The sequence below is a fragment of the Streptococcus sanguinis genome (genome assembly GCF_008329445.1).
Taxonomy (GTDB): domain Bacteria; phylum Bacillota; class Bacilli; order Lactobacillales; family Streptococcaceae; genus Streptococcus; species Streptococcus sanguinis_O.
In genome coordinates this window covers 1-57,671 of the sequence record NZ_VIBR01000006.1, presented here as the reverse complement: position 1 = coordinate 57,671, position 57,671 = coordinate 1, and the positions used below count along the sequence as shown (strand labels likewise).

Here is a 57,671-nt window from a genome sequence, read left to right as displayed (position 1 = left end):
TCTGCGCCTCTAAAAAACTAGGCTCCTGCTGGTCCAGAGCTTCCTCCATAAAACGAGCAAATTTGAGCTGTTCAGACCGCTCTTCTAAGCCCAGCAGGTATAGATTGGTGAGGAAATCCTGCGACAGCTTCTTTTCCGAAGTCAGCTTTTGGGAACGTCGCAGGAAAATACCATGCCAGGATTGCAGTTCCTTATCTTGCTGATCCGGCATCGTCTGATAAACTTCCTCGATAGCCAAGCGCGACTCATAGATAATGCTGTCAGCCAAAGTTAGCATTTTCTCAACCAAGGCCTTGGGTAGGCTCTTGATTTTGTCTTGTATTTTTAAAAATAGCTGAGCCGTTGCTTGAGCATCTGCCAGCGCAGTATGGGCGTTTTCTAAAGAAATATCCAGCAAATTACAGAGATTACCCAAGGAATATTTATCAAAGGTAGGGTAAAAGACCTGAGCCAACTCTACCGTGTCCACACGCGGTGTCAGCAAGTCAAACCCTTCCCAGAAAAGGGCCTCTGCTAGTAGATTAGCGTCAAACTTGACATTATGAGCGACAAAAATCGCATCCTGAATCAACTCATATACCTCAGCTGCTACCTGAGAAAACTCCGGTGCTCGGCCAAGCCGCTCATCATCCAAACCTGTCAGCTCTTTGATATGCTCATCCAGTTCCTCATGAGGATTGACATCTGTTTCATAAGTCTTGGTAATGATTCCATTCTCAATCAGAACAATGCCAATCTGGATAATCTTTGCACTGCTGCCTGTTCCTGTAGCCTCCAAGTCCACAACGGCATACTTATAATCATTTTGTGTCATACTGCTATGATTATATCATAAAAGCCATTCTGAGACATCTGAAAATTTTCAGCCCTAGCCTAGAAAGCAATTCTGTGCAAAAAATTTTCTTTTCTGTTACACTCAATAGCAGAATACATTTTCCGAGGAAATCAAATGAAGATTCATAAAATTACCAACCTTGTAGCTTTTGAAAACACCTATATCTTAGAAAATAACCAGGGCCTCCTAGTCGTCGATCCTGGCAGTGACTGGAAAAAGATTGAGCGCAGTCTAGAGGAACTCGCCAAACCTGTGATTGCTATTCTCCTAACCCACACCCATTATGACCATATCATGAGCTTAGAAAAGGTCCGAGAGCACTATGCTGCCCCACCTGTCTATGTGGCTGAGAGCGAAAGCAGCTGGCTTTACACACCGACAGATAACCTATCTGGTCTGGCGCGCCATGCTGATCTGGATGATATTATCTGTCGACCAGCAGAAGAGTTTTTCTCCTACGAAACAGACTATGATCTTGGAGGCTTTCACTTCTATGTGCTTGCAACACCTGGCCACTCCATCGGAGGTGTCTCTCTAGTCTTTCCTAATGACTGCCTTGTTTTGACGGGCGATGCCCTCTTTCGAGAAAGCATCGGACGAACAGATCTGCCGACAGGAAACATGGAGCAATTATTGACGTCTATTCGTGAGAAACTTCTGGTATTGCCTAAAGACTATGCTGTTTATCCTGGTCATGGTTATGATACCACTATTTCACATGAAAAAATCTTTAACCCATTTTTAGCTCAGTAGCCATTAAAGCAATTACCCATAACAAAAACAGAGTTTGAAGAATTTCAAACTCTGTTTTTTATGATTTGTTAAATCTTCAAGAAGCGTCTCATAGAGATGATAGACCCCAATGATCCGATAAGAATTCCCAACACAAAGAGTGCTGCTATCATAATCGGACTAAAGAGTTTTGGATCAATCATAGAAAGTCCTTGACCTACTAAGCTCTTATTCATAGTCTGGTAGGCTATACCATATGTCAAATACACTACAAGTGACGGAACTGTTGCTCCTAACAAGCCAATCCATGCTCCTTCAAACAGAAATGGTCCGCGGATATAGCTATTTTTGGCACCAACCAAGCGCATGATTTGAATCTCGCGACTTCGGGAAATAATGGTAATCCGAATAGTATTGGAAATGAGAAGGATAGCAATGAAAATCAGAAGCGCTGTTCCAATCAATCCCCATGTTTGGATGAAATTAGAAAACGCAAAGAGATTTTTGGTATTGGTACCACCATTTTGAACCTCTGATACACCATCAATCTTACGAGCATCTTTTGTAACAGATTCTACATACTTAGGTGCCTTGGTCTCAACAATATAAGCATCGTAAAGAGGATTATTTTCTTCATCAAAAACATCCCACTCACTACCCATGGTCTCTGTTAGCTTATTATACTGCTCTTGCTTGCTAGAAAAAGTAACCTTCTCTACATTTTTCATAGAAGTCAGAGCATCATAGACCTTGTGATAGTCTTCATTCTGAACTGTTTGACCTTCTTTTACAATCGTTTCGCTATTATCGAAAACATCCTTACGCATGTATACCATGACGCGGACATTATTGGAAATATCATTTGCCAACTTGGCTGTATTTAAAATTACTGAAGCAAAAACAGCTACTAAGCTCAAGGTAATCATAACCGAGCTGACAGCCGCTACAGTCATCCAACCATTCCGCGTAAGACTCTTAAGCGACTCAATCAAATGACGAAAAAATCTTCTAATCATCGTATCCGTATTCTCCTTCCGCTTCATCACGTACCACACGGCCATTTTCAATAGCAATAACGCGGTGACGCAGAGTATTTACAATCTGGCTGTTGTGGGTGGCCATCAGGACAGTTGTTCCCTGAAGGTTAATCCGCTCCAGCAGGTTCATAATCTCCCATGAATTATCTGGGTCCAAGTTTCCTGTCGGCTCATCCGCAATCAGGACTTTAGGGTTGTTAGCAATAGCACGCGCAATGGCAATCCGCTGCTGCTCACCACCAGAAAGCTCATTAGGGAATGAGCGAACTTTATGCTTAAGACCAACCAAATCCAGCACTTCCATAACCCGCTTTTTAATATTGCGACGGCGCTCACCGATAACTTCCATAGCGTAGGCAATATTCTCATACACCGTCTTTTTAGGAAGAAGTTTATAGTCCTGGAAGACTACTCCGACCTGACGACGCAGCATTGGAACATCACGCTTCTTAATCTTAGCTAAGTCAAAATCAGCTACTTTTAGACTTCCCTTATCCAACTTTATCTCCCGGTAAAGCAAACGAATAAAGGTTGACTTTCCCGCTCCTGAAGGGCCTACAATATAGGCAAACTCCCCAGGTTCTACGTTAATAGACACACTACGCAGGGCAGTGGTCCCGTTGCCATACTTCTTGACAACATCTTTCATTTCAATTATTGACATCTATTGAAATTTCCTTTCAATCTAATTCTAATCTCTTGCATTTCCTAGTTCAAACGCCATTTCAAATAAGCGTCGATGAAACCATCCAAATCTCCATCCATCACCTTGTCCACCTGTGCTACTTCGTAACTGGTCCGATGGTCTTTGACCATAGTATAAGGCGTAAAGACATAGGAGCGGATTTGGCTGCCCCAGGAAATCTCCTTCTTATCTCCCTTGAGTGAATCGACTTCAGCTGCTTGTTTCTCTTGCTCTAGCTGATAAAGCTTGGCCTGTAGCATCTTCATCGCCCGATCGCGGTTTCCATACTGGGTCCGGTCAACGGTAGACTGCACCACGATTCCTGTAGGAATATGCGTCAGCCGCACACCAGTCGAAACTTTATTGACGTTCTGCCCGCCGGCTCCTCCCGAGCGGAAAGTGTCCATCTTAATATCGTCATCGCGAATTTCCACCTCAATGGTGTCATCCAGCTCTGGCATGACCTCTACTGAGGTAAAAGAAGTATGACGACGTTTGGCTGAGTCAAATGGCGAAATCCGGACCAAACGGTGGACTCCCATTTCTGACTTGAGCAGACCATAAGCGTGCGGCCCTTCAAATGAAAGAGTCACTGACTTGATGCCTGCTTCATCACCAGCTTGATAGTCCAAGACCTCTACTTTGAAGCCCTTGGCATTGCCAAAGCGTGTATACATACGCAGCAGCATATCTCCCCAATCCTGGGCCTCTGTACCACCAGATCCCGGGTGAATTTCAAGGATAGCATTATTATTGTCATAAGGCTCAGATAGGAGCAGGGTCATTTCGTAGCTGGTCATCATTTTCTCGAGTTCGGCCAGCTTTTCTTCCAACTCACCCTGAACCGACTCATCTTCAGCCAGAAAATCAAGCAAGATTTCCGATTCATCAAAAAGCTCAGTCATTTGATGAAAATTTTCATAGGTTTGCTTGAGTTCATTTAGCTCTTGAGAAGTCTTCTGGGCTGCAATGTTGTCATCCCAAAAGTCGGGTTCTGTCATCTTATTTTCTAAGATGGCAATTTCTTCTTCCAGACCTTCTAAGTCAAAGAGACCCCCTGAAAGAAGCTAATTTTTCACGATTTGCGTCAATCTTTTGACGAATTTCTGAAATGTCCATAAATACCTCTTTTCACATATCGTTTAATTATAACATAAATTAAACAGTTTGCCTAATCTCACATTCAGCAGCTTACATTTTATCGGATTTTCCCTAGCTAGGCAAGACAAGCGACTCCTTGTCACCTAATTGTTAGAAAAGTAATATAATGACATGGGGTTGGAAGAATTATTTCAAGACTTCCTAGACTTCATCCATGAATAAACGAAACAGATAATTGCCATAATTTATTAGGTATTCAGATAAAAGGGAGACTCTCCATAGGTGCTTAAGCATTTCCAAGTTTTGAAAAATATGCTAGACTAAAACCATGACAAGAATCGGATTTATGAGCGACCTCCATCTGGACTCCAATCAGTTTGGGGATTTTGAGCACCAAGCTCTTCTCCAGCTTTTAAAAGAGGAAGGGATTGACCACCTACACATTGCTGGAGACCTGTCCAACGACCTGGCCAAGATCAGTTTGCCCTTTATTGAAACTTTGAAGCAAGAAATTCCCCTTTCTTTTAATCTGGGAAACCACGATATGCTGGGACTTTCTGAGCAAGAAATTTCAAACTATGATTTTCAGGTCCAGCAGTTCGGCCGGACCAAGCTCGTCAGCTTTTCTGGCTGGTATGACTACAGCTTTGTTCCAGAAAAAAGCAAGGAAGAGCATCTGAGAACCAAGACCAATTTCTGGTTTGACCGCAGATTGGAGCGTCAACTCGACGATCCTAGCATTACAGCTCAGACGCTGCAAGAGTTAGAAGAACTGCTGATGACTTTAGATGGCCCAATTATTGTTGCTCTGCATTTTGTCCCCCATCAAGACTTTCTATACGACCATCCCTATTTCCAGCGCTTCAACGCCTTCCTAGGAAGCCAAGCTTTTCATCGACTCTTTGTCAAATACAGGGTGAAAGAGGTGGTTTTCGGCCATCTCCATCACCGCCACCAAAGCCGTATCATCGAAGGTGTCCGCTACCATATGCGTCCTCTGGGCTACATTCGTGAATGGGAACTGACTCGGAACTTTTTTAATGATTTTCCTCAGTATAAGATTCCCCAGATGTACCGCCTGCACAAGCGTTATAATGCTTTTAAAGATTTAGCCGAATTTCGAGACTATAAGAAAAAACACCTGGCAGCTGAACTGCGAGATGCTTTAACAGTGATTGAAGTTCAGTAATGGAAATGTTGAATTGCAGCTCTCAGCTCATCTGAGAGCTGTTTTTTGCTGTCCAACTGCACATAGACTTCTAATAAACAGGAGCGAAAATTGGAAAAAGCAATGAAGTCTTGGTTGCTATAAAAAAAGCCATCCGCAGATGACTTTTTGCTGTTAAATAGCATTCTTATCCATACCTAATTTACGTTGGATGAACTTAACAATCTCAACAATGACAATCATGGCAAAGCTACCAATCAAAACAACCGTCCATTGTGACAAGTCCAGCTTGGTTACATGGAAAATCTTTTCCAGCGGATCAATTACAATAGTCGAAATCAATAGGATGAAAGAAACCAGGATAGACCAGTTAAAGGTCTTAGACTTGAATGGACCAACTGTAAAGATAGATTGATAAACAGATTTCACATTATAAGCATGGAAGAGCTGGATGAGTCCAAGAGTTGCAAAGGCCATTGTCAGAGCATCCGCATGGATAGCAGTTTGATTACCAAGATGAACTGGATTCGAAATAGCATAGCCATAGACTGACAGGACTAGCATAGCTTGTAGAATACCTTGATAAATAATTGAATTCATGACTCCGCCTGAGAAGAAACTTGACTTACGACCACGAGGTTTATGATTCATAGCACCAGGCTCAGCTGGTTCAACTCCCAGAGCAATAGCTGGGAAGGTATCTGTTACTAGGTTAATCCAAAGTAGGTGAACTGGCTGCAACACATCCCAACCAAATAAAGTTGCAAAAAATATCGTTAATACTTCTGCTATATTAGCTGAAAGTAGGTATTGAATAGTCTTTTGAATATTAGAAAATATTTTCCTTCCCTCTTCAACAGCTACGATTATTGTCGCAAAATTATCATCCGCTAAAATGATATCTGAAGCACCCTTAGATACTTCTGTACCTGTAATTCCCATACCGATACCGATATCCGCTGTCTTCAGAGCTGGCGCGTCATTGACACCATCACCTGTCATGGCTACAACCTTACCTTGGTTTTGCCACGCTTTGACAATCCGTACCTTATGCTCAGGAGAAACCCGTGCATAGACAGAGTATTGGCCAACAACCTTTTCGAATTCTTCATCTGAAAGTTCGTTGAGCTCAGCACCAGTCAAGACATGATCTTCAGAGTCATTTTTGTCGATGATTCCCAAGCGTTTGGCAATCGCTTCAGCTGTATCTTGGTGGTCACCAGTGATCATAATTGGACGAATGCCAGCTTCCTTGGCGACACGAACAGCTTCTGCTGCTTCGGCACGTTCAGGGTCGATCATTCCAATCAAACCAGTGAAGATCAAGTTGTTTTCAAGTTCTTCAGAAATGAGGTTTTCTGGAATGCTATCAATAATCTTATAAGCACCTGCAAGGACACGCAGAGCTTGGTGAGCCATTTCTGAGTTATTAGACTTGATCAACTGTGAAGTAGCGTCATCAATCGCTGCAACATCTCCAGCCTTATCACGGGCAACACAGCGTTTCAAGAGTTGATCTGGTGCACCCTTTACTGCCACAAGGAATTTCCCATCTGGTAATGGATGGACAGTAGACATGAGCTTACGATCTGAATCAAATGGCAACTCAGCTACACGAGGATATTTCTCTAAAAAGACCTTCACATCATAGCCCTTGTCCAAAGCATACTGGATAAAGGCTGTTTCTGTTGGGTCACCAATCAGTTTTCCTTCCTGGTCGATCTTAGTATCATTGGCTAAAACAACTGAACGTACGAGAGGTAGCTCCAAGCCAAGTTCAATATCTTGTCCAGCTTCATTCAGGACTCCGTCATAAAAGACTTTTTCGACCGTCATCTTATTCATGGTCAGGGTACCAGTCTTATCCGAAGCGATAATCTCCGTTGATCCCAAAGTCTCAACAGCTGGAAGCTTACGGACAATCGAATTCCGCTTAGCCAGAACCTGAGTTCCCAAAGCCAGCACGATGGTAACGATAGCAGGCAGACCTTCTGGAATAGCCGCAACAGCCAAAGCTACAGATGTCATCAGCTCATCCAGTGGATTTTTACCTTGAATGAAGACACCGACTACAAAGGTCACTGCAGCAATCACCAAGATAGCATAGGTCAAAACCTTAGACAGACTATTAAGATTTTGCTTAAGCGGTGTGTCCGTTTCATCCGCATCTTGCAACATACCCGCGATGTGACCGACTTCCGTATACATCCCTGTATTGACAACCAACCCAACCCCACGACCATATGTCACATTTGAGTTTTGGAAGGCCATATTCAAACGGTCGCCAATACCAGCATCTGCAGCTACCTCAACAGTCAAATCTTTCTCAACCGGAACAGACTCACCTGTCAGAGCCGCTTCTTCGATTTTCAGTGAATTAGCTTCTAAAAGACGCATATCCGCTGGGACAACGTCGCCGGCTTCAAGTCTAACGATATCGCCAGGTACCAAGTCCTTAGAATCCACTTCTGTGACATGGCCATCACGCAGGACACGCGCAGCCGGGCTGGACATAGACTTGAGAGCCGCAATCGCTTCTTCAGCCTTGCCTTCCTGATAGACACCGAAAATGGCATTGATGATTACGACCGCTAAGATGATTAAAGCATCTGCAATATCTTCACCACCTGATGTGACAACAGACAAGACAGCTGCTACCAACAAGATGATAATCATCAAATCCTTAAACTGCTCCAAAAACTTCATTAAGAGAGATTTTTTCTCCCCTTCATCCAGTTCATTGCGGCCATAATCAGCTAAACGCTTGGCTGCTTCTTGACTGGACAAACCTTGCTCTGAAGCGTCCAAAGTTTTGAAAATTTCCTCAGGACTCTGGGTGTAAAAAGCTTGGCGCTTTTGTTCTTTTGACAATGTATTCCTCCTCTTGGCCTCTTTTATTTCTGAAGTTTTCTGACCACTAGGACTCATCATCTCAAGCCGAATCAGTCATATCCAAAAAGTCAGAAACAAAAAAGAGACCTGTTTATTAACAAGTCTCGCTATTTCATACAAGGCCGGAAATTTCTTTCGTATTGACGACCTTGTAACGGTTATTCCGTTAGCTACTCCCTTGAGTTAGAAACTATTATACCAAATTTTCAGGCTTTTGCAAGGGAAACATCATGATTTTCAAGAGATTTCTCAGAGAATTACAGCTAACCCCAGCTAATCTCCATTTCATAGCAGGCAAAAATCTGCTCTCCATCAACTGTTTTTAACTGATAATGAAGTTGCAGAACCTGCTTGGTCAAATCAACTTTATAGAAAGAAGTATCGGTCACAAACTGCTGGAAGCCCACAGGTGTATGGATGCCAACTAGCGCCTGACCTTGACTGATGAAGCGCATGATGGACTTAGGCTCAGAAAAGCGCGTCATAACAAGCTCTTTATCGTGAAACTTCAGAACTACTTTCTCTCCTTCTTCATTCTTGTATAGCAGATAATGAAAGTCTCCTTTTTGCGTCCAGTCCGTATCGTAGACCTGATCGATTAGCTCGGTATGCCCGTCCAGCTGGATGTGATTTTTTATTCTGATTTGCATCTTCATCTCGTTTCTCTTTTTCTTTCCCTATTTTATCAAAAAAAGGATAAAATTGCTCTTCTTTCAGTTGCAGCTTTGATTTTTTTCCTACTATGATTTGTGGTATAATGGTAACATGATTGAAAAAGTATTTCGGGACCCAGTTCATAATTATGTTCATGTGGACCATCAGGTTATCTATGATTTAATCAATACTAAAGAATTTCAACGGCTGCGCCGCATCAAACAGCTGGGTACTTCCGGCTATACTTTCCACGGCGGGGAGCACAGCCGTTTTTCGCATTGTCTGGGAGCTTATGAGATTGCTCGGCGCATCACCAAGATTTTCAACGAAAAATACCAAGCCAACTGGGACAGCCATGAAAGCCTACTGACCATGACAGCCGCTCTCCTGCATGACTTGGGACACGGAGCTTATTCACACACTTTCGAGCGCCTTTTTGATACTAATCACGAGGACATTACGCGGCAAATCATCACCAGTCCTGAAACAGAGATTCATCAGGTACTGGTGCAGGTTTCACCAGATTTTCCAGAAAAGGTAGCTAGCGTTATTAACCATACCTATCCCAATAAGCAGGTGGTCCAGCTGATTTCCAGCCAGATTGATGTGGACCGGATGGATTATCTCTTGCGCGATTCCTTCTTTACTGGCGCTTCCTATGGGCAATTTGACTTAACCAGAATTTTACGAGTGATTTGTCCAGTAGAAAACGGCATCGCCTTCAAGCGCAATGGCATGCATGCGGTGGAAGACTACGTAGTCAGCCGCTACCAGATGTACATGCAGGTCTATTTCCACCCGGCCAGCCGAGCGATGGAAGTTCTGCTGCAAAATCTGCTCAAGCGAGCTAAGTTCCTCTATCCGGCCCAGAAAGATTATTTTGCGCTGTCATCGCCCAATCTCATTCCATTCTTTGAAAACAGAGTGACCCTGCAGGATTATCTGGCCTTGGATGATGGTGTTATGAATACCTATTTCCAAGTCTGGATGACTAGTCCAGACAAGATTTTATCTGACTTGGCTCAGCGTTTTATCAACCGCAAGGTCTTTAAGTCTATCGTCTTCTCTCAGGAAAACGAAGGGCATTTGGATATCATGCGAGACCTAGTTGGACAGGTTGGTTTTGACCCTGATTACTATACTGCTATCCATCGTAATTTTGATTTACCTTACGATTTCTACCGGCCTGACGTTGAAAAACCCCGGACTCAGATTGAAATCCTACAAAAAGATGGCAGCTTAGCAGAACTGTCCAGCCTGTCTCCTATCGTCCATTCGCTAGCCGGGACCAGACAGGGTGATAATCGCTTCTACTTCCCCAAGGAAATGCTAGCAGAGACCGGACTTTTCAGCGAAAAAAACCAGACCTTTATGCACTATATCAAAAACGACCAATTTACCTACGGAGAATAATATGTCTATCAAATTAGTTGCCGTTGACATTGACGGTACCCTTTTAAATAACCAAAAAGAAATCACTCCTGAAGTCTTCAGTGCTGTTCAGGATGCCAAAGCTGCTGGTGTCAAAATCGTCATTGCAACCGGCCGTCCTATTGCAGGCGTTCAAAAGCTTCTCGAGGATCTAGAGCTTAATCAGCCAGACAACTATGTCGTTACTTTCAACGGCGGACTGGTGCAGGATACTGTCACAAGTCAAGAATTAATCAAAGAAACACTGACCTATGACGACTATCTGGATATCGAACTGCTCGGGCGAAAATTAGGTGTTCACATGCATGCCATCACCAAGGACGGCATTTATACAGCCAATCGCAACATCGGCAAGTACACTGTTTACGAGTCCAATCTCGTCAGCATGCCAATCTTCTACCGCACACCTGAAGAAATGGCCAATAAAGAAATCGTCAAGTGCATGTTTATTGATGAGCCGGAAATTTTGGACGCGGCCATTGCTAAGCTGCCACCGGAATTAGCTGAAAAATATACACTGGTTAAATCAGCTCCTTTCTATCTGGAAATTGTCAAAAAGACTGTCAATAAAGGGGCTGCTATCCTTCATCTGGCTGAAAAACTTGGCTTAAGCAAGGAGCAGACTATGGCTATCGGTGATGAAGAAAACGACCGCGCCATGCTGGAAGCCGTTGGCTCTCCTGTTGTCATGGAAAACGGCAAGGAAGAACTCAAGAAAATCGCCAAATATATCACCAAATCGAACGACGAATCTGGCGTAGCGCACGCTATTAGAGAGTGGGTTTTAAAATAATGTTTAGTTACAAAATTGGAATTTCAGCTCAGGAACACGACGATTTTGTCACGGCTCATCCGCAGGCCAATCTTCTGCAGAGTTCAGCCTGGGCTCAAATCAAGGACAACTGGGAAAACGAACGCTTGGGCTTCTATAAAGATGACCACTTGGTTGCTGCAGCCAGTGTCCTAATTAAACCACTTCCCTTGGGGATGACCATGCTTTATATCCCTCGCGGTCCCATCATGGACTATAGTGACAAGGAGCTGCTGACCTTTGTTTTGGCGTCGCTCAAGAAATTTGCTAAGGAGAAAAAAGCGCTCTTTGTCAAGTTTGACCCTAGTCTCTTCCTGGCAGAAAGCAAGATGGGTGGTGAATTGCAAGACAAGGCAGAGACGATTGAGTTGATTCAAGATTTGCAGCGAGCAGGAGCTGTCTGGGTCGGACGGACTGAGTCTCTGGACGAAACCATCCAACCTCGCTTGCAGGCTAATATTCATAAAGAAGACTTCAGCGAGGAGCTGCTTTCTAAGAGTACCCGACAGGCTATTCGCACTGCCCGTAACAAAGGCATTCAAATCCAATTTGGCGGAGCAGAATTGCTGGATGACTTTTCAGGCCTGATGAAGAAAACGGAAAATAGAAAAAATATCCACCTGCGTGGCAAAGACTATTACCAAAAACTCTTGGATACTTATCCTGAGCACTCCTACATCACCTTGTCCAGCATTGATCTAAAGGCACGATTGGAAGACTTGCAGACTCAACTGACCAAGACACTCAAGGAAGCAGAGAAATTTACCGAGAAAACCAAGCCTGGCAAGATTGAGAATAACCAACAAGAACAGAAACGCCTTCAAGAAGAGATTGACTTTCTGCAGGACAAAATCAGCCAAGGTGCTGCTGTCGTTCCACTATCTGGCACACTGGTCTTAGAATACGGCAAGACCTCTGAAAATATCTATGCCGGAATGGACGAGGAATACCGTCGTTACCAGCCAGCCATTATCACTTGGTATGAAACGGCCAAACATGCTTTTGAGCGCGGAGCAGATTGGCAAAATATGGGCGGAATCGAAAACGACCTCAAGGGCGGTCTCTACAGCTTTAAATCCAAGTTCAATCCGACCATTGAGGAATTCGCTGGTGAGTTCAACCTGCCAACTAATCCTCTTTACCACCTCTCCAATCTTGCCTACACTCTCAGAAAGAAACTGCGCAGCAAGCATTAAAAGAAAGGAAGCCTATGACCTTTAAACTTCTCAGCCAAGAAGAATTTATCCAGCATACCTCAGCTAGCTCCCAACGCTCTTTTATGCAGACAGTGGAAATGGCAGAGCTGCTGAGCAAGCGGGGCTTCAGCACCCAGTATGTCGGCTACACTGACCCGCAGGGACAGGTCGTGGTGTCAGCTGTCCTCTATAGTATGCCTATGACTGGCGGCCTTCATATGGAAATCAACTGCGGCCCTGTCTCTACCGATGCTCAATACTTGACTCCCTTCTATCAAGCTTTGCAGGCTTACGCTAAAAAAGAAGGCGCTCTAGAGCTCATCATCAAGCCCTACGAGACTTATCAGACCTTTGACAGCAATGGCCAGCCCACATCTGATGAAAAAGTCGAGCTTATCCAGCAACTGACTGACTTGGGCTTTGACTTTGACGGCTTACAGACGGGCTATCCAGGCGGGGAGCCTGATTGGCATTATGTCAAAGACTTAGCTGGTCTGACAGAGAAAGACTTGCTCAAGTCCTTCAGTAAAAATGGTAAGGCGACCGTCAAAAAGGCGAATACCTTTGGTATCAAGCTAAAAAGGCTAGAACGTGACCAACTCAGCGTTTTTAAAGACATCACAGCTGCCACTTCTGACCGGCGGGAATATGATGACAAGCCACTAGACTACTATCAAGATTTTTATGATAGCTTTGGTCAGCAAGCAGACTTTATGACAGCCAGTCTCAACTTCAAGGACTATCTTCAGAACTTACAAAAGGATCAAGAGAGACTGGTCCAGAAAATTCAAAAGTTACAAGCTGACTTGGAAAACAATCCTCAATCTGAAAAGAAGCAAAATCAGCTGCGAGAGCTTTCCAGCCAGTTTGATAGCTTTGAAACTCGCAAAGCAGAGGCCCAAGAGCTGATTGACAAGTATGGCGACCAAGACCAAATTCTGGCTGCCAGCCTCTTTATCTACACCCCCCAGGAAGCAACCTATCTCTTCAGCGGCTCCTATCCTGAGTTTAATAAATTCTACGCTCCAGCCCTGCTGCAGGAATACGTTATGACCGAAAGTATCAAGAGAGGCATTCCATTTTACAATTTCCTCGGTATTATGGGAATTTTCGACGGTTCTGACGGTGTTCTGCGCTTCAAACAAAACTTCAACGGCTTCATCGTCCGAAAAATGGGGACTTTCCGTTATTATCCTAACCCTCTCAAGTTTAAGCTGCTTCAGCTCATAAAGAAAATTCTAAGACGTTAAAAAAACCAAGGTTTCCCTTGGTTTTTTTGTGTTTATCTATAACGAGGTGTCGCAAAACCACGGATATTTCCATGACCAATGCGGTAAGTATTGCGTTTAACTACGTTATTGCTGTTGCCTTCAATCGTGTGAATGATGCCATTTTCGACTTTTTCGACAATACCGATATGATCAGCCCAGCCATCGTTTTGCTGGGTATCTTTATCCCAGTTAAAGGTGATGATATCGCCTGCACTAGGAGTCGAATTACCATCTTCATTCCAGATACCTAGTCTTTGGAAAATATGAATATGGCGCTCTACACCGCACTCACGGCCGATAAGATCGCTCAAGCCCTCTCTTTGGAAAATAACCGTCGTGAAAATGTCGCACCAGTCATCTGTGTTTTTCACAGCATAGCCAACTGGCAGCGGTCTGACACTGTTATAATCGTTGACCAAGCGCTGATGCTCGGCACTGCCTCCCCTGACACCTACCATAGCAGCTGCCGCCGCAAGAACACGATCTCGCTGACTAGCTGCCTGAGGACGGTTTACAGAGATAGAGGTCTTTTCTCCACCAGCTCCCTGCAGCTGATTTTGATTATTTAAGTAATACAAGTGAACATTGTACTCGCCTGCATTATTCTTATGGTCACGCGCATATACATGCTTACGATAAGTACCGTCAGCCTGACGATCCGCTGTGTACCATTGGACATCATCTTGGCCATTCGCTTCTGACCAAGTCGGCAGGTAAACTGTCTTGAGACCTTCTGGTGCCACAATGCCTGATACTACAATGTCAAACTCTCCAGTATCGTTGTTCTTATTTTGAATACTGATTTTACCTTGCGGCTTACTGATGGAAACGTTGGTCTTGATGCCACCTGCTCCTACTAGCCTGCCATCATTTTGCACATAGTAGAGATGCACATTATATTCGCCCTGAACGTTGTTATGGTCGCTCGCACGAACTCGCTTACGATAGGTACCATCCGGCTGACGTTCCGCGTTGTACCACTTGATATCATCCTGACCGTTGGCCTCTGACCAGGTTGGTAGGGAAACAGTCTTGAGACCGCCTGGCGATACAATATCTGAAACCACAATATCAAAATCGCCATTTTCGCTGTTACGATTTTGGATACTGATTTTGCCCTGTGGTTTAACTGCTGACACATTGGTTGTAGTACCACCAACACCGACTAACTGCCCGTCGTTACGGACATAGTAAAGATGGATATGATACTTACCAACTGAGTCTTTATGTTTACTAGATTCAACAGTAACTTTATAGGTACCATTAGCCTGCTGAGTAGCTGTATACCAGATAATATCGTCTTGACCGTTAGCTTCAGACCAAACCGGAACACTGACAGCAGACACTTCATAAGGGGCAGAAACGTTTGAAATCACAACATCAAAACTGCCGTTGACATTATTCTTATTTTGAATACTGATGTTGCCCTTTGGCTTACCTAGAGAAACATTAGTCTTTATGCCGCCTGCTCCTACCAGCTTGCCATCATTTTGCACATAGTAGAGATGCACATTATATTCGCCCTGAACGTTGTTATGGTCGCTCGCACGAACTCGCTTACGATAGGTACCATCCGGCTGACGTTCTGCGTTGTACCACTTGATATCATCTTGACCGTTGGCCTCTGACCAGGTTGGCAGGGAAACTTCCTTCAGACCGCCTGGAGATACGATACCTGAAACTACAATATCAAAATCGCCGGTTTCGCTGTTGCGATTCTGGATGCTGATTTTGCCCTGCGGCTTGCTGATAGAAACGTTGGTCTTGATGCCACCTGCTCCTACTAGCTTGCCATCATTTTGCACATAGTAGAGATGCACATTATATTCGCCTTGGACATTGTTATGATCGCTCAGTCGAACTCGTTTCCGATAAGTACCGTCAGCCTGACGCTCAGCATTGTACCACTTGATATCATCTTGGCCATTGGCCTCTGACCAAGTTGGTAGGGAAACAGTCTTGAGACCGCCTGGCGATACGATATCTGAAACCACAATATCAAAATCGCCAGTTTCGCTGTTGCGATTCTGAATACTGATTTTGCCTTGAACTTTTGGTTTTTCTATAGAAATAGTCGTTTTAGTGCCATTTACACCTACCAAGCTGCCATCATTTTGCACATAGTAGAGATGCACATTGTACTCACCCTCAACATTTTTGTGATCGCTCAGACGGACACGCTTACGATAGGTGCCATCAGCTTGACGCTCAGCGTTGTACCACTTGATATCATCTTGGCCGTTAGCCTCAGACCAAGTTGGCAGGGAAACTTCCTTCAGACCGCCCGGAGATGAAATACCTGAAACCACAATATCAAAATCGCCGGTTTCTTTGTTTCGATTTTGAATACTGATAGTGCCCTTAGGCTTGCCAAGAGAAACGGTCGTTTTAGTTCCGCTTACACCAACCAAGCGGCCGTCATTTTGGACATAGTAGAGATGGACGTTGTACTCGCCCTGCACATTATTGTGGTCGCTTATACGTACTCGCTTACGATAGGTGCCGTCCGGCTGACGTTCCGCGTTGTACCACTTGATATCATCCTGACCGTTGGCCTCTGACCAAGTTGGCAGAGAGACAGTCTTAAGACCACCTGGGGATGAGATACCTGAAACTACAATATCGAAATCTCCAGTTTCGCTGTTGAGATTCTGAATGCTGATTTTGCCCTGTGGCTTGATGACAGATACATTGGTTGTAGTACCACCAACACCGACTAATTGACCGTCGTTGCGGACATAGTAGAGATGGACATTGTACTTGCCAACTGAATCCTTATGTCTGCTAGAATCAACAGAAACTTTATAAGTACCATTGGCCTGCTGAGTGGCTGTGTACCAGATAATATCGTCTTGACCATTAGCTTCAGACCACACTGGAACACTAACGACAGACACTCCATAAGGAGCAGAAACGTTCGAAATCACAACATCAAAGCTGCCGTTGACATTATTCTTATTCTGAATACTGATGTTACCCTTCAAAGGCTGCTTAGCAAGAGCGGACTGCTGGGTAAATCTCCCAGTGTAATCAACGCTATGATCAAATACATGCTTACCAGCTAACAGCTGAGCCTGGGCTGTAAACTGCCATGCTCCAGCGCCACTATTGTATTTGAGAGATTTAGCTCCATCAAGATTTAAATTAGAGGACGGATACTGGGCCACCCAGAAGTTGCTATATCCAAATTGCGACGTATTAACCGGTCCCTTGCTGCGAAGATTATTTTGATCCAGCCAGCTGGCACTGGTATAGTACATCAGGTTTGAATAACCCAGTCTGCGCATCTCATCCGCCCAAGCCTGGGTATGCTGGTTAATCCCATTTTGCATTTTAGGATCTTCCATGTCATTGACCATGACTGTGTTTTTAGGCAGGCCTAGTCTATTAGCAAAGGCAACGTAATAACGAGCTTCTGCTCTCGCTTCTTCATCACTGGTATAGTGCGAGAAGGCATAGGTCGATACTTGTAAACCAGCTCCCTGCGCATTTCTCACCTGAGACTCAGCAAATGGATTAGTGTAATGGGTTCCTTCTGTCAGTTTGACAACGACACCGCCAACCCCTTGCTGGGCTAATTTACGATAGTCGTCTACGCTGATATGGCCATTGTGGCTGCTGACATCTACAAAGGATGTGCCTTTAATCTCCGCTTGGGAATTCCCGCGGGCTGCCTGAGCCTTTGACCCCGCATTATAAAATACAGTTTTTCCAGCATTATTAGCTTTTGGTGCTGATGCTACTGCAGGACTAGCCTTGGGCTCTGAGGCAATAGCAGAATCTACAACAGAAGAACTTGCTTTTGCTGACTGATTAGCTGCAGTTTCATTCTGATTAGAAGCATTTGCATCTGGCTGACTTTGCCCTTCTGGCTTAGCAGAAGCTACCTGAGTTTCTACAGGAACTGATTGAGCTGCTCCTCCAGACTCAATAGCTGTTCCTGTAGCGTTCGTTGCTTCCTCCTCTTGCTTAACAGCTTGAACTGACTGTTCTGCAGATGATACTGCTACAGTCAGCTGATTAGACGTTTGTGATGCGGCCGCATTCACTGTCTGATTCTCGGAACTAACAGACCTTTCTGTTTTTAAAACTCCTGACTCAGCGACAGTATGTTCCTCGGCTTTTGCAACATTGGCAGTCGCTGCCAACAAAATAGCCGTACTCGCTAAATAAACTAATTCTTTCGATTTCAACTTTTCTCTCCAACTTTTAAAAAACTTGTCACCTTTGGGAGGACAAGTCTTTTTTCAACATTTTTTATTTTACAAAATCAAGCAATGCCAAGAAGCTTTCAGCTTCAAGTGATGCACCACCAACAAGAGCACCGTCAACATCTGGACAAGCCATGTAAGACGCAACATTTTCAGGTTTTACAGAACCGCCGTACTGAACGCGAACCTTGTCCGCTACTTCTTGACCAAAGTCAGCTGCTACAACGTCACGAACTGCTTTACACATCTTTTGAGCGTCGTCTTGAGTTGCTGACTTACCAGTACCGATAGCCCAGATTGGCTCATAAGCGATAACCAATGATGCAACTTGCTCAGCAGTCAAGTCTTTCAAAGCAGCTGATACTTGAGCACCAACGAAATCTACTGCTTTACCAGCTTCGTAAGTTTCCAGTGATTCACCACAGCAGATGATTGGCACCAGACCATTGCGGAAGATAGCATGCGCTTTTTTGTTGATGTCTTGGTCTGTTTCATGGAAATAATCGCGGCGTTCTGAGTGACCGATAACGATGTAGTCAACTCCAACTTCTGCAAGAACTTTAGGGCTGTTTTCACCAGTGAAGGCACCTGCATCTTCAAAGTAAGCGTTTTGGGCTGCTACCTTAAGATTACTTCCTTTAGCTGCTGCCAAAACAGTTGTCAAATCAAGTGCTGGAACAGCGATACCAGCTTCTACCAAATCTGAAGAAGGTAGCTTAGCAGCAACCGCTTCTACAAAAACCTTGGCTTCTTCAGGATTTTTGTTCATTTTCCAGTTACCAGCAATAAATGGTTTACGTGACATATTCACACACCTCTTCTATTTTATTTATAGTAACATTGTAACATAGTTGAATGAAATAATAAAGGTTATCCACAGAATTTCATCAAATTGAAACATCTTTATTTTAAGGGGATAACATCTGTGGAAAATTCTTCTCATTATCATTTCCCACCCGCATCTTCAAGCCAAATCTTTCTCCAGCAGAGCACGCGCCTGAAAATCGTTTCTTTAGTCTGCTAGAAAAAAACAGAACCTAGTTTGAGACTAAGTTCTGTCGCTATTATTAACTTCAAAGAAAATCACTGTTTCTTCTCTTGCTTGTAAAACTCTTTTAAGGCATCCTGCCAAGTCGGAATGATAAAGCCTGTAGCCTTAGCCTTGGCCAGGCTCATAGTTGAGTTGAAAGGCCGCTTAGCCTTGGCCGGGAACTTGCTGGAATCCACCGGCTGGACTTCCACATCCGTATCTTTGAGAATTTCCACTGCAAAGTCATACCATGTCGTGTCCTCAGCCGCATCATTAGACAGATGGTAGTAACCAAATTCCTTTTGATTCTCAGCCAGATGAGTCATAAATTCAGCCAGCGTGCGAGTCCAAGTCGGACGGCCATGCTGGTCATTGACTACAGTCAGAGTTTTGTGCGTCTTAGCAAGATTTTGCATGGTAAAGACAAAGTTTTTACCGTAGTTACCAAAGACCCAGGCAGTACGGATAATATAGAAACGGCTGGAATATTTCTCAACTAGCTCCTCACCCATACGCTTGGTACGACCATACTCAGTCTGCGGATCTGGCCGATCATCTACTTCCCACTCCTCACCGACAGGCTTTTGTCCGTCAAAGACATAGTCTGTTGAGATGTAGACCAAGGTCGCTCCGTGTGCTTCAGCAGCTTTTGCCACATTTTCGGTACCGGTCACATTGATGGCATAGTCCAGCTCTTTTCCTTCGTCCTCAGCCGCATCAACTGCAGTATAAGCTGCGCAGTGATAGACCAAGCTTGGCTTGACTTCCGCAAAGACCTTGTCCACCATTTGGGCATTGGTAATGTCCATTTCTGCCACATCAACAGCCACATACTCCTCATTGCGCTCATCCAAAAGATAGCGAAGCTCTGTACCTAGCTGTCCATTCGCACCTGTAATTAAAATCATTTGTCTTTCCTTTCACATCATAAACATTCAATGAGTTTATTATAACAAAAAAAGCAGAAAAAATCTGCTTGGTTGAATCAGACCTCTAGTCATTTTTAGAAAATAAAATCTCATACTTTTTACACTCCATATATAAATGATGCAATATTATGCAAGTGATAATCAGAAAACTTAGCATCATTTCAAATTGACAGTATAAACTTTAACAATGCATAATCACATTAAAATGAATCTTTTCTTTATTTCTCTCTTAGAAAGATTCTACTTCATGATAACAAATAATTCATTATTTTCAAGATAAATATTATATAACTTTGTTTCTTCAAGTAATGTATAGTTTTCACTACTAAAATCTATATTAGCAATATCGATTAATTTGAAATCGACGTTTAAGTTCGTTATGCTATTAAATCTCAATGTCATATCCCAAGAAACATTCGTATTTGGCATAATCAAACTTTTTAACATTGGATAAACAGAAGCTGTATTGCTAAATACTGGCGAATCAGAAAGAAAGCGATTCACATTAATAACTGTTTTTTCGGGTGTAATGTACTTGTTTAGAGAGGAAGCTAGCAATATGCTCTGTGCTTTGAACATTTCATTTTGTTGTTTTAAACTGCTCACATAAGTAAAAGAGAAAGATAAGAAATAAAAAACTAATAATCCCGAGACGAAGGACTTCCCTCTACGTAGAATTTTACTCTTTTCAACGCACTCTAAGCTAACAATTAAGATTATCGCTAAAAAAATTCCGAAACCATATTCATATCTTGGTCTCATAAGATAATAAGGATTAGACAAAATCAAATAGGTTCCATAGCTAAACACACTTCCTAAACTTAGCCAAATCAGCATATAAATAAAGTTTAAAAGGAATTTAGTACTGGATAAGCGAATCACACTGATAGTTAAGAGAAATATAGCAATTATCGTTAATAAAACCCAGATAGTTGAACTTTGAAAAAATATATTGTTCAAATATCCTGCAGCATTCACCCCGATTATTTTAATCATCTCTAATCCCTTTGGAATATCAGCTTGATCAGCAAAAATAGGAGGCTTTATAAAAATTTGTATACGATATAAAACCAAACCAATTACATATGACAACATTGAGATGAAAATTTTAGGGATTCTTTCTTTAAAATAACTTCCTTGCAATAATTCTAAAAATATTAGCGTCATGGTTATCATAATGTACACTCCAGAAGAAGCTTGGTATGAATTGCACATTAAGAATATACCAACAACTGACATAACTCCAAATATTCTTTTATTATCCCAGAAAATAAATGGAATGATGGAAACTAATATACTTAAAGTCATAAAAGGATTGTCAAATCTAAAACTTAATGGCTCTAAAAACCACGGATTAATCCCTATAATAGTTGAAACAGATGCTGTTATAAAAGAAATCTTCTTATTGGGATATAAGACAAACAATAAAATTAAGCTCGCTAAAGTTAAAAAACAAGCTGACAGAATATTTGAAGTCAAGCCTAGTTCTGTCAGATGATCCCCACCTTGTATTAAACGAGCAGAATACTCACTTAAATATCTTGAATAATGTTCAGAGAATTTTGAATAGCCTTGTAATTGTCTTCCAATATCATCAATATAGGGATACTCAGCTAAACCGATATTAATATTGACTACTGAATAAATAATAAAAATAACTAGGGCAGACGATTTATTTAAAAGAAGATAGTTTTTAAAATCAGAAAAACGTTTCTGGAAAATCATTTACTTTTCTCCTTAATCACATAAATCGGCCGATGCTTGGTTTCCATAAAGATTTTGCCAATGTATTTACCCAGTATGCCGATGGTCAGCAGCTGGAAGCCGCCGATAAGGAGAATGACAGTCATAAGAGACGGCCAACCAGATGTCGGATCACCAAAAACCAAGGTGCGAATAATAATCACTGCCATCAGGATGAAGGCTAAAATCCAAGACAGGATACCTCCTAAAAAGGCGATGTTGAGCGGCGCATCAGAGAAATTGACGATGCCTTCCAAAGAATAGTTGAAAAGAGACCAGAAATTCCAAGAGGTCTTGCCAGCTACTCGTTCGACATTTTTGTATTCCAAGTACTCGGTATTAAAGCCAACCCAGGCAAAAATTCCCTTGGAGAAGCGATTGTACTCTGAAACATCCAGAATAGCTTCTACCATCTGACGGCGCATCAGTCGGAAGTCACGCGCACCATCTACCATCTCTACCTGACTAATCTTGTTAATCAGCTTATAGAACAAATTGGCAAAAAAGCTTCGGATAGGCGGCTCTCCCTCGCGAGTAGTGCGACGGGTACCCACACAGTCCAACTCAGGATTCGAGTCCAGCAAAGCCTTCATCTCAATCAGGAGCTCGGGCGGATCCTGCAAGTCCACATCCATTACCGTCACAAAATCCCCACTCGCCTCTTGCAAACCAGCATATAGAGCTGCTTCTTTTCCGAAATTGCGAGAAAAGGACAGATAGTGTACATCTGGACAGCGACTGCTGAGCTCACGTAAAACAGGCAAAGTCTGATCCGTCGATCCGTCATTGACAAAAATATATTCAAACTGGTCACGGATTTGATATTTGACCGCTTCCATGGCTTCATGAAACAGAGGAATAGACTCTTCTTCATTGAAACACGGAACAATCACCGAAATTGTCATTTTAATCTCCTACTATTTTATATATTTCATCCTATTATAACAAAAAACTAGGCGAAAACCTAGTTTTAATCTTATTTGCTCTGTCTAGAGGCCCTGAAAATTAGATAGATTCCAAGGCGATTCTCAAATCCTCTATCAAGTCTTCCACATTTTCCAGACCAATAGAGAGACGGATTTGATTTGGTGTAATGCCTGCTGCCAGCTGAGCCTCTGACGACATCTGACCGTGAGTTGTTGTAGCTGGATGGACGACCAGCGACTTAGCATCTGCTACATTGGCCAAGTCAGAGAAAATCTCTAGGTTGTCAATAACCTTACGAGCTTCTTTCTCTCCGCCTTTGACATTAAATGTGAAGATAGAGCCCACGCCTTTAGGGAAATATTTTTCTGCCAAAGCATGATATGGACTCTCAGCAAGCTTGGGATAATTGACCTGCTCGACCTTAGGATGCACTGCTAAGAATTCCACAATCTTCTCAGCATTGGACACATGGCGCTCTACACGCAAAGAGAGAGTTTCCAACCCCTGCAGGAATAGAAAAGCATTAAAGGGAGACATGGCTGCGCCCGTATCGCGCAAGAGCTGAGTCCGGACGGCGGTGACAAAAGCTGCTGCTCCGACATCGCGCGTATAACTGATATCATGATAGCTTGGGTCCGGGTCAACAAACTGCGGAAACTTGCCAGAAGCTTCCCAGTCGAAACGACCGCTGTCCACAATCACACCACCAATGCTGGTTCCGTGACCTCCGATAAACTTGGTCGCAGAATGCACCGCGATGTCCACTCCATGAGAAAAGACATTGATCAGATAAGGAGTGGCAAAGGTATTGTCGGAAATCAGCGGAATTTTATGAGCATGAACCAGCTCTGCCAAAGCATCAAAGTCAGGAATATTAATCAGTGGATTACCCAAGCTTTCAATCAGAACCAGCTTGGTATTGTCCTGAATAGCCGCTTCTACTTCAGCCAGATTTTCAATATTCACAAAAGTCGTGCTAATGCCATAGCGAGGCAGGGTTTCCTTGAGCAGATTAAAGGTGCCACCGTAGATGGTAGAGGCTGCTACTACATGGTCGCCAGCATGCGCCAAGGCTAGAACAGTATAGGTAAGGGCTGCCATACCAGAAGCTGTCGCTAGAGCTCCAACTCCACCCTCCAAAGCCGCAATCCGCTCTTCAAAAGCAGACAGAGTCGGATTGGTAATCCGAGTGTAGATATTGCCCGGCTTGCGTAGGGCAAAAAGATCTTCTCCCTCCTGAGTATCGTCAAACACATAGGAAGTTGTCTGGTAAATAGGCAGAGCCCGCGACTTGGTTGTCGGGTCTACTGTCTGTCCGGCATGAAGCTGCAGGGTTTCAAATTTAAATTCACGTGTCATAAGGTCACCTCACTATAGTTATGTGATAAGTCTACCACTAAACTCCCCGCTTGACTAATAGAATTTCCTTATCAAAAGAAATAAAGAGAAGCTATATCTTATAGCTTCTCGGTTATAATCTCAAAAGTCGCCTGATTGCTGGGCCAGTACAGCTGCGACGAAACTTTGTCTAAAGCTACCCACTGAGCTCCCACATGCTCATCAGAAATCTGGATGTCCTTCTGTTCAGTCAGAACTAGAAAGAGATCTTTGTGGATGGACAGATTTTCATCAATCTTTACTGTGAAATCTCCAAGAGCCGTCAGATTTGAACAATCTAAGACCAAGCCGGTCTCCTCTTTTATTTCACGAAGGCAAGCCTCTTCTGGGCTCTCACCTCTCTCAATCCCACCAGTAATGGGCTGCCAAAAGGAAACTTTCTCATCCTCCACTTTCAAGAGCAGGATTTCTCGCTCCTCTGGATGATAAATCCAGGCTTCAATCGACTGCCTCATCATGATTTTTTCTCAATCGGTGCTATGCTGGCTAGCACTTTCTTCAGACCCACTTCTGGGAAATTAATCTTAAGCTCTTGATTATTTCCACTGCCAGAGACTGCCAGAACTGTCCCATCGCCCCATTTCTTATGATGGGCAATATCTCCGATAGCCCAAGCAACTTCTGGCTTAGATGGCTGGCTCTGACTGCTCTTTCCAAAAGGCAGACTGCCTGTAGAAATCGAACTTGGTGCCGCCTGACGCTTCCGCTCCTGCAGGGCTTGAGCCAGACTCATACCCCGACCGAATTTACTAGTATCGCTCTTGGTATAGCTGGCCTTAAAGGAGCTGTTTGCCGGTCGAGCCAGGCCTTGATAGTCTAGCAAGTCTGAGCTGATTTCTCTCAGGAAGCGAGTAGGGTGATTATAGTTGGTTTTACCATAGAGCATACGGGAATTGGCATTGGTTAGATAGAGAATCTTCTCTGCTCGGGTGATGCCGACGTAGGCCAGGCGCCGCTCCTCTTCCAGCTCCTCCTCATCTTCAGATGCCCGGCTCAGAGGAAAGACATTTTCCTCCATACCAATCAGAAAGACGACTGGAAATTCCAATCCCTTGGCTGCATGAAGGGTCATCAGAGTCACTTCGGAACTCTCTGTATCTCCGTCATCTGTGTCTGCAATCAAGGCTAAGTCATTAAGAAAACGGCTGAGCTTATCAAGACCAGACTCATCAGTTGGATTGTCTGGACTTTCGTCAAAATTCTTGGTTACAGACAGGAATTCTTCGATATTTTCAATCCGTGCTTGGCTTTCCAAGGTTGCCTGGGCTGCCAAGGATGCAGCATAGCCTGTCTTTTCCAATACAGCCTCTACCAGATCCGTTACTGTATAATCATCCAAGCGCTCCCGCAAATCCAGAAGCATATTGGCAAAATCATAGACCGCCTGAGCCGCCTTACCCTTGACTGGCGACAGCAGGATATTGGCTGACGCATCCAGTAAAGACATTTCCTGACTGGACGCAAAATCCCGAATTTTCTCCACCGTTCCTGGTCCGACACCACGCTTAGGCTCATTGACCACGCGCTCATAGCTAATATTATCGCTAGGATTGGCGATGAGATTGAGATAAGAAATGACATCGCGTATTTCCTTACGGCTGTAGAACTTGGTGCCACCAACCATGGTATAGGGAATATTGGACTTGAGCAAGGCTTCCTCCACCGTACGTGACTGGGCATTGGTCCGGTAAAGGACTGCAAAATCCTTATGACTGTAGCCTTCTCGGCTCAGCTGATCAATAGTTCGGGCGACAAAGAGAGCCTCGTCCTGCTCGTCATTAGCCCGATAGTAGACAATCTCTTCACCGTCTTCGTTTTGAGTCCAGAGATTTTTAGCACGGCGGTTGCGGTTGTTTCGGATGACCTCATTAGCCGCCTGAAGAATGGTCTTGGTGGAACGATAGTTTTCCTCTAGCAGGACTACCTTAGCTTCTGGATAATCTTTTTCAAAATCCAAGATATTTTGCATGTCGGCTCCCCGCCAGCCATAGATAGACTGGTCGGCATCTCCAACCACACAGATATTCTTAAAGCGGGAAGCCAAGAGCTTGACCAGCTGGTACTGGGCATGGTTAGTATCCTGATACTCGTCCACATGGATATACTGGTAACGTTGCTGGTAGTAGGTCAAAACGTCAGGATTTTGATCAAAGAGTCGCAGGGTCAGCATGATTAAGTCGTCAAAGTCCATAGCCTCAGACTGGCGCAATTCCTTTTGATAGGCCGTGTAGCACTTAGCTACAATCTCTGTATACATATCACCAGCTAGATTTGCATAGGCTACCTCATCAATCAGGTCGTTCTTAGCATTGGAAATAGTTCCCAGAATGGCACGCTCATTCCACTTTTTAGGGTCCAGATTGAGATTTTTGAGAATTCGCTTCATCAGAGTCCGCTGTTCGCCAGGATCAACGATCGTAAAGTTGCGGTTGTAGCCAATATGATCTGCTTCTCGTCTCAGAATACGCACACACATGGAGTGGAAGGTAGCGATTAAGCAATCTTGAGCTTCCGTTTTAAGTTTTTCAGCCCTTTCTCTCATCTCCCGCGCCGCCTTATTGGTAAAGGTAATGGCAAGGATATTCCAAGGATTGACCATTTTTTCATCAATCAAATAGGCAATACGGTGGGTCAGGACACGGGTCTTACCCGAACCAGCTCCCGCCATAATCAGCAAAGGCCCTTCTGTTGTTTGAACCGCCTCAGCCTGACGGTCATTCATACCGTTTAATAAAGGATGCATTTTTCTTCCTCTTTCAAAGTCAATGCTACTATTATAACAAAAATCCTGATGAAGCTAAACCAGAAAGAAGAGGAATTTCTGATTTTAGATTAGATTTTTGGCAAAGTCATTTAAGGCACCTTAAGCCCAATGCAAATTGAAAATCAGGCCTATTTTTGCTATAATATGCCCATATGAGACTTAGAGTAACTGTCCAGAGATGACATTTTTTCGCAAGTCTCTTTTCCATTCTGCTGCCCCACTAGAAAGAAAAGCTGTCATGAAAAATCCTAGTAACAATCTGAAGCTAGCGGAGAGAGGAGCCATCCTGTCCATCGCTACCTATCTGATTCTCTCAGCGGTCAAGATTATCGCAGGCTCGACCCTCCAGTCCTCCAGTCTGACGGCCGATGGCTTCAACAATGTATCTGATATCGTGGCTAATATCGCCGTTTTAATTGGCCTGCGTATGGCCAGAAAACCAGCCGACCGTGACCATCGCTTCGGCCATTGGAAGATAGAAGATTTGGCCAGTCTCATTACATCTTTTATCATGTTTTTCGTTGGATTTGATGTCCTGATTGAGACCATTCAGAAAATCATCTCCAATCAAGAAACCAAGCTTGACCCAGTTGGTGCCGTGGTCGGAATTATCTCAGCAATTGTCATGTTGGGTGTTTATTTTTACAATAAAACACTAGCTAAAAAAGCTCACTCCAAGGCTCTGGATGCCGCAGCCAAGGACAACTTGTCAGACGCTGTCACTTCGATCGGCACTTCAGTTGCGATCATTGCCAGCGCCTTTAATTTCCCAATCGTTGATAAGCTAGCAGCTATTATCATTACCTTCTTCATTCTCAAGACGGCCTATGATATCTTTATGGAATCTTCTTTCAGCCTGTCCGACGGATTTGATGAAAGCCTACTCCAAGACTATAAGCAAGCCATCCTAGAAATTCCTAAAATCACTCAGGTCAAATCCCAGCGGGGCCGGACCTATGGCAGTAATATCTATCTGGATATTATCTTGGAAATGAATCCCGATTTGTCTGTTTTTGAGAGCCATGAGATTGCTGATCAAGTTGAAGAGATGTTAATGGAACGCTTCGGGGTCTTTGACATTGACATTCATATCGAGCCCGCTCCCATTCCTGAAGATGAGAGATTGGAAAATCTTTACCCAAACCTACTCATGCGTGAGCAGCTCGTTGAGCAAGGCAGCCAACTGGATACACTTCTGTCAGCAGAATTTCTCTATATTTCCCAAGATGGCCGACAGCTGAACAAGGCTGAGTTTCAGACAGAAAGAGCCTCAAAAACACCTATCAAAAACTTTGAACTGCTCTCTGTCAGCCAGAAAACCAAGCTCATCCGCTATGAAATGGACGGTGTTATCCATACCAGCCTCTGGCGCCGCCACGAAGTATGGCAAAATATCTTTCACCAAGAGACACGAAAAAACCAGTCTGATGATTAAGTCAGTCTGGCTTTTTCATTGCAACACATCCTTCATTTCCCTGTATAATAAATAACAGTAATACTATCTAGACTTTGCAAATTTGTTGGTTTCTCTTTAGCTTTCAGGCCGTCTTTTTCAGGATTGTCAGACAAATAATAGTTGTCATAGCTATCATCTAGGTCGGTATAAATCTTTATCTTATCATTAACAAGTAAAGCAGCATATCTTGCCTGTCCAAAAGGCTTTCTTGAAATCTTTGTAAATTCAATTTTTTCAACATTTTCATAGTGATTCAGTAAAAATAAAGCCAGACCCTCTTCCTGATTGCGTACCTTTACTTTTTCCTCTGTCGTCAGCCAAGCATTTTCTCCAGAGTAAATAACATCCGTCTCACCCGTATCTTTAAAATTTGTGACCTTCTCTTTCTTTTTCAGACGAAAAGTCAATTCTGTCGAATCAGTGTGAGAGTTATTATTTATATTATAGTTTTCATCTTTTGAGTCCAAAGAAACATGTGGGATATAACTGGTGTCATTTACTATGAGACTAACGGAATCCCCTTTCCATAAATTTCCCTTGGAAAATTCATCAAATTCAATTTTTTGAACATCTTCATAATGATTAATGATATAAAGTGCAATCTTTTCCTCTTTCTTACGAAGCTCCGAAATTTCAGTATCTGACATCCATATTTTTTCACCATCTCTATTTACTATACTGCTGCATGCTGTCAAAAAACTTAGAGCCAGTATAGCAAAAAATAATAATTTCTTCTTTCTTGACTTCAAGAGCATTCTCCTTTTTTGCGGTCTTTTGATATTAGTATACCACATCAGGACAAGTATCTTTATGTTTACTTGTAACTTTAAAGTTGATTCTCAAAGAAAAAAACCAAGGCTTGCCTTGGTTGAAAATAGACTTCAATTTACTTATTCTTAATAAAACCAAATTCACTCAGCGGTGAGAGCCGGAACTCCACCACTCCCTTGATTTGACTGGCTTTGATGAGCCCAAATTCTCGGCTGTCCTTGGTATTTTCACGTCGGTCATTAAGAATCAGATAAGAATCTTTAGTAATTTTATCAGACTTTGAGTTTTTTAAATCAATAATAGAGAAATCATGAGTGTAGTAACCAGAACTTCCTGCTGAAGCCAAATATTTCTCGCGCATTTTCTCAATATATTCTTCCGACATGACCTGACCGTTCAGGTAAAGGAGGTCATCCATATAGGTTACCTGATCTTTTTCCTGGGCAATGACCCGGCCGATATAGTCTTTGCCGTCCACTTCATAGAGAACAAAATCTCCACGCTTGATGTCTTGCTTTCTTGTCGCCAAGACCAAGTCATTCTTTGCCAAATAAGCATTACTGTCTTGCTCAGTCACTCGATAAGGCGTATAAATAAAAACTCTCAGCCCTATAATAATAGCTGCCAGTACTGAAAAAATAATGATATTTCTTAATAAATCTCTCTTTAACATTCGTCTCTCCCATCTCTTTTATACCATTATATCATTTTTAGATAAAATAGACAAAGAGACAATCTTATTTCAAAAATCAAAACGCTGATGTGTCCTTCTTCCCACACAAGATAATGGTCATCACTTCGACAAGAGAAAAAACCGATGATTTTTCAATCAACGGTTCTTCTTATTATCTTAAATTAACGTACTGTACGGATGCGCATTGTGTTGGTACGAACTGCTTCACCAAGCGGCACACCAGCAACGATAACGATATCATCACCAGATTCAACCAAGCCTTGCTCAACCGCAATCTTTTCAGCGATGTCAAACATATCATCTGTGTTAGATGGAGTGTTTGTAGTCACCGGAATCACACCCCAGTTCAGCATAAGACCGCGTTGAGTCAATTCGTCAAAAGTGATAGCCAAGATATCAGCATTTGGACGGTATTTAGAAATCAAGCGAGCTGTGTGACCAGTCTTAGTAAGGGTAACTACCAACTTGATATCCATTGAGTTTGTAGCATCTTTAACTGCTGAAGCCATAACTTCAGTCTTAGAGTTACGCTCAAAGTTATCAGTTGTCAAACGGCCATATTCGTTAAGAAGGGTTTGAGCATTCTTATCGATAGTAGCCATTGTTGTAACTGACTCAAGTGGGTATTTACCATTTGCAGACTCGCCTGAAAGCATAGTTGCGTCAGTTCCGTCGATAACAGCATTAAATACGTCTGATACTTCTGAACGAGTTGCACGTGGTTTTTCTGTCATGGTTTCAAGCATGTTAGTTGCTGTGATAACTACTTTACCAGCTGCATTTACCTTCGTGATGATCATCTTTTGGTAAACTGGAACCATTTCGAATGGTACTTCGATGCCCATGTCACCACGGGCAATCATGATACCGTCAGCAGCTTCAATGATTTCGTCCAAGTTATCGATACCTTGTTGGTTTTCGATTTTTGCGAACAATTGAACATGGCCATTACCAGTTTCTTCACAGATTGCACGAACCTCGTTGACGTCTTTTGCAGTACGTACAAATGAAATCGCGATGAAGTTGATTCCTTGCTCAAGACCAAAGCGGATATCGTCATTATCACGCTCAGCAAGTGCTGGGAAAGGAATTTTAGTGTTAGGGATGTTCACACCTTTTTGCTTAGCAATGATGCCGTCATTTTCAACTTCTACTTCAAATTCACGAGTAGCATCGTCTTTTGCGATAACACGAAGACCAAGTTTACCATCGTCAACCAATACTTGACGGCCAACTTCAACATCATCGTAGATGTCCAATCCGCCAGCAACGTTCAAAGCAATTACTTCACGAGTAGATTTGATACCTTGCTTAGTAGCAACACGGATTTTTTCACCAGTCTTGTATGAATACTCTTTTGCATCGCCTTCAAACAATTCTGTACGAATTTCTGGTCCTTTTGTATCAAGAAGGAAACCAACTTTTTGACCAGCAATTTCTTCTGCACGCTTAACAGTTGCCATGCGCTCTCCTTGCTCAGCATGGTCACCGTGTGAGAAGTTGAAACGGAATGTGTTTGCGCCAGCTTCAATCAGCTTAGCAATGTTTTGAGCTGATGCTTCAACATCCAGCTTTTCTCCCCAATATCCGTCATCACCGAATTTTTTACCACCGCGGATTTCTACCGCAGGACCTAATGTTGCAACGATTTTTACACGTTTATTCATGATTGTATGAAACTCCTTCTTCTATTTGGCCTTTTGGCCTGAATAACAAATAATGATTAAATATTGATGCTGCGATTCAAATCAGCCAAGTCCAGATCAGCCTTGTGCGGATTGTTAACGACAATTTTGCCTTCAGCAGTCAAGCTAAAGAGTGCTCCTTCTTCAGCAGTTCCCAGAATTGGGCTTTCAACCATCTGCTCATTGCGGATTCCAACAGCAACTCCGCCGATACCTTCTTTAAGCAGCTTAACAGCATGTGCTCCCATACGAGATGCAAGAACACGGTCACGCGCAGTAGGTGATCCTCCACGCTGGATATGTCCGAGCTCTGTAACACGCAAATCGCTCATATCTCCAGCTTCTTTCAGCTTTTCAGCAAATTCATCCGCTGACATGACACCCTCAGCCAAGACGATGATGTTGTGCTTCTTACCCTTGGCATAGCCATTCTTAATGCTTTCAACAACTTCTTCGATCTTGAAACCTTCTTCAGGAACGATGATTTCGTCCGCACCAGATGCAATACCTGCCCAGAGAGCAATATCACCAGCATTACGTCCCATTACTTCAATAACGAAAGTACGGCGGTGACTGGATGAGGTATCCCGAATCTTGTCAATCGCATCCATAGCTGTAGTAACAGCAGTATCAAAACCGATAGTGAAGTCTGTTCCGACGATATCATTGTCAATGGTTCCTGGAACACCGACAGCTGGGAAGCCATGCTCTGTCAAGCGCATCGCACCGTGGTAAGACCCATCACCACCGATAACAACGACACCTTCGATTCCATGTTTTTTAAGCTGCTCAATCCCTTTCAGCTGCCCTTCAACTTGGGCAAACTCAGGATAACGAGCAGAGTGAAGGAAAGTTCCACCGCGAGAAATAATGTCACCAACTGATGTCGCATCAAGTGGGTAAATCTCGCCAGCTACCATTCCAGCGTAACCATCATAAATACCGTAAACTTCCATTCCTTCGGAAATGGCTTTACGAACAACCGCACGGATGGCAGCATTCATACCAGGGGCATCACCACCACTAGTCAAAACAGCAATACGTTTCATTTCGCTTTTTGCTCCTTTTTCTTTTTAACATTCTTATAGATTATACCACAATCATCATGAAAATTCTCTTATTTTCCATATTTTTTAACGAAAAATCGTTTTCATAGTATAATTCTTCAATTCCTCTTGTAGCTGCTCCGATTTCTCCACTCGAAAATGCGGTGCATACATGGTTCGCTTCTCATCTTCATAACGCAGGACAACCGGAATATTACCGGGGTATTTCTGCAAAATCTGAGATATTTCCCGATCATGTTCATGGCCCGCAAGCTTTATCCAGAAGCGTTCTGTAGTGGTTTCTTCGATATCTGACAAGACCAACTGTAAGCGTCCATCCCGTTCCTGCACCTTGCCGGTCAAGTAGTAAATCCCCTTCTCCTTAATACGTTCGGCCAACTGACGATAGGTATCAGGAAAAAGGGTAACATCCAGTTTTTTCTTCGTATCTGAAACCTGCAAGAAAGCCATATTCTCGCCCTTTTTGGTCCGGATAGTCTTAATAGACTGGACTTCAGCCAGAATCCTAGCTCTGCTATTTTCCGTCAAATCACTAATCCAGCTAAAGGGCTGGTCCGCTTCTTTGGCCAGTTTAACCAAGGGGTGATCGCTAAGCCCCACACCGATAATGCTCTGTTCCAGCTCAAACTTTTCAGCATCGCTGAAATCCTGAGCCTCTGTCCAAGAATAGGTCGTATCCGCAAAGAGACTGCCCAACTCATCCGAAAATACAAATAGATTAGGCAGGTTGGCTAGAATTTTTTGGCGATTTTTCTCAAAATTGTCAAAGAGCCCCAGCTGGATCAGAGGAGTCAGCAGTGGAATCTTATGGTAATTCTGAGGCAGGCGCAGAATAAAGTCTTCCACCCCAGTAAAGGTGGCATTTTGTCGCTCTTCTATAATCCAGTATGCCAAATCCCTAGGCAGGCCTTTGATATTTTTCATGCCTAAAAATATCTTCTTATCCTGAAACTTATCATGGTAGGGAATATTATTGATACTGAGGGGCGCTGTTTCAAAGTCAAAACTCAAAGCATCAGTGATATAGTCACTGCTAGAATAATTGAGCATGACATCAAAGAAAACATCTGGATAGTGAGCCTTGAAGTAAGCCAGCTGAAAGGCCAGAGCTGAGTATGCATAGGCGTGGCTGCGGTTAAAGCCATAGCCAGCAAACTTCTCCATAATAGCAAAGACTTCCTTGGCTTTGGTTTCCGAGTGACCAAGTTTGAGAGCACCTGCGACAAAGTCCTCCTGCATGCGGTGCATTTCAGCAGCACTTTTCTTACCCATTGCCCGCCGCAAAATATCGGCTTTCCCCAGACTAAAGCCACCAAAGCGCTGGGCTACCTGCATAACCTGCTCTTGGTAGAGCATGATACCATAAGTCGGAGCTAAAATATCAGCCAAACTGTCATCAATCAACTCCACCTGCTCCAGTCCATGTTTTCTCTTGACAAAATTGTCAATATAATCACTGGCTCCAGGACGATTGAGAGAGGTTGTGGCCACTACTTCCTCGAAGCAAACAGGCTGAACCCGCTTGAGCAGGCTGATAGCGCCCGGCTGCTCAAACTGGAAAATCCCCTTTGTCTGGCCCGCCGCAAAGAGTTTCAGAGTGCCTGCATCCTCCAAGTCAATGTCTGCAATCTCAATATCTACCTCATATTTTTTCAGTGTTGCTTCTTTCATCCGCTGGACAAAGGTCAGATTGCGCAAGCCCAGAAAGTCCATCTTGAGCAGACCGTTGCTCTCCACACCGTGGGCATCATATTGGGTAATATACATGTCCTCGCCGTATTTGAGCGGTATCTGATCAGTCAGGTCACTGTCGCTCATCACAACGCCAGCTGCATGGATAGAAGTCTGACGGGGATGACCTTCGATCTTTTTAGCAATATCAAAGGCTTTTTGATATTCCAGCTTACTATTGATAATCTGACGAAAGGCCATGTTTTTCTCATAAGCAGAGGTCAGACTATCTCCAAAACGGATTTTCTTTGTGATATTGGTCAGCTCATACTCTGGCAGACCGAAGCGCTTGAAAACATCGCGAATGGCCTGCTTAGCTCCGAAGGTCGAGTAGGTCACAATCTGAGCCGCATGCATGCTGCCATAACGGTCGCGAACATAGCGGATAAACTCCGGCCGGTAAACATCAGGAATATCGATATCAATATCGGGCATGGTATAGCGCTCTAGATTGAGAAAGCGCTCAAAGAGCAGGTTATTCTTGACTGGGTCAATCCCAGTAATCTCCAAAGCATAGGCCACCAGACTACCGACAGCAGATCCTCGGCCCATGCCCATATAGTAGCCCTGACTGCGACCAAAGCGCAGCAAATCCCAGACAATGAGAAAATAATCATCAAAGCCCATCTGATGAATGACAGCCAGCTCCTGGTCCAGTCGTTCCTGATAAAGTTTACCTGTTAGACCACGTTTTTTTAAGCCAGCTTCGGATCGCTCCCTCAACTCTTCCACGGCTGGTCGCTCCCGATTAAAGCGGGGCAGTTTCAGCTCCCTATTGATATCATAGTGAACATGACGGACTAGCTTCTCAAGATTAGACAGACTCTCTGGGAAAGTTTCCTTAAAAGCTCCTGCCAGAGCATCTGGTGCCAGCAAAAACTCATGATTGGGAAGGCTGCCAATCTCCCGCAGGCTGGCATTTTCTCGAATAGCTCGGAGCATCTGCAAGGTCTCCAAATCCCCCCTATCAAAATATCGGACAGTATGCAGGGGCAGGGTTGGCCGACCGAACTCCTGCTTGGGCGTTGCTGGAAAGACACCAACATAAAAATCCAACCCCAAATCCAGATCTGCTACTCCGTCAAAAGCAGGAACAATCACAGCCAATCCCTTAAAGAGATGCTGGAAATCCTCCCAGTTTTTTTGTCCCATCATCTTGAGAGTCGAGACTTTCATTAGATTGCGGTAGCCCTGACTGTCTAAGGCCAGCAGACGGAGATGAAGCTCCTTCTCTGCCTTGATCAGACTCAGATCCAAGCCTAAAAGCGGCTGCAGTCCCGCAGATTCGGCTTCCTCTAAGAAATGATAGGCTCCATAGAGATTGTCCACATCCATCATGCCCAGATGACTGTATCCTAACTCCTTAGCTTTTTGCACATATTTCTTTATCGGGATCAAGCTATCCATAAAACTGTAAACAGTCTTGGTATCAAGTTGTATCACCACATTTTTCTCCTTGAACATGCTTTGCTTCTTCTTATAACTATTATACCGCAATTCACTGAATGAGGGAAATAGGAGTTTGACTGAACAGAAAGATTCCATTCACCCTTTCCGGCTTTCTTTGCCATTTTCCTAAGGAAAAGGTATAATAATTGTAAATTGAAGAAAATAAAGGAGACATGTATGAATCAGTATCCTCTGGTCTATCTTGACCATGTCCATAAAAATTATGGCGACGCACCCGCCCTGTATGATGTGAGCCTAAACATCCAGCCCGGCAGAATCATCGGACTTCTAGGTCCTAATGGCAGTGGCAAGACAACTATTATCAAGCTTATCAATGGTCTCTTGCAGCCGACCTCTGGCCATATCTATCTAAAGGGCGTCAAACCTTCTCCTGATACCAAAAGAATCGTTTCCTATCTGCCAGATACGACTTATCTAAGCGACAGCTCTAAAGTAATCGAAGCTGTAAAATATTTCCAAGATTTTTATGATAATTTTGACAGCGCCAAAGCCATGCAGCTTCTAAAGGATCTTCATATCGATCCTCAAGCGCGCATTGGAAGCCTTTCAAAAGGTAACAAGGAAAAAATGCAGCTCATTCTGGTCATGAGCCGCCATGCGGAACTGTATATCCTAGACGAGCCTATCGGTGGTGTTGATCCGGCTGCTCGCGACTATATCCTGCAGACCATCATTCAAAACCGCACACCTCAGTCATCTGTCATCATTTCCACCCACTTGATCGCAGATATCGAGCCAATCTTGGATGAAGTAATCCTGATTAACCAAGGTCAGATCTTTTTGCATGACAATGCTAATCAGCTGCGTCAACAGTACAATCAATCCATTGATAATCTCTTCCGCAGCCAGTTTCGCTTTTATTAGGAGGGCTTCATTATATGTTTGGAAAACTGTTTAAATACGACTTTAAGTCTAATTACAAATGGTATTGTATCACCTTTGCCATTCTTCTCACTCTATCTATCTTCATGGGATTCATAGCTGGCAGCATCCTAAGACCTGAGGCAATGAATCGCTATAGTGAACATCCATTGTCTATTAGTGGTGTTATCATCACTTTCTATCTACTATTTCTCTTGCTGTTTTCTGCATCTTGCGCAGTCTTTCTATCCAATACCATCATTATTATCCGTCGATTTTATAAAAATGTCTTTGGGAGAGAAGGCTATCTGACTTGGACCTTGCCGGTCACCCCGCATCAGATTCTTCTGTCCAAGCTTCTTTCCGCATTTGTTTGGACCCTCTTGTGTATGCTGACCATGTTTATTAGTGGTTTAGTCATCTTTGGCATTGCTCTTCCCCTTGTAGGCTTTTCATTCAATGAGATTTTTAAATTTATAGACGGAATACAAAATTTCTGGCTATGGATTGTCAAATACGGCTTCCTTAATCTCCTTCAAATCCTTTCTGGTATCCTCTTCTTTTACCTAGCAATCTCAGTCGGACAGCTTTTCAAGAAGAATCGGATTATGATGGCTGTGCTCTTCGGATTTTTGATTTGGACTGTTCTGGCAATCTTGTCTCTCCTCTTGCCTAGTTCTTTTGATTCATATGGACTACTTAGTTTATATGATTATAGTCACTCCTCTTCGGACTTTGAACAGATGCTAGATGGTTTCATTATTATCCGAATCGTCTTTGAACTCGTCAAAATTTTCGGTTTCTATTTTACAATCTATGCCATTGTAAAAAACAAACTAAATCTGCAATAAGCAAAACAAGGTTGAAACAAAACGTTTCAACCTTGTTTATTTTTACTTCAGAATAATCGCTGCCACGATGGGGCTGACCAGAACGTACATGAGGCCGGTCACGCCAATCGCAAGTCCTGCCATAGCTCCTGCGACCTGGCCGTATTTAAAGGCGGTTCCCGTTCCTACCGCATGGCCGGTTCCACCTAAAGCAAGACCAATAGCTACCGGGTCTGTGATTTTTAAGAGCTTAAGAAGCGTTGGTCCTAATACACTGGTCAGAATGCCCGTCGCAACCACCACCACTAAGGTCACTGTAGCAAGACCTTGCAGCTTGTCTGTGATACCGACAGCCATGGCCGTTGTGACAGATTTCGGAAAAAGAGAAACAGCCAGAAAGAAATCCATGCCGAAAAATTTAGCCAGCAGAGCAGTGAAGCTGGTATTGACTACAACCGCCGCAAAGGTCCCAATCAAAATACTGCGTGCATGGTGCTTCATCAAATGAAAAGTCTTGTAAAGCGGAATCCCCAAAGCAACCGTAGATGGCACAATTAGGTTGTTTAAATAGGAGCCGCCGACATAGTAATCCTTGTAGGAAATACCGGTTAATTTTAAAAATGCAATAACCAAAACTGCTGCAATCAGCAACGGTGTTGTCAAAGGATGAGGAAATCTCCGAAAAATCAATAGACCGAACAGATAGGCCAAGATAGACAAGGCAAGGCCAAAGAGAGGGTTGCTCCATAAATCAGACATTGCTGGCGTCTCCTTCCTCATAATCTCCTTCAAAACGAGTCTTAATCAGCTGCACCACAACTGCAATCACACAGACATTGAGCACAATCGCTCCTAAAACAATCAAAATAATCGGCAGCAGATAAGGTGCAATGACCTGAAATTTATCCATGATACCAACTGCTGGAGGCAGAAAAAGAATGGTCATATTCGCCAAAAGAAAATTGCCAACCATACTGATATGGCGTAGGCGCAAGATCTTGAACTGCAGAGCTAAAAACAGCAAAACCAGACCTATGATACTGCCTGGAACAGGTAGGTGGAAAACACTTGAAATTCCTTCTCCAACGAGGGAAATCATAAAAATAATCATCAACTGAACGTATAATTTCATACCAAACCTCCATCACTTGTATATCCAGTTTACTCCTTTTCAGAAAAATATCAAGGTGCTTTCAGAAATTAAAACCTTTACATCCAAAATTTGCTTATAAAAATTCCCTCTATTGTCTGCAATAGAGGGTCATTCTTATTTAGCAGTCGTCTGAGTAGCTTCCTAGACAGATGCTAGATGGATTGAATCATAAAGAAAATCATGAGCACAATCACAGCAAGGCTTGCCAAAAGAACTAGGATTTTCTTTGCGAGGTGGGTTTCCCAGTAGCCTGACTTGCCGATTGATGTATTGATGTCTCTGTAAAATTGCTGGCTCTCTCTGGGAAGAAGACTAACCAGCAAAATCAAGACAAAGGCTGCTACAATGGTAAGTGTAATCAATATTGTTTGCATTTTATTTCCTCAAGGCTCCAATCAATGTAAAAATCAAGCCAATCAAGATCATCAAGCCCAAAGCGATGACAAAGGCCTTGTTGAGATTTTCACCCAAGCTAGCCTTTTCTTTCTTGGGCTTGCCATGCTTGAGCTCATCTAACCGTCCCTCAATATCCTTATGAAATAAATCTTTTTTAGCCATGCTGACCTCCTAATAAAGGTTGGAGAGTCTCCTGATAAAGACTGACGGGTACATCATTGGCATGCCGGCCTTGAGCTTGCAAGGCTGACCGCATCTGCTCAACACCAGATAAGGCTTCTTCCAAAGTTGATGCCAGTTGAGCTGGCTGGCTGCTGTCGAAAATATGCTGTTGGGCAATGTAGTGCCTGTCATGCAGGGTCTGCTCAAAACCTAGAATCAAGAGATTGTTCTCAAAAGCCTTGCGCACTGCCTGCAGGACCTGACCGCCGTGATTGATATCCAGATAAATGTCCGATTCCAAGTAGAGCTGCTCGATCTGCTTGAGACTGGCATTTTGATAAAGGACAACATTCTTATAGGACAGCATAGATAAGAGTTTAGGTGACATTTCCGTGAGGGCAGCAATGCGAAAGACTAGCTGCGGCAGGGACTGAACCAAGGTCTCTAAGCCTTCAATCTGATCCGAATGGGTCAGGATTAAGGCATCTTTTCGTAGGTAGTTGTCCCGCTTGAAGTCATAATGATAGCCCAGATGCAGGAACTTATGCTGCTGGTCAGCTGCAGCTAGACTCATGGCCTTTTCATAAGTCGCCAAGTCTGGAATGACAATGGTCTGCGCCCGCAGCTGACTATTTTCTAGAATCAGCTGCATATTGCCCGGAAGCTCGTCATACAGAGGTTCCTGCCAAAAAAGAATATCCTGGCCAGCTCGACCTGTCAAGCTGTGGGAAACCAGGAAAGAATAAGCCAGCGAATTAAAGAGAATGTGATCCAAGTCAAAGTCTAGCCGCTCTAAAAAGAAACGGATAAAATCCACTCGGCTTTTAAAAATCCGCAAGGGCTCTTGGTCCAGGGTCAGGATGATGTCACCGGTGGCGTGATTTTCCACGATACGCTCCTGACCATCAGTGCTGTAGTAGGTTGTGTTGAAAGCCTCCTGGCCTGATTTATAGGCTGTTTTGGCAAAGCAGCGGCCTTGCTTATTATAGCGCTCACTCAGTCGCAGCTGGCCTTTTTTATCCAGCCAATCTACCTGTTTGACCAGCCGGCCCTTGGCCTGACTTGCATAGTGAATCCGTGCCCTTTCTTCTCCCATGTCACTGACACGCGCCGCCTGATGGTCGCCTGTGATTTCCCAGAAAGGTGGCACTGGCACTTGATTGAAAAAGAGCGGGTGGTCTACTCCCTCTTCATCCCCTAAAAAATAAGTATAGGGGGAAATCATATCGTCCGGGAGAAAGCCATTGGCCTCAATGACAATGGTCGGACAGTCATAGCCAGCTGCAAGGAGGGAATCATGCAGATCCTGGGTTTCCTGATTGTAATAATCAAAGAGCTGAATCATCTCTGACCTCCTTTAAAAGCTGGGACCAAGCCGCTTCAACCCGGCTGGTCAAATAATTCTCGGCCACTTGATAAGAGTGTTGGCTCATCTCCTGCTGGCGTCCTTGGCTAAAGAGAGCTACTATTTTCTCCACAAAAGCAGCAATAATTTGGTCCTCGACCTGATTGGAACTGACCGGTATCAGATAACCATTTTTACCATCATCGATAAAAGTCTGATTGCCATAGCGGACATCAAAGCCAATAAGGGGCAGACCTGATCCAACCGCTTCCATAAGAGTCAAACCAAAGCCTTCGCTGGTTGAAGCCGTCAGATAAAGCTCATAGCCTGCATAAATCTGACTTAAATCTGCATGCCCTTTGAGCCGAATGTAGTCCTGAGCTCCTGCTTCCTCAATCCTGCGGCGCAATTTCTCCTCTTCGCCCCCCTTACCGTAAATATCCAGAGTCAGCTCAGGCAGCTGGGCATGGGCTTGGACAGTCGCTGCCACTAGCCAATCGATATGCTTTTCCGTAGCGAGACGCGAAGCCGTAATCATAGAGAAAGGCTTGCGAGGCTCTTTGGGATAAGTCAACTGGTCGAGACTCCCCACCGGTATGGTGACAATCTTGGGCTGCTTGTCCGAGTAATGCTGAAACTGCTGCTCTAGAATCGCTTTCTGAGCCTCTGTTGCCACGATGAAAAAGTCCACCTTGTCAGCATTGGTAAACTGGTAGTCATAGAAATTGTTCCAGAGAATGTAGTCGTCACTGCTGGCATTTTCACTAAAATGCTCCGCATGGACCACTACTCCCAGCTTAGCCTTCTGACTCTCCTCAAAGACAACCTGACCAATCCCAGTCTCCCTATCCAAGATAACTACATCATCTGCCTGCAGCTGCAAACACTGGAGAAAATAGCGAACCAGCTCAGCCTTGGAATAGAAAATCCGATCTGGAAAGCGATAGAGCTCTTCTTGACCATCCTCTATCAGCATGTCATAGGCCACACTGCCGTCTTCGTTGTAGAAACGGCGCTGGTAGAGGGTTGCGGCGTCATTGTGGGGCGCGAAATATTCACTGGCATAGCGGACATAGGAGAAATAATCCTTGCGAATCAATCTCCCCCGCGAGACATACTCCACATGCTCCACAAAGTCCTGATCTTCATGTCGCAGATAGCAAGTGATAAACTGATCATCCTGCGGATAGAAATAGCGGACAATCTTGCCCTCTCTCTCCGAGCGTTCCGGCTGACCTGCGACTTGAGCCAGCACCTGGTCCAGCGTAACCGTCGTCGGTGCAATCTTGATATCAGTAAAATAGTTATAAAGCCAGATAACTTCCTCATCCAGAAAACCAATATTTTCCGTCAGATGCTGGATATTATCCGCTAAAATCATATCCATAAAGATAAACTTAGCCGGCTGCTGGATCCTGCGCAGAAGCTGGGCCCGATAAGCTTGGGCGTATTCTACACCGCTGCTGGCCCAGCCGATGCCTAAGTTGATGTTATATACTGTCATATTCTCCTCGTCTTACGGGAAGTACATGATGACTTCTCCTTTAGGGTTGAGTGCCAATTCACTCATCAAAAGATTCTTGACAATCTGCTGCTTCATGCGCTCCTTCATATATTCAAATCCATCGTAAGCCTCTTGATAATATTCTACCAGAGGATTTTTCATAGAGAAATGCTGACCGCTCAAGGCTGTCTTAAGCTGTTGCAGATAGTCCACTTGCTCGACCCAGTTCTCATCAATAGCCTTGAGAACGGAGACCCGCTGAAAATGGGTAAAGAGCTTGTCAGACTTGAGATAGGCTTTCTTTACCTGCAATTCCTGCTCGGCAATATCCTGCAAGAGCTCTGCAATTTTCTCCGGCGAATAAATATCGAAATCATAAGGAATACGCTCAGCATGATAGCTGAAATGGTCTAAAATAAAGCGATAGAGGTCTGCCCGCGTCTCATAGGACTGCTCATAGGCCGCCTGATGAATGACCTGACTGAGGACACGGCTGATTTCTTCATCAATCCGCTCTTCAGCTTGAATCAAGCGATTGCGCTCAGCATAGGTAATCTCCCGCTGAATCTTCATACACTGGGCATATTCCAGCGTCATCCGACGGGACATCTTGGCACTGCTTTCGCTAGCTCTCTGGGCCTTAGCTACTAAGCGTCTAAAGCGGCGCTGTCCCAGCTGGACTGGATGCTGCTGAACTTCTTCAGTTGAATAGTCCTTGTAGAGCTTCTTGAGCCAATCTGGCCCCCACTTCCTGAGCAGATCATCCTCTAGCGAGATGAAAAACTTACTAATCCCCGGATCACCTTGGCGGCCTGAACGGCCACGAATCTGTAGGTCAATCCGCTGGTTCTCCATCCGCTCCGTACCAATCACCACGAGACCACCCAAATCAGCGACACCTGGTCCCAGCTTTATATCCGTACCGCGGCCGGCCATGGATGTCGCCACCGTCACTGCACCTTTCTGCCCAGACTCAGCGATGATTTGTGCCTCACGCGCCGCATTGTTGGCATTGAGCAGATTGTGGGCGATTCCTTCTCTCAGCAGTAGGGATGAGTAAATCTCTGACATCTCCACTGAGCCGGTGAAAATCAAGAGTGGATTGCCTTGAGCATGGTAGTGCTTGACCTCGTCCAATGAAGCAAAGACTTTTTCTGGCAGGGTCTGGTAAAGCTGGTCTGGTAAATCCTGCCGAATCACTGGCCGGTTGGTCGGGATCTTGATGACAGACATGGAGTAAGTCTCCATAAATTCGCTCTCCACCACCTTGCCGGTCCCGGTCATACCAGAGATTTTCCGGAAGAGCCGGAAGAGATTCTGATAGGTGATGGAAGCCATGGCCCGCGTTTCCTCCGTCAGCTTGACATGCTCCTTGGCCTCAATGGCCTGGTGCTGGCCTCCCTGAAGCCGGGTCATTTCCAGCAGACGGCCGGTTGCGCGGTCCAGAAGTACAACTTCTGCTTCTTTGTCACCCTGACGAACAACATAGTCCTTGTCCTTCTTGTAGAGCTTGTGAGCCCGCAAGGCTAGATTGAGGTGGCGGACCAACTCTTGATTTTCCTTAGAAAAAAGATGCTCCAAGTCAAGAAAAGACTCCGCTGCCAGAATACCTTTCGACGTCAGCCAGACTTCATTCTTCTCGTCATCGTAGTGGTAGTCCTCGTCTTCTTTCAAAGTCGTAATGAAGGTATCCATGATACTATAGAAGTTTGACTGAACCCGAGGAGCACCAGAGATAACCAAAGGCACCTGAGCGCTATCCAAGAGGATGGAGTCAATCTCGTCTATAATGACATAGTTGAAAGGACTAAGATATTGGCTATCCTTATTCTCTGCTAGATTTTCAATCAGATAGTCAAAGCCCAAGGCACTATTGGTCGTATAGACAATATCCGCCTGGTAAATCAGCCGCTTCTGCTTGGGCGTCAAATTTCCAGACCCATCAGCTACCACCGCTGCCTCAATAGTCAACCCAAGAAAACGATAGACCTGCCCCATTTCCTGAGCGTCCCGCAGGGCCAGATAGGTATTGGTGGTCACCAGCATAGCTCCTTGTCCAGACAGGGCATTAAGATAGAGCGGCATGGTAGCTGTCAGAGTCTTGCCCTCCCCTGTAGCCATCTCAGCGACATTGCCCTCATGGAGAACAATCGCCCCCATGACCTGCACATCGTAGGGAAACATGCCCAGCACCCGCTTGTCCGCTTCCCTCACCACAGCATAAGCCTCCGGCAGCAAGTCGTCTAAAGTCTCACCTGCGGTCAGTCTCTCCTTAAATTCCTGAGTTTTCTTTCGTAGGTCAGCGTCTGACAAGCCAGCCATTTCTGACTCAAAACTCTTGACTTTGGCTAAGATTTTCTTTAAGCGCTGAATTTGAAAATGATTTTTAATCATCAGACTCCTCTATGATTTGGTCAATGTTTAGGCAATGAAACTCCAAGGACTCAACTCCTGCACTCAGCAGCTGAACCTTATAGCTATAGGCTTCGTTTGGGTAGGTAAAGATCATACTCTCCGAACGCTCCACTTGATTGCTGATTTCTTTCTCATAGCGGTCAAAGAAGATGATTTTCAGAAAGACGCTGGATTCAGGATAGGTGGTCATATCTCTAGACAGGCAATAGCGAGCTCCCTTTTTGAGCAAGGGGAGAGCAGGCACCTGCCGGTCTCGCTGATAGTTCCATTTGGAAGACCATTCATGGATGGTCTGGCCGGAGGCCATCAGTTTATTTTCAAAAAATATATGTGAAGGGGAATGAATAATAAGGGTAGTGCCGTAAAGATAGGTAAAGTCAGTCATTTTACCAGCTGCCGAAACCCCTCTCAGCTCTCCCCAGTATATGCCCTTTCTTTTTTGAATCTTCATTTCTTTCTCCCAAATTCCTTTTCCAATATCATTCGATAATAATTCATAAACCAAGATATGGCTATAGTGGAGTCATCATTATGGCGTCCAGGGACACCTCTGCTAATCAGCTTAGCTTCGGTAAGATGAAGAGCCGCTACCAGGTCCTCATAGGCCGTCGGATCATAGTCTTCTTCCTTCATGTAGGCGATACCAAAGGTCGTCCGGCTGAAATCAGCCTTCTCAAACTTACGCCAGTAGCGTTGATTCAGCTCCTCTACATGCTCCTTATCTTTGCCACCTGTGTGACGGTGAAGGACATCTAGAGCCGTCGGAAAGACCTCGGGCAGGCGTAAACGACCACGTTGGGCAATAGTGCCTAGATTTCCCAAGGGCTTGGACAAAACAATAGCTCGCGGACGAAACTCTGATCCGTAATAAACCGCACCGTAAGTCCCCATAGACATGCCCGATAGGATCAAATCCCGCTCGGTAAAGCCCAGAAAGTCCAAATGCTCTTGGATAATCTTATGAATACTGCTCTCCAGCTCCTGACTGCCCAGATAAAACATACCGCCATCCACGCGCGGATCAGAAAACAAGAGAAAAGGACAGCCCAAACTGCGCATCATTCCAAAGCCCTCGAAGCCTTCCGCCCGACGGTAACCAGAGAAATAAACAGCCAAAGGTGGCTTCAAATCTCCCGGATAAAAGAAGTAATTAATCTCCTGACGGTGACTATCACGAAAAATCTTCCCGCCCAGAACATACTTACCAAACTCAAAGCGGGTCAGGCGCTGATGCAGAGCACCAACCTGAATCCGTCCCACTCCTCTAGCCTCTAAACTGACTCCCAGATAGGAGGTAAAGTCATTGTCCAGAACCATGGATTCCCGCATGTCCTCTTCTGCGAAAATAGTCTCGCGAGCGATGTCTGCAGTCGAACCTTCTTGGATATTATAGAGGCGCAGCCGCAGCTCACAGCTGCCTGACTTTTCATATTCAAGCCAGAGTTCAACTGGATTGAACTTGTTGGCTATAATATTGTATTTCCAAGACAGGATTGACTGAAAGTCCTGACCAAAGTCACCTTCCAGCTCTAGATTTTCATAGCCATTGTAGCAAATCTTCCCGTGAAATCCAGGGCTGACCACCATATCAAGCGGGGTCATCTTGTCACCATACTGGCCGGAAAAGAGAGACTTGGACAGCTTGCGGATAAGATCAGCTCGATCGCTCATATCCGTTGGCTGAGCGCAGTGACGCTTGAGGAAGTACTCAATATCCGCTTCCTGGGTTTCCTGTTCCCGATCATAGAAAACTGTATAAGGGATAATCTTGGCCTCAATCATAAACAAATCTGGGATCCGATGCAAATCGTCCACCAGAATCGCATCAAACTTGCCAATCTTATCCATCTCCATGACCTTTTTGATGGCTAGATTGGAGTTAGGAAAGAAATAATACCAGGCCATATTGTCTGGAATAGCAAGCTCCTTGCTCCAGTCGCTTGAGCCAATCTGTAAGATTTTCAGCTTATTTTGCATTCTCAGCCTCCTTGAGCCACTGCTCCCACCGGCCAATCAGCTCCAGACCAGTGTTATGATGGATTTTTTCAATGGAATAAATCAGGGCCTGGTTCCAATTTTTCAAACCTTCCAAGTAATAGTCTGCAGCAGTCGGAACATCAGAGATAGAGTCCAAGATATAGCCATTTTGCAGATGGGTCACATAATCCGAGCCCACCAGATTGATCTGCGGAATCCCGGCAGAAATCCCAGCAATTTGTGTATAGAGATTTGGCTGCTCACTCAGGTCGATGATTAAACGTGTATCATCCAGCTCCTGAATCAAGCTGAGCTCGTCCGTGATATTTTTAATGGTGAAACGGAGATCCTGCTCCTGATTTTCCAGCAGGGCATTCTCAGCCTGCTCACTGCGGCGGTAATTCTTGACAAATTCATATTGATTCAGATACTCATCAATAACCTCCTGTACCTTGGTCTCCACCTTTTGGATTCCTTCATGCCAGGCATTGTAAACACCGATAGTCAGCTCCGTATCCGGATGCTTGGCCACATAGTGGAGAACCTTGAAGATGGCATAGTCATTAAGCCCTTCTTCCAGATTAATCTGATAAAAAATCTTGGATTCACGACGGCGTTGGCTCTTGCCCAGCTGCAGACGAGTATCAAAAGGCGACAAGTAGTGCACCTTCTGAGCCTGTCTAGGCAGGTAGCGCTGAATAGCCTTCTTGAAATCCATACGATCAGTCAAGACTAAATCTGCCTGCTGCAAATCTGCTTCTAAAGCTGACCAATCCACTGTATGATTTCGCTCGTGGAAAAAGCTGAGAATGATTTGAACATTCTTGGGCAATAAGCGCAAAATGGCTTGAGTGTATAAGGGATGCGCTGCCAGGACGAACCGGCTGTCCGCTCCTGCATTGCGCTCGATATAATGGCCTAATTTCTCCAAGATTAAGTCTGGCATCCTCTCATACTCCAGCTTATCAAAGTCCAGTAAGTAAGCAGGGTTGACCTCTACCCGACCGTCGTCAGGCTTGAGATGCTCACGAATCCGCCAGTCACCATCCGGCTGTAGGTAGTCCTGATAAAGGGGCTGCCCCTCTTCATAGTAGGTAATACTGGAGACAAAGCCCCGATCATCAAAGATATAAAACTTCTCCAGTTGGTCATCCTTGAAAAACTTGATGAAGCTGATAAAGCCTTCTACTCCAAACTCGACATGGGCATAGAGCTGTCCCTGCCTGCGGACCATGACTAGAAAGGGCGTATAGACAAACTCGCAGTCTGGCTCCCAGTCCAGATCCTTGATTTGCAAGACCTGCATTTCTTTAGACTGGATTCCCTGAATCTCATCAAAGACCGAGTAATAGTCCGTCTCAAAAATATCCTGCCGATGCAAGAGATAGCGGGCATGTGGCATATAAGCTGGCAAAAGCAGCTGGACTGGCAGATTTTCACTTTGAAAAATCCGAATCTGATGAATCGAGTCATCAAACTCCAGTCGCTGCATAGAGCGGTACCAAGGGATAATATCCCGGTGCCAAATCCGATCCCCACTGCCACTCCATGAAGGAATAAAGTAATACATAGTTTCTCCTACAACAATGAACGATAACGGTCATTAAGCGTCAAGGCATCCACCTCGTCCTTAATAGAAAAGACCATCCCGATAAAAATCATAAAAATCCCCGGAATCATACTGAGCCGCAGATAGCGAATGTCCAGAAGCACCACTATCATGGGTAGGCCAGAAATCAGGATAAGATAGAAAGCCCCCACTAGTGCAAAATAGGTCACTAAACCATTTATATAGCGGCGGGTTGCTCCTCCCGGATAAACATTTTCAATATACTCTCCACTCTTTTGCATCCGCTCGGCAATCTGGTCGCCACTGATATTGATAAAGGCGAAGGCCAGCGCCAGGATGAAAATAGTCAACAGATAGAGGATAAACCAAGCTGGACTTCCCATAGACAGCGCTTCTATCCACTGCTCAATCAGCTGATTGTTCGGCTGAAGAAAGTGGATAATCAAAAGGAAATACTGGGGAATGCTGACCAAGGTCATAGCGTACATAATCGGCATCCCACCAGCAGGATTCAGACGAATATCCAGATAAGAGTATTTCTTGAAACGGTTATGGATATTGATCTTATTGACTGGAATTCGGTACTTAGACCGCTCAACTGTAACAGCCAGATAGAGAAAGACTAGACTGAAAACCAGCATCAAGGCTAGCCAAAGTGAAGAAATCTTCAGCTCCTGAATAGAGTTCCAAATATCCTGCGGAATGTAGGCAATCATGCTGGCCATGACAATCATGATGGAGCCGCCAAGTCCCATAGCAGCATTCAAATCCGTCAGCCAAATGAGAAAGTAAGTCCCAGCCATCAAGACCAAGGTATCTAAGACCATAATCGTAGTCATATCCACCCCACCTGCTTCTTGCAGGGGCAGATTTAGAACCAGTGCCACGGACTGAATCAAGGCAATGACCAAGGTCAGCAGCATCCGCCGCCTTTCCTGTACTTCCAGAGGGAGCTTGCTCAGGCCTAGGCGCTTGGACACAGCAAACATCTGCCAGATCAGCATAGAGGACATCCAAGGAGACAGGCCGACAGAAAAGAGCGACATACTGCGCAGATTTCCCCCCATCAGGGCTGTCGCATAGTTCAAGGTCGTAGAGGTTCCGTCCATAGCAGCTGCCTTACTCATATCGACGAAAGGCAGGGTCAGCTTGGTTCCCAAGACATAGATAAATAAGAAAAATAAGGTCCACAGAAACTTCTTGATAATGACTGGTTTAAAAAATGACTTCACACTGACTCCTCATGACGATGGCTGAAAAAGCTCTAAGATAAGACTTCCATCACCGCATCTACTAAGACTTTTTTGCTAAAATAACCTTCCTTGAGCAGGAAAGAGAACTTTCTAACCCGCTCGACCATAGCCTGATACTCCTCGGCAGTCAGACCTTCTACGATCCGACTGGCCTCTTCCAGACTGTCTACGACAAAGCCCAGACCGCGCTCGCGAATCAGCTCTGCATTGGACAGGTAAGAAGGGACGATGACCGGAATCCCAGCTGCCAGATAGGTGGCAGACTTATGAGAGATATTGAGACCGTAGTATTCCGGCTCGTCTGCTGGATTTTCCTCGACACCCCAGACCAGCCCCAGACCACCCTTGGACAGCTCCAAAAGCAACTCTGGCCGGCTGACCCAGCCGCGATAGCTGACATTGGCCTCTGGATTTGACTCTTCCTCAGGCGAAAAAATCTCCAGTGGCGTAGCATAAGACCAATTGATCAGATGCGGAAACCGCTCCACACTTCCCGCGAAATACAGCTTAGGCGCAAACTGAGGCTGGTGTAGGGGTAAATCATAGGGATGATCCCACATGCGCTGGACCAAAATCTTGTCCACCGTCAGCCCCTCTGCCACTAGCTTATCCCGCATCTGCTCAGAAGGCACGATGACCGCATCTGACTGATTGTACATATCGATATACTCCGGCATCAGATAGTAGTTTGACGGGAACATCAGCGGCGGTACATCATGGATAAAGGTAATCAGCTTGGCCTGCAAAATCTTCAGCTTGCTGATAAAGGCCTGGTCAAACTCCCGGCCATTCCAAGTCGGAGACTGATAGATAACCACATCGCCATAACCCACACTAGCCATGATGCCGTCCAGACGCCGACTGAGCTCCGACTGGCTGTCGCTGTAAATATCGTAAAAATAAAAACTCAGTTCATTAAAGCCCAGCTGCTTGGCGAGCTTGGTCACATCATTCTGGGCAATCAAGGCCGTACTCTGGCCAGACATACCGTATAGATTGGTAATATTAACTTTCATACTCTTTTTCTAATCTTCATTCCTGAGCCAGATTGGCAACAATCTGACTGTCATAAGCCTGGTCATCTCTAAACTCAATATCCTGATCAAAGTTGTGCTCAGCCGTATGCTTGTGCGACAGCTTGACCTTGTGGCTAGCTCCCATCTGGAACCACTCATACTCTGAGTCAATATGCCCAATATCCAGCGCTCGATAACCTTCCTGAACCAGATCATAGACCAAGACCTTGGCCGTCGGACCCAGCATGGTCAAAATCAGACGATTATCCGCTTGCTCTCGAACAGCCTGCTTGATGGCCTCCAGCTTGCTGTAGGCATTGCGCGAAGGACAGATAATCCGCTTGATGGATTTAGCCCCATCAAAGAGGTCATTGCCCACACCAGAGCGAGAAGTCAAGCCCTCTACGATCAAGAGGTCCTTGTCCTTCCATAGCTGCTTGAGCTTTGCAAAATAGCCCGCAGACGGCGTCTTATCTTCCAAGTCGATGTAAGGCCGGGAAATAAAAGTTGAGCCGTACCAAGGTGCTCGGCAAATATTTTTATATTTCTCAAGAAAATGTGGCAAATGATTTAGACTCCAAAAATTTTGGGCATCGATGGAATAGCGTTCCAGTCCTGTAAAGACATCGGGCAGACAAATCATCAAACGCTCATCGCTCTCCATAGACATAATCTCTCTCAAGCGCGCTGACAGTTCTGGATCAAAATCCTGATAGACGATACTACGGCCCGCAACCAAATCCATCTCCCCATCTCCAAAGCGAACTACTGAAGCACCTTTCTCCAAGAGATAATCCAGCGATTGGTCAATAGAGAGTACAGAAATCTGCCGCTCCTCAGGCTCGGCCAAGGCTAGTTTCTCAATAGCCTGCACCATGGCTTCAGGATTATCAGCTGGAAAGACTTCCTGCCCCTGCTGGCCATGGACTGTACTATCAAAGGCAAAGACTGGCTTGCCGGCAGACTTAAAGCGAGCAATAATGTCCCCTACCTCATCACCGGCATTGATATCCAGCAGCAGCTGAGACTTGGCTTCCAGCGACTCCAAGAGAGCCGGAATGCCCGCTATATCTGAACTGACGCTGACATTAGGATACTGGAGCAGACGCGTGATTGGCTCTGCTACCACTACCGGTGCAGCGATGTAGAAATGACAGGCAGGCAGGGCTTGAATCAGATAGTTGATATGCATCAGTTCACAAGAGTAGGTGTAGACTAGGCAGGACAGGCTTGAGCCATCTTCCCCTTCCACCATCTTTTGAGTCAGGGCTCCGACTGGCTCCTGCATATCCGACCAATCCAGTCCCTGATAGAACCACCAGACCTCACGATAGATAGACTGGGTGTACTCTTTCCAAGGCTTGCGCTCGGTCAGATAGTGAATCACAGGCGGATAGAGACCTTTTTCTGGCTCATAGTCCGAAAAAGTCGTGTGCAGCGTAATGCAGTTGTAAGCAAAAGGCAGCTCCATCCAGCGGTTTTCAAAGAGCATATTGAGAATGCTTTGGTCATCCTGAGTAACTTTATCATGTAAGTTATCAGTCATCTCAATCAATTGACCTGCTACATCATTTTCACGCCAATAGTCTACATTAATCAGTAAAACACCTGAATTAAAAATCTGCTCGCCAAAGTAAACTTCTCCACCCAAATCTCTTACCGCGCCAAGCGGATAGGAACCTAGATCAACTGCAAAAATGTCTGATAAATCACGTGTTACTACAATATCGCAATCCAAATAAAGGGCTTGATCTTCCTCTACAAAAGTAGCCGTAAAATATCTCAAAAAAACTGAATAATGGATATTTGTCTTATATTGACTAATATGACTGCCATCCACCCGAGCATTGACGATCTGGCAGTCCAGCTTGGCCAGCTTTTTTTGCATGCTGACAAACCACTCTGTTGGAAAGTCACTGTTGATGACATAAAACTTGATAAAGCGATTGTGGCAGACGATGGACTTAATGGTGGTTAAGACCTGCTCACTATAGGCAGCATTAGCAGCCAGCACCACAGCCCGAAAGGCCTGCGGCTTCTCTTTTTTCATCAGACTGCGCAGCTTTCTCACCATCTCCTGAGGGTGCTCATGGGGATAGACCAGTTCTTCCTTTTCATTTTTCTTAGTATTGTCAAAAGCCAGAACTGGCTTGCCAAGTGCCTTGAAACGACTACTCAGTTCATAGTGCTCGTTCCCATGGTGAATATCCAAATAGACCTGGCACTTATCAATGAGCTCATCCAGCACTGCATGGATAACCTGCGGATAGAGATGAATATTTTCATAGCGATCCAAAGAACGCAGATAATCTCCCATATCTGTGTAACAGGCTATATAAAAATGGACGCTAGGCAAGGACTGGGCTAAAAACTCTATCTGCTCTAGCTCCTGTACATCTGTCAGGAGCATGCAGTTCAGAGCTGCCTTCTCCCAACGGTCTTGCATCTCAAACTCTCCCCGATGATGGGCTGAAATCTCCGCCAAGCTCAAGGCATGAAAGTCCCACCAAAGCTGACGGTAGCGATAGCTAACTTCCGAGTTCCAAGGCTTGCGGAAGGTCGTATAGTGGATAATCAGAGGTTCCTGATCCAGCTCAAAATGACCATTCCAGCCGCTGTAAAAGGCCACTAAGTCATGGCCTACCTGCAGATTGTAAATCTTATCCAAGGGCAGCCAATCCTGAGCCAGCACATGATTTAAAACCGTCTGATCGCCGTTAAAATCCTCCATCTGGCCAGACTGAACCAAGCCCATGATGCGGTCCGTTTCCTTGATAAAGATCTCCTGCAGCTGCCTTTCTTTCCAAGCTAGATTATCAATTAGCAGAACGCCAGAGTTAAAGCCATAACCTCCAGCATCTCCAACCGCAGCCACAAGCTTTCCTTCCATAGGAATAGCAAATAAAGGCTGTAAATCTCTATTGACCACCAGATCGCTGTCCAGATAAAGGACACGGTCCTCTGCTACAAACTGCGGAATGAAATAGCGAGCATAGGCTGCTGAGCTGATATGGTCCTGAGTCAGCCACTCTGGACTGATCATCACTTGGTCCAAGCTGATATTAATTAGTTCACTATCCAGCTGCTCGGCCAGCTCATTAAATTCATGAAACCATTCGTCACTTAATCCTTGATTGAAAACATAGATTTTTGCATTTTTATTGTAATACAAAATCGACTTAATTGCAGTCGAAACTTGCTCTTGATAGGCCTGATCCCCAACTAAAACTATCGTTTTCATTTTCTCCCTTACTCTTTCATTTCATAAACTCTTAAACATCAATTCTATACTTGATATTATATAAAATATTGTCCAAAAAATCTATATTCTCAAGGATTTTCCTGCAGAATAAAGGACACTTTTTTTCTACTAAATTGTCAAAAAAACAGGAAGTTGTCAAAACTTCCTGTTTCTATAGCCTATCCGTTTATTTTTACCAGTCATTGGCATGGGATTTTTGCAAGCAAGCGCTAGAAATAATGTCATGATTTCCTTCATGGTTTGCTTTATCTACCACTTCCTAGAGTTCACTCACTGAGCAAACTATCAACAGACTGAAAGATAAACTGATTGGCTTTATTTACTGCTACTCCTCAGAGTCGCTTTTCTTTTTACGTCTCTTGAAGGCCAAGCCCAATGCTCCTAAGCCCAGAGCCAGGATGGAAGCCTTGCTCTCCGTTTCCCCTGTCTGTGGCAAACGACCTCTGGAAATCAGATCCAACTCAGACTGTCTTGCTGAAGCAGACAGACTTTCAGATGTGCTCTGACTAGCTGATAGGCTCGTAGACAGGCTTTCTGATACAGACTGACTGACACGGGCAAGCTCGCTGAGGCTGACCGCTGCTGACAGTGACTCACTTGTAGAAAGGCTGAGTGAGTAGAATTCCTTCTCATGAACCAGATCCAGCTGACTATGCAAGACTGATGTGCTAGTGCTCAGTGAAGTCGACTCGCTGATTGACTGAGAATCACTAATCGAAGCACTTTCTGAACCAGACAGACTAGCCGAAGCACTTGCGGATTCTGAAGCACTTACTGAAGCAGATATACTTGCCAACGCTAAGGCAGAAGCCTGAACTGAAGTCGATTCGCTGATTGATGCTGATTCACTTGCACTTACTGACGCATTCGTTGAAGCGGACTCGCTTGCACTTACGGACGCACTAGTCGACGCGGACGTGCTTGTACTTACGGACGCGCTGGTAGACGCGGACTCACTTGCTGATACGGATGCGCTCGTTGAAGCTGAGGTACTTGCAGACACTGATGCACTCGTCGACGCGGATTCACTTGCAGATACTGACGCGCTCGTGGACGCAGACGTACTTGCACTTACGGACGCACTAGTCGACGCGGACTCACTTGCTGATACGGATGCACTCGTTAAAGCTGAGGTACTTTCACTTACTGAGGCGCTAGTGGAAGCTGAGTCGCTCGCAGATACAGATGCACTGGTTGAGGCGGACGTACTTGCACTCACTGACGCACTCGTTGATGCCGATGTGCTTGCACTTACCGACGCGCTCGTGGAGGCCGATGTGCTTGCACTTACTGAGGCACTCGTTGAGGCGGACGTACTTGCACTCACTGACGCACTTGTCGATGCAGACGTGCTTGCACTCACTGACGCACTCGTTGAAGCGGACGTGCTTGCACTCACTGATGCGCTAGTAGACGCGGACGTACTTGCAGATACAGAGGCACTAGTTGACGCTGATTCACTCGCTTTCGCAGATGAACTAGTTGAAGCTGACTCACTTGCACTCACTGAGGCACTAGTTGACGCTGATGTACTTGCACTTACGGACGCGCTCGTCGATGCAGATTCACTCGCAGACACAGACGCGCTCGTTGATGCAGATGTGCTTGCTGATACAGATGCACTGGTTGAGGCTGACGTACTTGCGCTTACTGAGGCACTCGTTGATGCAGACGTACTTGCTGATACAGAGGCGCTCGTGGACGCTGAGGTACTTGCGCTGACTGATGCGCTCGTCGATGCGGACGTACTTGCACTTACTGATGCACTCGTCGACGCGGATGTACTTGCGGATACAGATGCGCTGGTAGACGCAGATGTGCTTGCTGAAACTGAGGCACTCGTCGACGCAGACGTACTTGCAGATACAGACGCACTTGTTGAAGCCGAGGTGCTGGCACTTACTGATGCACTCGTCGACGCGGACGTGCTTGCTGAAACTGACGCACTTGTCGAGGCGGACGTACTTGCGGATACCGACGCGCTCGTGGAAGCGGAGGTGCTTGCGCTGACTGACGCGCTCGTCGAGGCGGACGTGCTTGCTGAAACTGAGGCACTCGTGGAAGCAGACTCACTTGCACTTACTGATGCACTCGTCGAGGCAGATTCACTTGCTGATACGGATGCACTCGTGGAAGCGGACGTGCTGGCGCTGACTGACGCACTCGTGGACGCGGACGTGCTGGCACTTACCGACGCGCTCGTCGATGCGGACGTACTTGCGCTTACGGACGCACTTGTCGAGGCTGATTCACTCGCAGACACAGACGCACTCGTCGACGCTGAAGTACTTGCAGATACAGATGCGCTCGTTGATGCAGATGTGCTTGCAGATACTGACGCGCTCGTCGAGGCGGACGTGCTTGCACTTACTGACGCACTCGTTGAGGCTGAGGTGCTTGCAGATACTGACGCACTCGTGGACGCGGACGTACTTGCACTTACTGATGCACTCGTGGACGCGGACGTGCTTGCGGATACCGACGCACTGGTTGATGCTGAGGTACTTGCACTTACCGACGCGCTCGTTGAGGCTGAGGTGCTTGCGCTGACTGACGCGCTAGTAGACGCTGAGGTGCTTGCACTCACAGATGCACTCGTGGACGCGGACGTACTTGCTGATACAGATGCGCTCGTTGAAGCTGATGTACTTGCGCTTACTGACGCACTCGTTGAAGCTGATTCACTTGCACTCACTGACGCGCTCGTTGAGGCGGACGTACTTGCTGATACAGATGCGCTCGTCGATGCTGACGTGCTTGCACTCACTGACGTACTCGTCGACGCGGACGTGCTGGCACTCACTGATGCGCTAGTGGACGCGGACGTGCTGGCACTTACAGATGCACTAGTGGACGCGGACGTACTTGCAGATACTGACGCACTAGTGGACGCGGATGTACTTGCGCTTACTGACGCACTCGTTGAAGCGGACGTACTTGCGCTCACTGACGCACTCGTCGATGCTGACGTACTTGCACTCACTGACGCGCTCGTGGAGGCGGACGTACTTGCTGAAACTGACGCGCTCGTTGAGGCTGATTCACTTGCACTTACAGACGCACTCGTCGACGCTGACTCACTTGCACTTACGGATGCGCTCGTGGAAGCTGACGTACTGGCTGATACAGACGCGCTTGTCGACGCGGATGTACTTGCACTTACGGATGCACTGGTTGAAGCCGATTCGCTTGCGGATACAGACGCGCTCGTTGAAGCTGATGTACTTGCTGACACTGACGCACTTGTGGACGCCGATGTGCTGGCAGATACTGACGCGCTCGTTGAGGCGGACGTGCTTGCTGACACAGACGCACTTGTTGACGCGGATTCACTTGCGGATACTGATGCGCTTGTGGACGCTGACGTACTTGCGCTTACGGACGCGCTCGTTGAGGCGGACGTGCTTGCTGACACTGACGCACTCGTAGACGCTGACGTACTTGCGGATACGGACGCACTAGTCGAGGCGGACGTGCTGGCAGACACTGATGCGCTAGTCGAGGCTGAGGTACTTGCTGAAACTGACGCGCTCGTTGAGGCGGACGTGCTTGCTGACACTGACGCACTCGTAGACGCTGACGTACTTGCGGATACGGACGCACTAGTCGAGGCGGACGTGCTGGCAGACACTGATGCGCTAGTCGAGGCTGAGGTACTTGCTGAAACTGAAGCACTCGTCGATGCGGACGTACTTGCAGAAACTGACGCGCTCGTTGAAGCTGAGGTACTTGCTGAAACTGAAGCACTCGTCGATGCGGACGTACTTGCACTCACTGAAGCACTCGTCGATGCAGATGTACTTGCACTCACTGAAGCACTTGTCGACGCGGACGTACTTGCTGATACTGAAGCGCTAGTCGACGCTGACGTGCTGGCAGACACTGACGCGCTTGTGGACGCCGATGTGCTGGCAGATACTGACGCGCTCGTTGAGGCGGACGTGCTTGCTGACACAGACGCACTTGTTGACGCGGATTCACTTGCGGATACTGATGCGCTTGTGGACGCTGACGTACTTGCGCTTACGGACGCGCTCGTTGAGGCGGACGTGCTGGCAGACACTGACGCACTCGTAGACGCTGACGTACTTGCGGATACGGACGCACTAGTCGAGGCGGACGTACTTGCACTCACTGAAGCACTCGTTGAAGCGGACGTACTTGCTGAAACTGATGCACTCGTGGAGGCAGATTCACTTGCACTTACTGAGGCGCTCGTTGAAGCCGAAGTACTTGCA

41 protein-coding genes and 1 pseudogene (1 of these 42 running past the window's edge) are annotated in these 57,671 nt (G+C 45.2%); 9 read left to right on the top strand and 33 right to left on the bottom strand.

Annotated features, from left to right (window positions below):
• Positions 1-814, bottom strand: partial view of a bifunctional DnaQ family exonuclease/ATP-dependent helicase gene (locus FKX92_RS11415; protein ID WP_149566361.1) — the start only. Its footprint begins 1,631 nt before the window's first position; the window shows 814 of its 2,445 coding nt (coding positions 1-814); it begins with the start codon at positions 812-814; its stop codon lies off the left edge, out of view.
• Positions 815-949: 135 nt separating this feature from the next.
• Here FKX92_RS11415 and FKX92_RS11410 point away from each other — a divergent pair, with 135 nt between their 5' ends.
• Positions 950-1,588, top strand: a complete 639-nt coding sequence (locus FKX92_RS11410; RefSeq protein WP_002934430.1) for an MBL fold metallo-hydrolase — start codon at positions 950-952, stop codon at positions 1,586-1,588.
• 68 nt (positions 1,589-1,656) lie between these two features.
• Here FKX92_RS11410 and ftsX read toward each other — a convergent pair whose 3' ends face one another.
• The 3 genes from ftsX to prfB all read right to left on the bottom strand — a co-directional run bounded on the left by ftsX (position 1,657) and on the right by prfB (position 4,408).
• Positions 1,657-2,583 carry a permease-like cell division protein FtsX gene (ftsX, locus tag FKX92_RS11405; RefSeq protein WP_002895888.1) on the bottom strand — a complete coding sequence of 309 codons (927 nt, stop codon included), beginning with the start codon at positions 2,581-2,583 and terminating at the stop codon, positions 1,657-1,659.
• Positions 2,576-3,268 carry a cell division ATP-binding protein FtsE gene (ftsE, locus tag FKX92_RS11400; RefSeq protein ID WP_002895890.1) on the bottom strand — a complete coding sequence of 231 codons (693 nt, stop codon included), beginning with the start codon at positions 3,266-3,268 and terminating at the stop codon, positions 2,576-2,578. The genes ftsX and ftsE overlap by 8 nt, the downstream gene beginning before the upstream one ends.
• A gap of 44 nt (positions 3,269-3,312) precedes the next feature.
• Positions 3,313-4,408 (bottom strand): peptide chain release factor 2 gene (prfB, locus tag FKX92_RS11395; protein ID WP_097677707.1). Its coding sequence is split into 2 segments (ribosomal slippage): positions 3,313-4,335 and positions 4,337-4,408, totalling 1,095 coding nucleotides; the frame shifts between segments, so codons are not numbered across the junction.
• 310 nt (positions 4,409-4,718) lie between these two features.
• Between prfB and FKX92_RS11390 the strand changes: the two genes are divergently transcribed.
• A complete protein-coding gene (locus FKX92_RS11390; protein WP_149566360.1) occupies positions 4,719-5,579 on the top strand; it encodes a metallophosphoesterase in 861 nt (286 codons plus the stop codon).
• A 153-nt stretch (positions 5,580-5,732) separates the two neighbouring features.
• On the opposite strand, the gene FKX92_RS11385 is transcribed toward FKX92_RS11390, so the two are convergent.
• Positions 5,733-8,429, bottom strand: coding sequence for a cation-translocating P-type ATPase (locus tag FKX92_RS11385; RefSeq protein ID WP_187759441.1), 2,697 nt, complete (start codon positions 8,427-8,429; stop codon positions 5,733-5,735).
• Positions 8,430-8,713: 284 nt separating this feature from the next.
• The gene (locus tag FKX92_RS11380; RefSeq protein WP_187759440.1) at positions 8,714-9,100 is read right to left on the bottom strand and encodes a DUF1934 domain-containing protein; all 387 of its coding nucleotides are present in this window, start codon (positions 9,098-9,100) and stop codon (positions 8,714-8,716) included.
• A gap of 115 nt (positions 9,101-9,215) precedes the next feature.
• On the opposite strand from FKX92_RS11380, the gene FKX92_RS11375 reads away from it, so the two are divergent.
• The 4 genes from FKX92_RS11375 to FKX92_RS11360 are packed head-to-tail and all read left to right on the top strand — an operon-like array spanning position 9,216 to position 13,792.
• Positions 9,216-10,517 carry an HD domain-containing protein gene (locus tag FKX92_RS11375; RefSeq protein ID WP_002919284.1) on the top strand — a complete coding sequence of 434 codons (1,302 nt, stop codon included), beginning with the start codon at positions 9,216-9,218 and terminating at the stop codon, positions 10,515-10,517.
• A gap of 1 nt (position 10,518) precedes the next feature.
• A complete protein-coding gene (gene yidA / locus FKX92_RS11370) occupies positions 10,519-11,328 on the top strand; it encodes a sugar-phosphatase (protein WP_002906855.1) in 810 nt (269 codons plus the stop codon).
• Positions 11,328-12,542, top strand: a complete 1,215-nt coding sequence (locus tag FKX92_RS11365; protein ID WP_187759439.1) for an aminoacyltransferase — start codon at positions 11,328-11,330, stop codon at positions 12,540-12,542. The genes yidA and FKX92_RS11365 overlap by 1 nt, the downstream gene beginning before the upstream one ends.
• A 14-nt stretch (positions 12,543-12,556) precedes the next feature.
• Complete coding sequence (locus FKX92_RS11360) at positions 12,557-13,792, top strand: aminoacyltransferase (protein WP_149566356.1); 1,236 nt, start codon at positions 12,557-12,559, stop codon at positions 13,790-13,792.
• 32 nt (positions 13,793-13,824) lie between these two features.
• On the opposite strand, the gene FKX92_RS11355 is transcribed toward FKX92_RS11360, so the two are convergent.
• The 8 genes from FKX92_RS11355 to pcrA all read right to left on the bottom strand — a co-directional run bounded on the left by FKX92_RS11355 (position 13,825) and on the right by pcrA (position 26,794).
• Positions 13,825-18,006 (bottom strand): GBS Bsp-like repeat-containing protein, encoded by a 4,182-nt coding sequence (locus FKX92_RS11355; RefSeq protein WP_187759438.1) that lies wholly within the window; start codon positions 18,004-18,006, stop codon positions 13,825-13,827.
• A gap of 64 nt (positions 18,007-18,070) precedes the next feature.
• Positions 18,071-18,829, bottom strand: a complete 759-nt coding sequence (tpiA, locus tag FKX92_RS11350) for a triose-phosphate isomerase (protein WP_002917440.1) — start codon at positions 18,827-18,829, stop codon at positions 18,071-18,073.
• Between the two features lie 278 nt (positions 18,830-19,107).
• Positions 19,108-19,962, bottom strand: coding sequence for a dTDP-4-dehydrorhamnose reductase (gene rfbD / locus FKX92_RS11345; protein WP_002917441.1), 855 nt, complete (start codon positions 19,960-19,962; stop codon positions 19,108-19,110).
• Between the two features lie 261 nt (positions 19,963-20,223).
• On the bottom strand, positions 20,224-21,708 hold the full coding sequence (locus tag FKX92_RS11340; RefSeq protein WP_149566355.1) for a glucosyltransferase domain-containing protein: 1,485 nt from the start codon (positions 21,706-21,708) through the stop codon (positions 20,224-20,226).
• Positions 21,705-22,631 carry a glycosyltransferase family 2 protein gene (locus FKX92_RS11335; protein WP_002915506.1) on the bottom strand — a complete coding sequence of 309 codons (927 nt, stop codon included), beginning with the start codon at positions 22,629-22,631 and terminating at the stop codon, positions 21,705-21,707. The genes FKX92_RS11340 and FKX92_RS11335 overlap by 4 nt, the downstream gene beginning before the upstream one ends.
• Positions 22,632-22,731: 100 nt before the next feature.
• On the bottom strand, positions 22,732-24,012 hold the full coding sequence (locus tag FKX92_RS11330; RefSeq protein ID WP_149566354.1) for an O-acetylhomoserine aminocarboxypropyltransferase/cysteine synthase family protein: 1,281 nt from the start codon (positions 24,010-24,012) through the stop codon (positions 22,732-22,734).
• A 98-nt stretch (positions 24,013-24,110) separates the two neighbouring features.
• On the bottom strand, positions 24,111-24,509 hold the full coding sequence (locus FKX92_RS11325) for an NUDIX hydrolase (protein WP_149566353.1): 399 nt from the start codon (positions 24,507-24,509) through the stop codon (positions 24,111-24,113).
• Positions 24,506-26,794, bottom strand: a complete 2,289-nt coding sequence (pcrA, locus tag FKX92_RS11320) for a DNA helicase PcrA (protein WP_149566352.1) — start codon at positions 26,792-26,794, stop codon at positions 24,506-24,508. Before pcrA ends, FKX92_RS11325 begins: the two co-directional genes overlap by 4 nt.
• 259 nt (positions 26,795-27,053) lie before the next feature.
• Here pcrA and FKX92_RS11315 point away from each other — a divergent pair, with 259 nt between their 5' ends.
• On the top strand, positions 27,054-28,250 hold the full coding sequence (locus tag FKX92_RS11315; protein WP_187759437.1) for a cation diffusion facilitator family transporter: 1,197 nt from the start codon (positions 27,054-27,056) through the stop codon (positions 28,248-28,250).
• 32 nt (positions 28,251-28,282) lie between these two features.
• Here FKX92_RS11315 and FKX92_RS11310 read toward each other — a convergent pair whose 3' ends face one another.
• The 5 genes from FKX92_RS11310 to FKX92_RS11290 all read right to left on the bottom strand — a co-directional run bounded on the left by FKX92_RS11310 (position 28,283) and on the right by FKX92_RS11290 (position 35,665).
• Complete coding sequence (locus tag FKX92_RS11310; protein ID WP_187759436.1) at positions 28,283-29,020, bottom strand: hydrolase; 738 nt, start codon at positions 29,018-29,020, stop codon at positions 28,283-28,285.
• A gap of 137 nt (positions 29,021-29,157) precedes the next feature.
• Positions 29,158-29,715, bottom strand: a complete 558-nt coding sequence (gene lepB, locus FKX92_RS11305; RefSeq protein WP_149566349.1) for a signal peptidase I — start codon at positions 29,713-29,715, stop codon at positions 29,158-29,160.
• A gap of 182 nt (positions 29,716-29,897) precedes the next feature.
• A complete protein-coding gene (gene pyk / locus FKX92_RS11300) occupies positions 29,898-31,403 on the bottom strand; it encodes a pyruvate kinase (RefSeq protein ID WP_002919310.1) in 1,506 nt (501 codons plus the stop codon).
• Between the two features lie 56 nt (positions 31,404-31,459).
• A complete protein-coding gene (pfkA, locus tag FKX92_RS11295; RefSeq protein ID WP_002895919.1) occupies positions 31,460-32,470 on the bottom strand; it encodes a 6-phosphofructokinase in 1,011 nt (336 codons plus the stop codon).
• An 84-nt stretch (positions 32,471-32,554) separates the two neighbouring features.
• Positions 32,555-35,665 (bottom strand): DNA polymerase III subunit alpha, encoded by a 3,111-nt coding sequence (locus tag FKX92_RS11290; RefSeq protein ID WP_316250859.1) that lies wholly within the window; start codon positions 35,663-35,665, stop codon positions 32,555-32,557.
• A gap of 180 nt (positions 35,666-35,845) precedes the next feature.
• On the opposite strand from FKX92_RS11290, the gene FKX92_RS11285 reads away from it, so the two are divergent.
• Positions 35,846-36,553 (top strand): ABC transporter ATP-binding protein, encoded by a 708-nt coding sequence (locus FKX92_RS11285; protein ID WP_049543055.1) that lies wholly within the window; start codon positions 35,846-35,848, stop codon positions 36,551-36,553.
• Between the two features lie 14 nt (positions 36,554-36,567).
• Positions 36,568-37,401 (top strand): lantibiotic ABC transporter permease, encoded by an 834-nt coding sequence (locus FKX92_RS11280; RefSeq protein ID WP_149566347.1) that lies wholly within the window; start codon positions 36,568-36,570, stop codon positions 37,399-37,401.
• Positions 37,402-37,443: 42 nt separating this feature from the next.
• On the opposite strand, the gene FKX92_RS11275 is transcribed toward FKX92_RS11280, so the two are convergent.
• From FKX92_RS11275 to FKX92_RS11210, 14 genes and pseudogenes are all read right to left on the bottom strand, one after another.
• On the bottom strand, positions 37,444-38,139 hold the full coding sequence (locus tag FKX92_RS11275; RefSeq protein ID WP_002897855.1) for an LrgB family protein: 696 nt from the start codon (positions 38,137-38,139) through the stop codon (positions 37,444-37,446).
• A complete protein-coding gene (locus FKX92_RS11270; protein WP_023916062.1) occupies positions 38,132-38,512 on the bottom strand; it encodes a CidA/LrgA family protein in 381 nt (126 codons plus the stop codon). The genes FKX92_RS11275 and FKX92_RS11270 overlap by 8 nt, the downstream gene beginning before the upstream one ends.
• Positions 38,513-38,685: 173 nt before the next feature.
• Positions 38,686-38,907, bottom strand: a complete 222-nt coding sequence (gene asp5 / locus FKX92_RS11265; RefSeq protein WP_149566346.1) for an accessory Sec system protein Asp5 — start codon at positions 38,905-38,907, stop codon at positions 38,686-38,688.
• 1 nt (position 38,908) lies between these two features.
• Positions 38,909-39,091 (bottom strand): accessory Sec system protein Asp4, encoded by a 183-nt coding sequence (asp4, locus tag FKX92_RS11260; protein WP_002897858.1) that lies wholly within the window; start codon positions 39,089-39,091, stop codon positions 38,909-38,911.
• A complete protein-coding gene (gtfB, locus tag FKX92_RS11255) occupies positions 39,084-40,436 on the bottom strand; it encodes an accessory Sec system glycosylation chaperone GtfB (protein WP_149566345.1) in 1,353 nt (450 codons plus the stop codon). The genes asp4 and gtfB overlap by 8 nt, the downstream gene beginning before the upstream one ends.
• Positions 40,420-41,940, bottom strand: coding sequence for an accessory Sec system glycosyltransferase GtfA (gtfA, locus tag FKX92_RS11250; protein WP_149566344.1), 1,521 nt, complete (start codon positions 41,938-41,940; stop codon positions 40,420-40,422). The genes gtfB and gtfA overlap by 17 nt, the downstream gene beginning before the upstream one ends.
• Positions 41,941-41,952: 12 nt before the next feature.
• The gene (gene secA2 / locus FKX92_RS11245; protein WP_149566343.1) at positions 41,953-44,334 is read right to left on the bottom strand and encodes an accessory Sec system translocase SecA2; all 2,382 of its coding nucleotides are present in this window, start codon (positions 44,332-44,334) and stop codon (positions 41,953-41,955) included.
• On the bottom strand, positions 44,327-44,806 hold the full coding sequence (gene asp3 / locus FKX92_RS11240; protein WP_002906887.1) for an accessory Sec system protein Asp3: 480 nt from the start codon (positions 44,804-44,806) through the stop codon (positions 44,327-44,329). Before asp3 ends, secA2 begins: the two co-directional genes overlap by 8 nt.
• Positions 44,803-46,332: an accessory Sec system protein Asp2 gene (asp2, locus tag FKX92_RS11235; RefSeq protein WP_002906889.1), complete on the bottom strand. Its 1,530-nt coding sequence runs from the start codon at positions 46,330-46,332 to the stop codon at positions 44,803-44,805. The genes asp3 and asp2 overlap by 4 nt, the downstream gene beginning before the upstream one ends.
• Entirely contained in the window at positions 46,322-47,902 is a 1,581-nt protein-coding gene (asp1, locus tag FKX92_RS11230; protein ID WP_149566342.1) for an accessory Sec system protein Asp1, read from the bottom strand. The genes asp2 and asp1 overlap by 11 nt, the downstream gene beginning before the upstream one ends.
• 8 nt (positions 47,903-47,910) lie before the next feature.
• Positions 47,911-49,134, bottom strand: a complete 1,224-nt coding sequence (secY2, locus tag FKX92_RS11225) for an accessory Sec system protein translocase subunit SecY2 (RefSeq protein ID WP_061592759.1) — start codon at positions 49,132-49,134, stop codon at positions 47,911-47,913.
• A 32-nt stretch (positions 49,135-49,166) separates the two neighbouring features.
• Complete coding sequence (locus FKX92_RS11220) at positions 49,167-50,171, bottom strand: sugar transferase (RefSeq protein ID WP_149566341.1); 1,005 nt, start codon at positions 50,169-50,171, stop codon at positions 49,167-49,169.
• 16 nt (positions 50,172-50,187) lie between these two features.
• Entirely contained in the window at positions 50,188-53,412 is a 3,225-nt protein-coding gene (locus FKX92_RS11215) for an SP_1767 family glycosyltransferase (RefSeq protein WP_149566340.1), read from the bottom strand.
• A 346-nt stretch (positions 53,413-53,758) separates the two neighbouring features.
• Positions 53,759-57,106 (bottom strand): annotated as a pseudogene (locus FKX92_RS11210) (LPXTG cell wall anchor domain-containing protein); the annotation flags it as partial.
• Positions 57,107-57,671: the final 565 nt, after the last annotated feature.

Coding starts and splice junctions, on each gene's coding strand:
- FKX92_RS11410 (WP_002934430.1), top strand. CDS start 950: ATGAAGATTCATAAAATTACCAACCTTGTAGCTTTTGAAAACACCTAT.
- ftsX (WP_002895888.1), bottom strand. CDS start 2,583: ATGATTAGAAGATTTTTTCGTCATTTGATTGAGTCGCTTAAGAGTCTT.
- ftsE (WP_002895890.1), bottom strand. CDS start 3,268: ATGTCAATAATTGAAATGAAAGATGTTGTCAAGAAGTATGGCAACGGG.
- FKX92_RS11390 (WP_149566360.1), top strand. CDS start 4,719: ATGACAAGAATCGGATTTATGAGCGACCTCCATCTGGACTCCAATCAG.
- FKX92_RS11380 (WP_187759440.1), bottom strand. CDS start 9,100: ATGCAAATCAGAATAAAAAATCACATCCAGCTGGACGGGCATACCGAG.
- FKX92_RS11375 (WP_002919284.1), top strand. CDS start 9,216: ATGATTGAAAAAGTATTTCGGGACCCAGTTCATAATTATGTTCATGTG.
- yidA (WP_002906855.1), top strand. CDS start 10,519: ATGTCTATCAAATTAGTTGCCGTTGACATTGACGGTACCCTTTTAAAT.
- FKX92_RS11365 (WP_187759439.1), top strand. CDS start 11,328: ATGTTTAGTTACAAAATTGGAATTTCAGCTCAGGAACACGACGATTTT.
- FKX92_RS11360 (WP_149566356.1), top strand. CDS start 12,557: ATGACCTTTAAACTTCTCAGCCAAGAAGAATTTATCCAGCATACCTCA.
- tpiA (WP_002917440.1), bottom strand. CDS start 18,829: ATGTCACGTAAACCATTTATTGCTGGTAACTGGAAAATGAACAAAAAT.
- rfbD (WP_002917441.1), bottom strand. CDS start 19,962: ATGATTTTAATTACAGGTGCGAATGGACAGCTAGGTACAGAGCTTCGC.
- FKX92_RS11340 (WP_149566355.1), bottom strand. CDS start 21,708: ATGATTTTCCAGAAACGTTTTTCTGATTTTAAAAACTATCTTCTTTTA.
- FKX92_RS11335 (WP_002915506.1), bottom strand. CDS start 22,631: ATGACAATTTCGGTGATTGTTCCGTGTTTCAATGAAGAAGAGTCTATT.
- FKX92_RS11330 (WP_149566354.1), bottom strand. CDS start 24,012: ATGACACGTGAATTTAAATTTGAAACCCTGCAGCTTCATGCCGGACAG.
- FKX92_RS11325 (WP_149566353.1), bottom strand. CDS start 24,509: ATGATGAGGCAGTCGATTGAAGCCTGGATTTATCATCCAGAGGAGCGA.
- pcrA (WP_149566352.1), bottom strand. CDS start 26,794: ATGCATCCTTTATTAAACGGTATGAATGACCGTCAGGCTGAGGCGGTT.
- FKX92_RS11315 (WP_187759437.1), top strand. CDS start 27,054: ATGAAAAATCCTAGTAACAATCTGAAGCTAGCGGAGAGAGGAGCCATC.
- lepB (WP_149566349.1), bottom strand. CDS start 29,715: ATGTTAAAGAGAGATTTATTAAGAAATATCATTATTTTTTCAGTACTG.
- pyk (WP_002919310.1), bottom strand. CDS start 31,403: ATGAATAAACGTGTAAAAATCGTTGCAACATTAGGTCCTGCGGTAGAA.
- pfkA (WP_002895919.1), bottom strand. CDS start 32,470: ATGAAACGTATTGCTGTTTTGACTAGTGGTGGTGATGCCCCTGGTATG.
- FKX92_RS11285 (WP_049543055.1), top strand. CDS start 35,846: ATGAATCAGTATCCTCTGGTCTATCTTGACCATGTCCATAAAAATTAT.
- FKX92_RS11280 (WP_149566347.1), top strand. CDS start 36,568: ATGTTTGGAAAACTGTTTAAATACGACTTTAAGTCTAATTACAAATGG.
- FKX92_RS11275 (WP_002897855.1), bottom strand. CDS start 38,139: ATGTCTGATTTATGGAGCAACCCTCTCTTTGGCCTTGCCTTGTCTATC.
- FKX92_RS11270 (WP_023916062.1), bottom strand. CDS start 38,512: ATGAAATTATACGTTCAGTTGATGATTATTTTTATGATTTCCCTCGTT.
- asp5 (WP_149566346.1), bottom strand. CDS start 38,907: ATGCAAACAATATTGATTACACTTACCATTGTAGCAGCCTTTGTCTTG.
- asp4 (WP_002897858.1), bottom strand. CDS start 39,091: ATGGCTAAAAAAGATTTATTTCATAAGGATATTGAGGGACGGTTAGAT.
- gtfB (WP_149566345.1), bottom strand. CDS start 40,436: ATGATTCAGCTCTTTGATTATTACAATCAGGAAACCCAGGATCTGCAT.
- gtfA (WP_149566344.1), bottom strand. CDS start 41,940: ATGACAGTATATAACATCAACTTAGGCATCGGCTGGGCCAGCAGCGGT.
- secA2 (WP_149566343.1), bottom strand. CDS start 44,334: ATGATTAAAAATCATTTTCAAATTCAGCGCTTAAAGAAAATCTTAGCC.
- asp3 (WP_002906887.1), bottom strand. CDS start 44,806: ATGAAGATTCAAAAAAGAAAGGGCATATACTGGGGAGAGCTGAGAGGG.
- asp2 (WP_002906889.1), bottom strand. CDS start 46,332: ATGCAAAATAAGCTGAAAATCTTACAGATTGGCTCAAGCGACTGGAGC.
- asp1 (WP_149566342.1), bottom strand. CDS start 47,902: ATGTATTACTTTATTCCTTCATGGAGTGGCAGTGGGGATCGGATTTGG.
- FKX92_RS11220 (WP_149566341.1), bottom strand. CDS start 50,171: ATGAAAGTTAATATTACCAATCTATACGGTATGTCTGGCCAGAGTACG.
- FKX92_RS11215 (WP_149566340.1), bottom strand. CDS start 53,412: ATGAAAACGATAGTTTTAGTTGGGGATCAGGCCTATCAAGAGCAAGTT.